This is a genomic window from Bacillus sp. SCT118, from assembly GCF_058566435.1.
Genome location: NZ_CP191225.1, coordinates 3,926,886 through 3,984,556 on the forward strand (window position 1 = coordinate 3,926,886; position 57,671 = coordinate 3,984,556).

General features: G+C 45.0%; 49 protein-coding genes, 11 tRNA genes and 6 rRNA genes (2 of these 66 cut by a window edge). All 66 read right to left on the reverse strand.

Going from position 1 to position 57,671, the window contains the following annotated elements; genetic code table 11:
* Positions 1-21, reverse strand: partial view of a DNA integrity scanning diadenylate cyclase DisA gene (disA, locus tag ACQVGT_RS20150; RefSeq protein ID WP_003225736.1) — the beginning only. It extends 1,062 nt beyond the left edge of the window; only the first 21 of its 1,083 coding nucleotides appear in the window; its start codon is at positions 19-21; its stop codon lies beyond the left edge, outside the window.
* 3 nt (positions 22-24) lie between these two features.
* Positions 25-1,401: a DNA repair protein RadA gene (radA, locus tag ACQVGT_RS20155; protein ID WP_014475593.1), complete on the reverse strand. Its 1,377-nt coding sequence runs from the start codon at positions 1,399-1,401 to the stop codon at positions 25-27.
* A gap of 91 nt (positions 1,402-1,492) precedes the next feature.
* On the reverse strand, positions 1,493-3,925 hold the full coding sequence (clpC, locus tag ACQVGT_RS20160) for an ATP-dependent protease ATP-binding subunit ClpC (protein WP_014475592.1): 2,433 nt from the start codon (positions 3,923-3,925) through the stop codon (positions 1,493-1,495).
* Positions 3,922-5,013: a protein-arginine kinase McsB gene (mcsB, locus tag ACQVGT_RS20165; protein WP_003235007.1), complete on the reverse strand. Its 1,092-nt coding sequence runs from the start codon at positions 5,011-5,013 to the stop codon at positions 3,922-3,924. Before mcsB ends, clpC begins: the two co-directional genes overlap by 4 nt.
* Positions 5,013-5,570: a protein-arginine kinase activator protein McsA gene (gene mcsA / locus ACQVGT_RS20170; RefSeq protein ID WP_015252993.1), complete on the reverse strand. Its 558-nt coding sequence runs from the start codon at positions 5,568-5,570 to the stop codon at positions 5,013-5,015. Before mcsA ends, mcsB begins: the two co-directional genes overlap by 1 nt.
* 13 nt (positions 5,571-5,583) lie before the next feature.
* Complete coding sequence (gene ctsR / locus ACQVGT_RS20175) at positions 5,584-6,048, reverse strand: transcriptional regulator CtsR (protein ID WP_003225724.1); 465 nt, start codon at positions 6,046-6,048, stop codon at positions 5,584-5,586.
* Positions 6,049-6,288: 240 nt separating this feature from the next.
* Positions 6,289-6,404 (reverse strand): 5S ribosomal RNA (gene rrf / locus ACQVGT_RS20180).
* 55 nt (positions 6,405-6,459) lie between these two features.
* A 23S ribosomal RNA gene (locus tag ACQVGT_RS20185) occupies positions 6,460-9,387 on the reverse strand.
* A gap of 170 nt (positions 9,388-9,557) precedes the next feature.
* Positions 9,558-11,107: ribosomal RNA gene (locus ACQVGT_RS20190) — 16S ribosomal RNA — on the reverse strand.
* Positions 11,108-11,277: 170 nt separating this feature from the next.
* Positions 11,278-11,353, reverse strand: a tRNA-Ala gene (locus ACQVGT_RS20195).
* 7 nt (positions 11,354-11,360) lie between these two features.
* Positions 11,361-11,437: transfer RNA gene (locus ACQVGT_RS20200), tRNA-Pro, on the reverse strand.
* Positions 11,438-11,464: 27 nt separating this feature from the next.
* A tRNA-Arg gene (locus tag ACQVGT_RS20205) sits at positions 11,465-11,541 on the reverse strand.
* Positions 11,542-11,550: 9 nt separating this feature from the next.
* Positions 11,551-11,636 (reverse strand) — tRNA-Leu (locus ACQVGT_RS20210).
* A 14-nt stretch (positions 11,637-11,650) separates the two neighbouring features.
* A tRNA-Gly gene (locus tag ACQVGT_RS20215) sits at positions 11,651-11,725 on the reverse strand.
* A gap of 40 nt (positions 11,726-11,765) precedes the next feature.
* A tRNA-Leu gene (locus ACQVGT_RS20220) sits at positions 11,766-11,848 on the reverse strand.
* Between the two features lie 6 nt (positions 11,849-11,854).
* Positions 11,855-11,930 (reverse strand) — tRNA-Lys (locus ACQVGT_RS20225).
* A 36-nt stretch (positions 11,931-11,966) separates the two neighbouring features.
* A tRNA-Thr gene (locus tag ACQVGT_RS20230) sits at positions 11,967-12,042 on the reverse strand.
* A 4-nt stretch (positions 12,043-12,046) separates the two neighbouring features.
* A tRNA-Val gene (locus tag ACQVGT_RS20235) sits at positions 12,047-12,122 on the reverse strand.
* Positions 12,123-12,144: 22 nt separating this feature from the next.
* Positions 12,145-12,260: ribosomal RNA gene (gene rrf / locus ACQVGT_RS20240) — 5S ribosomal RNA — on the reverse strand.
* Between the two features lie 54 nt (positions 12,261-12,314).
* Positions 12,315-15,242 (reverse strand): 23S ribosomal RNA (locus ACQVGT_RS20245).
* Between the two features lie 170 nt (positions 15,243-15,412).
* Positions 15,413-16,962, reverse strand: a 16S ribosomal RNA gene (locus ACQVGT_RS20250).
* The 16S, 23S and 5S rRNA genes sit together here with 9 tRNA genes alongside, the layout of an rRNA operon.
* A 298-nt stretch (positions 16,963-17,260) precedes the next feature.
* Positions 17,261-18,760 carry a lysine--tRNA ligase gene (gene lysS / locus ACQVGT_RS20255; RefSeq protein ID WP_003226674.1) on the reverse strand — a complete coding sequence of 500 codons (1,500 nt, stop codon included), beginning with the start codon at positions 18,758-18,760 and terminating at the stop codon, positions 17,261-17,263.
* Positions 18,761-18,851: 91 nt separating this feature from the next.
* Complete coding sequence (gene dusB / locus ACQVGT_RS20260) at positions 18,852-19,853, reverse strand: tRNA dihydrouridine synthase DusB (RefSeq protein ID WP_014475588.1); 1,002 nt, start codon at positions 19,851-19,853, stop codon at positions 18,852-18,854.
* Positions 19,854-19,876: 23 nt separating this feature from the next.
* Positions 19,877-20,086, reverse strand: coding sequence for a helix-turn-helix domain-containing protein (locus ACQVGT_RS20265; RefSeq protein WP_003226678.1), 210 nt, complete (start codon positions 20,084-20,086; stop codon positions 19,877-19,879).
* The gene (gene folK / locus ACQVGT_RS20270) at positions 20,038-20,541 is read right to left on the reverse strand and encodes a 2-amino-4-hydroxy-6-hydroxymethyldihydropteridine diphosphokinase (RefSeq protein ID WP_015482701.1); all 504 of its coding nucleotides are present in this window, start codon (positions 20,539-20,541) and stop codon (positions 20,038-20,040) included. Before folK ends, ACQVGT_RS20265 begins: the two co-directional genes overlap by 49 nt.
* On the reverse strand, positions 20,538-20,900 hold the full coding sequence (folB, locus tag ACQVGT_RS20275) for a dihydroneopterin aldolase (RefSeq protein ID WP_014478613.1): 363 nt from the start codon (positions 20,898-20,900) through the stop codon (positions 20,538-20,540). The genes folK and folB overlap by 4 nt, the downstream gene beginning before the upstream one ends.
* On the reverse strand, positions 20,893-21,750 hold the full coding sequence (gene folP / locus ACQVGT_RS20280) for a dihydropteroate synthase (RefSeq protein WP_015482700.1): 858 nt from the start codon (positions 21,748-21,750) through the stop codon (positions 20,893-20,895). The genes folB and folP overlap by 8 nt, the downstream gene beginning before the upstream one ends.
* Entirely contained in the window at positions 21,732-22,613 is an 882-nt protein-coding gene (pabC, locus tag ACQVGT_RS20285) for an aminodeoxychorismate lyase (protein ID WP_015482699.1), read from the reverse strand. The genes folP and pabC overlap by 19 nt, the downstream gene beginning before the upstream one ends.
* Positions 22,613-23,197, reverse strand: a complete 585-nt coding sequence (gene pabA / locus ACQVGT_RS20290; protein ID WP_014475585.1) for an aminodeoxychorismate/anthranilate synthase component II — start codon at positions 23,195-23,197, stop codon at positions 22,613-22,615. The genes pabC and pabA overlap by 1 nt, the downstream gene beginning before the upstream one ends.
* 13 nt (positions 23,198-23,210) lie before the next feature.
* Positions 23,211-24,623: an anthranilate synthase component I family protein gene (locus tag ACQVGT_RS20295; RefSeq protein ID WP_015482698.1), complete on the reverse strand. Its 1,413-nt coding sequence runs from the start codon at positions 24,621-24,623 to the stop codon at positions 23,211-23,213.
* A gap of 165 nt (positions 24,624-24,788) precedes the next feature.
* Positions 24,789-25,715, reverse strand: coding sequence for a cysteine synthase A (cysK, locus tag ACQVGT_RS20300; protein WP_003218399.1), 927 nt, complete (start codon positions 25,713-25,715; stop codon positions 24,789-24,791).
* A 75-nt stretch (positions 25,716-25,790) separates the two neighbouring features.
* A complete protein-coding gene (locus tag ACQVGT_RS20305) occupies positions 25,791-26,684 on the reverse strand; it encodes a peptidyl-prolyl cis-trans isomerase (protein WP_015382576.1) in 894 nt (297 codons plus the stop codon).
* Positions 26,685-26,730: 46 nt separating this feature from the next.
* The gene (gene hslO / locus ACQVGT_RS20310; protein ID WP_015382575.1) at positions 26,731-27,606 is read right to left on the reverse strand and encodes a redox-regulated molecular chaperone HslO; all 876 of its coding nucleotides are present in this window, start codon (positions 27,604-27,606) and stop codon (positions 26,731-26,733) included.
* A gap of 11 nt (positions 27,607-27,617) precedes the next feature.
* On the reverse strand, positions 27,618-28,394 hold the full coding sequence (locus ACQVGT_RS20315) for a type III pantothenate kinase (RefSeq protein WP_010886388.1): 777 nt from the start codon (positions 28,392-28,394) through the stop codon (positions 27,618-27,620).
* A gap of 194 nt (positions 28,395-28,588) precedes the next feature.
* Positions 28,589-30,502, reverse strand: a complete 1,914-nt coding sequence (ftsH, locus tag ACQVGT_RS20320) for an ATP-dependent zinc metalloprotease FtsH (RefSeq protein ID WP_003243881.1) — start codon at positions 30,500-30,502, stop codon at positions 28,589-28,591.
* 97 nt (positions 30,503-30,599) lie between these two features.
* Entirely contained in the window at positions 30,600-31,142 is a 543-nt protein-coding gene (gene hpt / locus ACQVGT_RS20325) for a hypoxanthine phosphoribosyltransferase (RefSeq protein ID WP_003226700.1), read from the reverse strand.
* Complete coding sequence (gene tilS / locus ACQVGT_RS20330; RefSeq protein ID WP_015482696.1) at positions 31,139-32,557, reverse strand: tRNA lysidine(34) synthetase TilS; 1,419 nt, start codon at positions 32,555-32,557, stop codon at positions 31,139-31,141. Before tilS ends, hpt begins: the two co-directional genes overlap by 4 nt.
* Positions 32,558-32,660: 103 nt before the next feature.
* Positions 32,661-33,677, reverse strand: coding sequence for a serine/threonine protein kinase PrkT (gene prkT, locus ACQVGT_RS20335; RefSeq protein ID WP_015482695.1), 1,017 nt, complete (start codon positions 33,675-33,677; stop codon positions 32,661-32,663).
* Complete coding sequence (locus tag ACQVGT_RS20340; RefSeq protein WP_003243782.1) at positions 33,643-34,380, reverse strand: vWA domain-containing protein; 738 nt, start codon at positions 34,378-34,380, stop codon at positions 33,643-33,645. The genes prkT and ACQVGT_RS20340 overlap by 35 nt, the downstream gene beginning before the upstream one ends.
* Before the next feature lie 84 nt (positions 34,381-34,464).
* Positions 34,465-36,948 (reverse strand): stage II sporulation protein E, encoded by a 2,484-nt coding sequence (gene spoIIE, locus ACQVGT_RS20345; RefSeq protein WP_015482694.1) that lies wholly within the window; start codon positions 36,946-36,948, stop codon positions 34,465-34,467.
* Between the two features lie 190 nt (positions 36,949-37,138).
* A tRNA-Glu gene (locus ACQVGT_RS20350) sits at positions 37,139-37,210 on the reverse strand.
* 9 nt (positions 37,211-37,219) lie between these two features.
* Positions 37,220-37,296: transfer RNA gene (locus ACQVGT_RS20355), tRNA-Met, on the reverse strand.
* 168 nt (positions 37,297-37,464) lie between these two features.
* Entirely contained in the window at positions 37,465-37,851 is a 387-nt protein-coding gene (locus ACQVGT_RS20360; RefSeq protein ID WP_003218379.1) for a S1 domain-containing RNA-binding protein, read from the reverse strand.
* 80 nt (positions 37,852-37,931) lie between these two features.
* A complete protein-coding gene (gene divIC, locus ACQVGT_RS20365) occupies positions 37,932-38,309 on the reverse strand; it encodes a cell division protein DivIC (RefSeq protein ID WP_003243211.1) in 378 nt (125 codons plus the stop codon).
* A gap of 17 nt (positions 38,310-38,326) precedes the next feature.
* Positions 38,327-38,962 (reverse strand): spore cortex biosynthesis protein YabQ, encoded by a 636-nt coding sequence (gene yabQ / locus ACQVGT_RS20370; RefSeq protein WP_015382570.1) that lies wholly within the window; start codon positions 38,960-38,962, stop codon positions 38,327-38,329.
* On the reverse strand, positions 38,959-39,261 hold the full coding sequence (yabP, locus tag ACQVGT_RS20375) for a sporulation protein YabP (protein WP_003226714.1): 303 nt from the start codon (positions 39,259-39,261) through the stop codon (positions 38,959-38,961). The genes yabQ and yabP overlap by 4 nt, the downstream gene beginning before the upstream one ends.
* A gap of 78 nt (positions 39,262-39,339) precedes the next feature.
* Positions 39,340-39,600, reverse strand: coding sequence for an RNA-binding S4 domain-containing protein (locus ACQVGT_RS20380; RefSeq protein WP_015382569.1), 261 nt, complete (start codon positions 39,598-39,600; stop codon positions 39,340-39,342).
* Positions 39,601-39,602: 2 nt separating this feature from the next.
* Complete coding sequence (gene yabN, locus ACQVGT_RS20385) at positions 39,603-41,072, reverse strand: bifunctional methyltransferase/pyrophosphohydrolase YabN (protein ID WP_015382568.1); 1,470 nt, start codon at positions 41,070-41,072, stop codon at positions 39,603-39,605.
* Positions 41,062-42,660 carry a putative polysaccharide biosynthesis protein gene (locus ACQVGT_RS20390; protein ID WP_015382567.1) on the reverse strand — a complete coding sequence of 533 codons (1,599 nt, stop codon included), beginning with the start codon at positions 42,658-42,660 and terminating at the stop codon, positions 41,062-41,064. Before ACQVGT_RS20390 ends, yabN begins: the two co-directional genes overlap by 11 nt.
* A 181-nt stretch (positions 42,661-42,841) precedes the next feature.
* Complete coding sequence (gene spoVT / locus ACQVGT_RS20395; RefSeq protein WP_003218365.1) at positions 42,842-43,378, reverse strand: stage V sporulation protein T; 537 nt, start codon at positions 43,376-43,378, stop codon at positions 42,842-42,844.
* A gap of 135 nt (positions 43,379-43,513) precedes the next feature.
* A complete protein-coding gene (gene mfd, locus ACQVGT_RS20400; RefSeq protein WP_014478601.1) occupies positions 43,514-47,047 on the reverse strand; it encodes a transcription-repair coupling factor in 3,534 nt (1,177 codons plus the stop codon).
* Between the two features lie 69 nt (positions 47,048-47,116).
* Positions 47,117-47,347: an anti-sigma-F factor Fin gene (gene fin, locus ACQVGT_RS20405; RefSeq protein WP_015482693.1), complete on the reverse strand. Its 231-nt coding sequence runs from the start codon at positions 47,345-47,347 to the stop codon at positions 47,117-47,119.
* A 59-nt stretch (positions 47,348-47,406) separates the two neighbouring features.
* Positions 47,407-47,973 carry an aminoacyl-tRNA hydrolase gene (pth, locus tag ACQVGT_RS20410; RefSeq protein ID WP_015382565.1) on the reverse strand — a complete coding sequence of 189 codons (567 nt, stop codon included), beginning with the start codon at positions 47,971-47,973 and terminating at the stop codon, positions 47,407-47,409.
* A gap of 106 nt (positions 47,974-48,079) precedes the next feature.
* Positions 48,080-48,694, reverse strand: coding sequence for a 50S ribosomal protein L25/general stress protein Ctc (locus ACQVGT_RS20415; RefSeq protein ID WP_003243443.1), 615 nt, complete (start codon positions 48,692-48,694; stop codon positions 48,080-48,082).
* Positions 48,695-48,779: 85 nt separating this feature from the next.
* On the reverse strand, positions 48,780-49,733 hold the full coding sequence (locus ACQVGT_RS20420; protein WP_003218353.1) for a ribose-phosphate diphosphokinase: 954 nt from the start codon (positions 49,731-49,733) through the stop codon (positions 48,780-48,782).
* A gap of 22 nt (positions 49,734-49,755) precedes the next feature.
* Entirely contained in the window at positions 49,756-51,126 is a 1,371-nt protein-coding gene (gene glmU, locus ACQVGT_RS20425; protein ID WP_015382564.1) for a bifunctional UDP-N-acetylglucosamine diphosphorylase/glucosamine-1-phosphate N-acetyltransferase GlmU, read from the reverse strand.
* A 192-nt stretch (positions 51,127-51,318) separates the two neighbouring features.
* The gene (gene spoVG / locus ACQVGT_RS20430; RefSeq protein ID WP_003218346.1) at positions 51,319-51,612 is read right to left on the reverse strand and encodes a septation regulator SpoVG; all 294 of its coding nucleotides are present in this window, start codon (positions 51,610-51,612) and stop codon (positions 51,319-51,321) included.
* 194 nt (positions 51,613-51,806) lie between these two features.
* Entirely contained in the window at positions 51,807-52,184 is a 378-nt protein-coding gene (ridA, locus tag ACQVGT_RS20435; protein WP_003226738.1) for a 2-iminobutanoate/2-iminopropanoate deaminase, read from the reverse strand.
* Positions 52,181-53,038, reverse strand: coding sequence for a pur operon repressor (gene purR, locus ACQVGT_RS20440; protein ID WP_003218342.1), 858 nt, complete (start codon positions 53,036-53,038; stop codon positions 52,181-52,183). The genes ridA and purR overlap by 4 nt, the downstream gene beginning before the upstream one ends.
* A gap of 55 nt (positions 53,039-53,093) precedes the next feature.
* On the reverse strand, positions 53,094-53,963 hold the full coding sequence (ispE, locus tag ACQVGT_RS20445) for a 4-(cytidine 5'-diphospho)-2-C-methyl-D-erythritol kinase (RefSeq protein WP_003226742.1): 870 nt from the start codon (positions 53,961-53,963) through the stop codon (positions 53,094-53,096).
* A gap of 147 nt (positions 53,964-54,110) precedes the next feature.
* On the reverse strand, positions 54,111-54,296 hold the full coding sequence (locus ACQVGT_RS20450; RefSeq protein ID WP_003218333.1) for a small, acid-soluble spore protein, alpha/beta type: 186 nt from the start codon (positions 54,294-54,296) through the stop codon (positions 54,111-54,113).
* 158 nt (positions 54,297-54,454) lie between these two features.
* Positions 54,455-54,715, reverse strand: coding sequence for a biofilm formation stimulator Veg (veg, locus tag ACQVGT_RS20455; protein ID WP_003218330.1), 261 nt, complete (start codon positions 54,713-54,715; stop codon positions 54,455-54,457).
* A 210-nt stretch (positions 54,716-54,925) separates the two neighbouring features.
* On the reverse strand, positions 54,926-55,798 hold the full coding sequence (gene prtG, locus ACQVGT_RS20460; protein ID WP_015382563.1) for a sporulation-specific protease PrtG: 873 nt from the start codon (positions 55,796-55,798) through the stop codon (positions 54,926-54,928).
* 160 nt (positions 55,799-55,958) lie between these two features.
* Positions 55,959-56,837: a 16S rRNA (adenine(1518)-N(6)/adenine(1519)-N(6))-dimethyltransferase RsmA gene (rsmA, locus tag ACQVGT_RS20465; RefSeq protein WP_014662482.1), complete on the reverse strand. Its 879-nt coding sequence runs from the start codon at positions 56,835-56,837 to the stop codon at positions 55,959-55,961.
* Complete coding sequence (gene rnmV / locus ACQVGT_RS20470; protein ID WP_015253010.1) at positions 56,830-57,390, reverse strand: ribonuclease M5; 561 nt, start codon at positions 57,388-57,390, stop codon at positions 56,830-56,832. The genes rsmA and rnmV overlap by 8 nt, the downstream gene beginning before the upstream one ends.
* 144 nt (positions 57,391-57,534) lie before the next feature.
* A protein-coding gene (locus ACQVGT_RS20475; RefSeq protein ID WP_015382562.1) for a ubiquitin-like domain-containing protein crosses the window boundary here: on the reverse strand, positions 57,535-57,671 show its 3' portion. The gene runs 1,177 nt beyond the window's last position; the window shows 137 of its 1,314 coding nt (coding positions 1,178-1,314); its start codon lies beyond the right edge, outside the window; it ends in the stop codon at positions 57,535-57,537.

Consider the following 57,671-nt stretch of genomic DNA (forward strand, 5'->3'; position numbering starts at 1 on the left):
CCCTTTTTTCTCTTTTTCCATCTATTATCCTCCTAATGAAGTACGAAGCGCTTCTGCAACATTTGCTACTCCGATAACCTCAATCCCTTTTGGTTTTGTCCATCCATCCAGATTTGCCGCGGGTATGATCATGCGTTTAAAACCAAGCTTTGCCGCTTCTTTCACACGCTGTTCAATTCTTGAAACCCGCCGGACTTCTCCGGTTAATCCCACTTCTCCAATAAAACAATCTGCAGGATTTGGAGGTGTGTCTCTAAAGCTTGATGCGATACTAATCACAATGGCAAGATCAATTGCCGGTTCATCAAGCTTAACGCCGCCAGCCACTTTCAAATAAGCATCCTGATTTTGCAGCAGCAGCCCTACTCTTTTTTCTAACACAGCCATTAACAGAGAAACCCTGTTATGGTCTATTCCCGTTGCCATACGCCTTGGGTTGCCAAAGCTTGTTGGCGAGATAAGCGCCTGAATTTCAACAAGAATCGGTCTAGTGCCCTCCATAGAGGCAGTGATACTCGAGCCTGCGGAACCAGCAGAGCGTTCTTCTAAGAAAATTTCTGAAGGATTCAAAACCTCAGTGAGCCCCTCTTCCCGCATTTCAAAAATGCCCATTTCGTTTGTAGATCCGAAACGGTTTTTTACAGCCCGCAAAATACGGAAAGTATGGTGGCGTTCTCCCTCAAAATATAAAACAGTGTCAACCATATGCTCCAACAGTCTCGGACCTGCAATAGACCCTTCTTTCGTCACGTGCCCTACGATAAAAATCGGAATACCTTTTGTTTTTGCAATTTTCATCAGCTCAGCGGTACATTCTCTGACTTGTGACACACTGCCTGGAGCCGATGTAATATCGCTTTGGTAAACCGTCTGAATAGAGTCAACAACGACAAACGCTGGATTCATCTCTTGTATAGCAGACGAAATATACTCCATATCGGTTTCAGATAAAACATGCAGTGACGGATTATTAATGCCGAGCCGGTCTGCTCGCAGCTTCGTTTGCTTTACAGATTCTTCTCCCGAAATATACAGCACACTGTTTGATGAGCCTGATAATTGAGCGGAAACCTGCAGTAATAGCGTTGACTTTCCGATACCAGGATCACCGCCGATTAAAACGAGGGAGCCTTTAACGACACCTCCGCCGAGTACTCTGTTAAACTCGCCAAGCTGTGTTTTGACGCGGGGTTCTTCTGATGTTTCGATTGATGTAATAGGTGAAGGTTTCTGTACAGTTTGAACAGAATGAGAAAAAGCCGCTCTCCGATTGGCCGGTGCTTTTTTAATCATTTCTTCCACCATTGTATTCCAAGCACCGCAGCCCGGACATTTCCCCATCCATTTTGGAGACTCGTAGCCGCAGGATTGGCAGATGAATTTCGATTTTGTTTTAGCCATATATAGTGTAAGACCTCTCCCTTGTTCTATTTCTTGATATGAAAGTGAGGCATACACTTACATGCTGTATGCCTCATTTCCGTCTTCTATATTAATTCGTTTTAGCAGTCGTTTTTACGACAAATTCGCCATCTTCTACATCAAGAACAATATGCTGTCCTTTATGAATATTTCCTCTGAGGAGTTCTTCAGATAAACGATCCTCGACATGTTTTTGGATCGCTCTTCTTAACGGACGGGCACCGTATTCCAGGTCAACGCCCTCTTCCGCGACTTTCGCTTTTGCAGCATCTGTCAATTCGATAGAAAGATCTTGTTCTTTCAGGCGTTTCGTTAATTGATCAGACATTAATGACACAATTTCAGTAAGATGTTTTTTCTCAAGTGAATGGAAGACAATGATTTCATCAATACGGTTGATGAACTCAGGTCTGAACGCTCGTTTCAATTCACCCATCACTTTATCTTTCATGTCTTTATGATTTTGAGTTTCATCCTGAACGTTAAAGCCGACATATTTATTGCGTTTCAGCTCACTTGCTCCGACGTTTGATGTCATGATCAGAATGGTATTGCGGAAATCGACTGTGCGTCCTTTAGAATCAGTCAATCGTCCGTCTTCAAGAACTTGCAGAAGGATATTGAAGACATCAGGGTGCGCTTTCTCGATCTCATCAAGAAGCACGACAGAGTAAGGTTTTCTTCTGACTTTCTCTGTCAATTGACCGCCTTCATCATATCCCACATATCCCGGAGGTGAACCAACAAGTCTTGAAGTTGAGTGTTTTTCCATGTATTCAGACATATCAATTCTGATCATGGATTCTTCATCGCCAAAAATGGATTCAGCGAGTGCTCGTGCAAGCTCTGTTTTACCTACACCTGTAGGGCCTAAGAAAATGAATGAGCCGATTGGGCGTTTAGGATCTTTCAACCCTGCTCTCGCACGTCTGACGGCTTTTGCAACAGCTACAACTGCCTCATCCTGGCCGATGACGCGGGAATGAAGAATGTTTTCCATATTGAGAAGCTTATCAGTTTCAGTTTGGGCGATTTTAGATACAGGCACACCGGTCCAGCTGGATACAACCATCGCAATATCATCCACAGTAACCTCTGAGTTTTCCTGCCCTTGCTTCTCTTTCCATGATTTCTTCGTATCCTCTACTTGCTCGCGCAGGCGTTGTTCAGTATCACGCAAGGAAGCAGCTTTTTCAAACTCTTGGCTTTGCACTGCCGCATCCTTCTCTTTACGAACCTCATCAAGCTTCTGCTCAAGCTCTTTTAAGTTAGGAGGCGTTGTAAATGAGCGCAGTCTCACCTTTGAACCTGCTTCATCGATCAAGTCAATTGCTTTATCCGGAAGGAAGCGGTCAGAAATATATCTGTCAGAAAGCTTAACCGCAGCTTCAATGGCATCATCAGTGATAGAAACGCGGTGGTGGGCTTCGTATCTGTCACGCAGACCTTGTAAAATTTGAATACTTTCATCTACAGATGGCTGATCAACCTGAATCGGCTGAAAACGGCGTTCCAGTGCTGCATCTTTTTCAATATATTTACGGTACTCATCAAGAGTCGTTGCACCAATACATTGGAGTTCGCCGCGAGCAAGTGATGGTTTTAAAATATTAGATGCATCAATAGCACCTTCTGCTCCGCCTGCCCCGATTAGTGTATGGAGCTCATCGATGAATAGAATGATATTTCCTGCCTGGCGAATTTCATCCATGACCTTCTTCAGGCGATCCTCAAATTCTCCACGGTATTTTGTGCCGGCAACAACTGTTCCCATGTCTAATGTCATCACACGTTTATCACGCAAAATTTCGGGTACTTCATTATTGATAATTTGCTGTGCCAAACCTTCTGCGATAGCCGTTTTACCTACACCTGGTTCCCCTATGAGAACAGGGTTGTTTTTCGTTCTGCGGCTTAACACTTCAATGACACGCTGGATCTCCTTGCTTCTGCCGATTACAGGGTCAAGACTGTCTTCCTTCGCAATAGCAGTTAAGTCTCTTGCCAAGCTGTCAAGCGTAGGCGTATTCGCATTGCTGTTTGTTCCTGCCGCTGATGATCCTGTTTCATTACTTCCTAGAAGCTGGAGCACCTGCTGTCTTGCTTTATTTAAGCTGACACCGAGATTATTCAGAACTCTCGCAGCAACACCTTCTCCTTCACGAATCAGACCAAGAAGAATATGTTCTGTTCCAACATAAGAATGACCGAGTTTTCTTGCTTCATCCATTGAAAGCTCAATGACTTTTTTAGCTCTAGGAGTATAATGAATCGTTTGAGACATTTCCTGCCCGCGCCCGATCAAACTTTCTACTTCTTTCTGAATTTTATCTGAACCGAGTCCAAGCGCTTGAAGAGCTTTAGCAGCAATGCCCTCTCCTTCTCTTACCAGTCCTAATAAAATATGCTCAGTGCCAATGTTATTATGACCTAACCGAAGTGCTTCTTCCTGTGCTAGCGCCAGTACTTTTTGAGCTCGTTCTGTAAATCTTCCAAACATCATATCGATTCATCCTCCTGTCTTTTCCCATTCATTTCTAAGTGAAGCCGTTCTCTGATGAGAGCCGCTCTTCGAATGTCCCTTTCGTTCGGACGCAAAGCGCCTCCCGAGTATTGCTGTAAAAACCCTGGCTGCGTCAAAATCATAAGTTCGTTAAGTATGTTGCTTGAAAGTCCTTTTATAATGCCTAGGTCTATGCCTAACCGAACATCTGAAAGGCACTTTGCAGTTTCTTTCGATTCTATCATCCGGCAATTAGACAAGACCCCATAAGACCGATATACCCGATCCTCAAGTTCGATTTTAGAAGTTTGATAAATCGCTTCTCGGGCAGATCGTTCTTGTTCAATCAACTGAGCAGCAACACTGTTAAGATCCTCTACAATATCCTGCTCTGACTTACCAAGCGTGATCTGATTTGAAATTTGAAAGATATTCCCTACTGCTTCGCTGCCTTCCCCATAAATTCCTCTAACAACTAAGCCTAATTGATTAATTGCCGGTATAATTCGATTTATTTGCCTAGTTAAAACCAGTGCCGGCAGATGCATCATGACCGAAGCCCTTAAACCTGTACCTACGTTTGTAGGACAGCTGGTTAAGTATCCTCTTTGCTCATTGAATGCATAATCAACTTTTTCTTCAATCCAGTCGTCGACCTGGTTTGCGGCTTTCATTGCTTCTAAAAGCTGAAATCCAGGGAAAAGACACTGAATTCTAATATGGTCCTCTTCATTTAGCATGACGCTTACTTCCTCATTTTCAGAAAGCAAACAGCCGCCAAAAGGAGACTCTGTCAGATTCGGGCTGATTAGATGTTTTTCAACAAGTACACGCTTCTCTAAAGGCTGTGCATCATTCATTCTAATCAAAACAAATTTGCCGATTCCGGGAATTTCTTGCTCTGAAAACTGATCTTCAAATTGCTGTATGATGGATGAGGCTTCTTCATTGGAATACCGCGTAGGGAACCGAATATGCTCAAAGTTCCTTGCTAAACGTATGCGGCTGCTGAGTACAATGTCACTTTCAGGTCCTTTCTGCTTCATCCAACTGCTTAGTGCGTCCTGAATAAAATGCTTTAGCGACATTACTCCTGTTCCTCCTCACTATCTGTACTTTTGAGTGATTGTTCTAATGAACGAATTTGATCTCTTACATGAGCTGCATTTTCAAATTCTTCTTGATGGATTAAGGATTCTAATTCCTTTTTTAGCATATCAATCTGCCGTCTGACATGAAGATTGCCGCCTATTCGTTTCGGTATCTTACCTGCATGCACAGTGTTTCCGCTGTGCACTTTACGTAGGATTGGTGTAATGTTGCTATGAAATGTTTTGTAACATTCAGAACATCCAAAACGGCCAATTTTTCTGAATTGCTGAAAAGTCATTCCGCATTTCGGACAAGCAGATATTTGCTCCGAGTGACTGAACATTTGAGTTCCTGCATTTTGAAATGAAGAATCCATGTTCAGTAAACCCGAAAGTAAATTATGAATAGAGAAACCCTGATTTGCACTTATACCATATGAATCACTATTTTCTTTGGCACATTGTTCACAAATATGAACTTCTATTTTTTCTCCGTTAACAACCTTTGTAAAGTGAAAAGTGGCTGGTCTCTCGTGGCACTCTTGACAAATCAATCTTTTCACCCGCTTATTTTAATTTTAAAGAAGTCAGCATTGCCTTCATCATTCTCGCTCTTAATTCATCACGTTCAGGCAAGTCAATGTGTAAAACTGAGCGGTCCATTACGCTGACCATCATTTTTGCTTCTCTTTCTGAAATTACCTTGTCTTCTAATAGCCTTAAAATAATGTCATCAGAGGCTGCTTGAGACAAATGGGTATTAATTTGAGAAATAATATTATTGATCAGGACAACTTCATTGTTCATTTTAATTTTAATGATTCTGATGTAACCGCCGCCCCCGCGTTTGCTCTCAACAATATATCCTCTTTCGCTTGTAAATCTGGTGTTGATGACATAATTTATTTGGGAAGGAACGCATTGAAATTTATCTGCAATTTCACTTCGTTTAATCTCTAAAATTTCCTTGCCATTTTGATCTAACACTCGTTTTAAATATTGTTCAATGATGTCAGAAATATTATGTCCCACTCAACCCCCTCCTTTACTGACTTTGACTATATTTGACTTTAATCTTACTATAAGCCGTTTCTCGAGAATTTTCAACTTTCTCGCTCTATCCTTTATTATTTCCATTTTCCCGGTCCACAAAACCTGATTGCTGATTTAAAATTCGGTATAAAGTTATTATATTATACAGTTAAGTGGAATTTTATGATACCAATAAACCAAAATACAAAAAACCCAGCTCAATGAGCTGGGTTTAAGCTTGCTTGGCGGCGTCCTACTCTCACAGGGGGAAACCCCCGACTACCATCGGCGCTGAAGAGCTTAACTTCCGTGTTCGGTATGGGAACGGGTGTGACCTCTTCGCTATCGCCACCAAACAAATTGAGAGTGTTCTCTCAAAACTAGATAACAGGTGTGACATCATTCAAAAATATGGTTAAGTCCTCGATCGATTAGTATCTGTCAGCTCCATGTGTCGCCACACTTCCACCTCAGACCTATCAACCTGATCATCTTTCAGGGATCTTACTTCCTTGCGGAATGGGAAATCTCATCTTGAGGGGGGCTTCATGCTTAGATGCTTTCAGCACTTATCCCGTCCGCACATAGCTACCCAGCGATGCCCTTGGCAGAACAACTGGTACACCAGCGGTGCGTCCATCCCGGTCCTCTCGTACTAAGGACAGCTCCTCTCAAATTTCCTGCGCCCGCGACGGATAGGGACCGAACTGTCTCACGACGTTCTGAACCCAGCTCGCGTACCGCTTTAATGGGCGAACAGCCCAACCCTTGGGACCGACTACAGCCCCAGGATGCGATGAGCCGACATCGAGGTGCCAAACCTCCCCGTCGATGTGGACTCTTGGGGGAGATAAGCCTGTTATCCCCGGGGTAGCTTTTATCCGTTGAGCGATGGCCCTTCCATGCGGAACCACCGGATCACTAAGCCCGACTTTCGTCCCTGCTCGACTTGTAGGTCTCGCAGTCAAGCTCCCTTGTGCCTTTACACTCTGCGAATGATTTCCAACCATTCTGAGGGAACCTTTGGGCGCCTCCGTTACCTTTTAGGAGGCGACCGCCCCAGTCAAACTGCCCACCTGACACTGTCTCCCCGCCCGATAAGGGCGGCGGGTTAGAAGGTCAATACAGCCAGGGTAGTATCCCACCGATGCCTCCACCGAAGCTGGCGCTCCGGTTTCCAAGGCTCCTACCTATCCTGTACAAGCTGTACCAACATTCAATATCAGGCTGCAGTAAAGCTCCACGGGGTCTTTCCGTCCTGTCGCGGGTAACCTGCATCTTCACAGGTACTATAATTTCACCGAGTCTCTCGTTGAGACAGTGCCCAGATCGTTGCGCCTTTCGTGCGGGTCGGAACTTACCCGACAAGGAATTTCGCTACCTTAGGACCGTTATAGTTACGGCCGCCGTTTACTGGGGCTTCAATTCGCACCTTCGCTTACGCTAAGCGCTCCTCTTAACCTTCCAGCACCGGGCAGGCGTCAGCCCCTATACTTCGCCTTACGGCTTCGCAGAGACCTGTGTTTTTGCTAAACAGTCGCCTGGGCCTATTCACTGCGGCTCTCTCGGGCTTGCACCCTAACAGAGCACCCCTTCTCCCGAAGTTACGGGGTCATTTTGCCGAGTTCCTTAACGAGAGTTCTCTCGATCACCTTAGGATTCTCTCCTCGCCTACCTGTGTCGGTTTGCGGTACGGGCACCTCTCACCTCGCTAGAGGCTTTTCTTGGCAGTGTGGAATCAGGAACTTCGCTACTATATTTCGCTCGCCATCACAGCTCAGCCTTATGGGAAACGGATTTGCCTATTTCCCAGCCTAACTGCTTGGACGCGGATATCCAATACCGCGCTTACCCTATCCTCCTGCGTCCCCCCATTGCTCAAATGGTGAGGAGGTGGTACAGGAATATCAACCTGTTGTCCATCGCCTACGCCTTTCGGCCTCGGCTTAGGTCCCGACTAACCCTGAGCGGACGAGCCTTCCTCAGGAAACCTTAGGCATTCGGTGGAGGGGATTCTCACCCCTCTTTCGCTACTCATACCGGCATTCTCACTTCTAAGCGCTCCACCAGTCCTTCCGGTCTGGCTTCACAGCCCTTAGAACGCTCTCCTACCACTGTTCGAAGAACAGTCCGCAGCTTCGGTGATACGTTTAGCCCCGGTACATTTTCGGCGCAGAGTCACTCGACCAGTGAGCTATTACGCACTCTTTAAATGGTGGCTGCTTCTAAGCCAACATCCTGGTTGTCTAAGCAACTCCACATCCTTTTCCACTTAACGTATACTTTGGGACCTTAGCTGGCGGTCTGGGCTGTTTCCCTTTCGACTACGGATCTTATCACTCGCAGTCTGACTCCCAAGGATAAGTCATTGGCATTCGGAGTTTGACTGAATTCGGTAACCCGGTAGGGGCCCCTAGTCCAATCAGTGCTCTACCTCCAAGACTCTTACCTTGAGGCTAGCCCTAAAGCTATTTCGGAGAGAACCAGCTATCTCCAGGTTCGATTGGCATTTCACCCCTACCCACACCTCATCCCCGCACTTTTCAACGTGCGTGGGTTCGGGCCTCCATTCAGTGTTACCTGAACTTCACCCTGGACATGGGTAGATCACCTGGTTTCGGGTCTACGACCACGTACTCATGCGCCCTATTCAGACTCGCTTTCGCTGCGGCTCCGCATCTTCTGCTTAACCTTGCACGGGATCGTAACTCGCCGGTTCATTCTACAAAAGGCACGCCATCACCCGTTAACGGGCTCTGACTACTTGTAGGCACACGGTTTCAGGATCTCTTTCACTCCCCTTCCGGGGTGCTTTTCACCTTTCCCTCACGGTACTGGTTCACTATCGGTCACTAGGGAGTATTTAGCCTTGGGAGATGGTCCTCCCGGATTCCGACGGAATTTCACGTGTTCCGCCGTACTCAGGATCCACTCAGGAGAGAACGAAGTTTTGACTACAGGGCTGTTACCTCCTATGGCGGGCCTTTCCAGACCTCTTCATCTACCTCGTTCTTTTGTAACTCCGTACAGAGTGTCCTACAACCCCAAGAGGCAAGCCTCTTGGTTTGGGCTGATCCCGTTTCGCTCGCCGCTACTCAGGGAATCGCATTTGCTTTCTCTTCCTCCGGGTACTTAGATGTTTCAGTTCCCCGGGTCTGCCTTCTCATATCCTATGAATTCAGATATGGATACCACTCCATTACGAGTGGTGGGTTTCCCCATTCGGAAATCTCCGGATCAAAGCTTGCTTACAGCTCCCCGAAGCATATCGGTGTTCGTCCCGTCCTTCATCGGCTCCTAGTGCCAAGGCATCCACCGTGCGCCCTTTCTAACTTAACCGTTAAAAAGAATCACTATGTGATATCTTGTGTTACTAATTGAATGTGATGTCTACTGTTATCTAGTTTTCAAAGAACACGTTTCGAAGGAATGATCCTTCAAAACTAAACAAGACAGGGAACGTTCTGTTTATAAGACCCAAGGTCTTATATTCCGTATAATATCCTTAGAAAGGAGGTGATCCAGCCGCACCTTCCGATACGGCTACCTTGTTACGACTTCACCCCAATCATCTGTCCCACCTTCGGCGGCTGGCTCCTAAAAGGTTACCTCACCGACTTCGGGTGTTACAAACTCTCGTGGTGTGACGGGCGGTGTGTACAAGGCCCGGGAACGTATTCACCGCGGCATGCTGATCCGCGATTACTAGCGATTCCAGCTTCACGCAGTCGAGTTGCAGACTGCGATCCGAACTGAGAACAGATTTGTGGGATTGGCTTAACCTCGCGGTTTCGCTGCCCTTTGTTCTGTCCATTGTAGCACGTGTGTAGCCCAGGTCATAAGGGGCATGATGATTTGACGTCATCCCCACCTTCCTCCGGTTTGTCACCGGCAGTCACCTTAGAGTGCCCAACTGAATGCTGGCAACTAAGATCAAGGGTTGCGCTCGTTGCGGGACTTAACCCAACATCTCACGACACGAGCTGACGACAACCATGCACCACCTGTCACTCTGCCCCCGAAGGGGACGTCCTATCTCTAGGATTGTCAGAGGATGTCAAGACCTGGTAAGGTTCTTCGCGTTGCTTCGAATTAAACCACATGCTCCACCGCTTGTGCGGGCCCCCGTCAATTCCTTTGAGTTTCAGTCTTGCGACCGTACTCCCCAGGCGGAGTGCTTAATGCGTTAGCTGCAGCACTAAGGGGCGGAAACCCCCTAACACTTAGCACTCATCGTTTACGGCGTGGACTACCAGGGTATCTAATCCTGTTCGCTCCCCACGCTTTCGCTCCTCAGCGTCAGTTACAGACCAGAGAGTCGCCTTCGCCACTGGTGTTCCTCCACATCTCTACGCATTTCACCGCTACACGTGGAATTCCACTCTCCTCTTCTGCACTCAAGTTCCCCAGTTTCCAATGACCCTCCCCGGTTGAGCCGGGGGCTTTCACATCAGACTTAAGAAACCGCCTGCGAGCCCTTTACGCCCAATAATTCCGGACAACGCTTGCCACCTACGTATTACCGCGGCTGCTGGCACGTAGTTAGCCGTGGCTTTCTGGTTAGGTACCGTCAAGGTACCGCCCTATTCGAACGGTACTTGTTCTTCCCTAACAACAGAGCTTTACGATCCGAAAACCTTCATCACTCACGCGGCGTTGCTCCGTCAGACTTTCGTCCATTGCGGAAGATTCCCTACTGCTGCCTCCCGTAGGAGTCTGGGCCGTGTCTCAGTCCCAGTGTGGCCGATCACCCTCTCAGGTCGGCTACGCATCGTTGCCTTGGTGAGCCATTACCTCACCAACTAGCTAATGCGCCGCGGGTCCATCTGTAAGTGGTAGCCGAAGCCACCTTTTATGTTTGAACCATGCGGTTCAAACAACCATCCGGTATTAGCCCCGGTTTCCCGGAGTTATCCCAGTCTTACAGGCAGGTTACCCACGTGTTACTCACCCGTCCGCCGCTAACATCAGGGAGCAAGCTCCCATCTGTCCGCTCGACTTGCATGTATTAGGCACGCCGCCAGCGTTCGTCCTGAGCCAGGATCAAACTCTCCGATAAAGTAGTTTGACTGACTACGCACATCGCTGTGCGATTTTTAAAAACTGAATTAACAGGTACGTTTTGTCTTGTTTAGTTTTCAAAGATCATTTTTTGTCCGCTTTGTTAAAGCAACTTTGTTAGTATACAATATCACTTCTTCAAAGTCAACAACTTTTTTAAAAAACTTTTGGTGGAGCCTAGCGGGATCGAACCGCTGACCTCCTGCGTGCAAAGCAGGCGCTCTCCCAGCTGAGCTAAGGCCCCATAAAAATGGTCGGGAAGACAGGATTCGAACCTGCGACCCCATGGTCCCAAACCATGTGCTCTACCAAGCTGAGCTACTTCCCGATTTCCCATCTATTCTATTAAAAGATATGGCGCGCCCGAGAGGAGTCGAACCCCTAACCTTTTGATCCGTAGTCAAACGCTCTATCCAATTGAGCTACGGGCGCAAAACATAATGCCGAGGGCCGGACTTGAACCGGCACGGTAGTCACCTACCGCAGGATTTTAAGTCCTGTGTGTCTGCCAATTCCACCACCCCGGCGTGGATGGTATAGTTGGAGCGGAAGACGGGATTCGAACCCGCGACCCCCACCTTGGCAAGGTGGTGTTCTACCACTGAACTACTTCCGCAGACAGGATGTCCAGTTTTTCTAACTGTTATCCTATATAATGCGGGTGAAGGGACTTGAACCCCCACGTCATAAAGACACTAGATCCTAAGTCTAGCGCGTCTGCCAATTCCGCCACACCCGCGTAAAATGGTGAGCCATGAAGGACTCGAACCTTCGACCCTCTGATTAAAAGTCAGATGCTCTACCAACTGAGCTAATGGCTCTTCTACAAGAGACTTGAGTATTATATCATATAAAAGTGGTGCCGGCAAGAGGACTTGAACCCCCAACCTACTGATTACAAGTCAGTTGCTCTACCAATTGAGCTACACCGGCATAATGGTGGAGGATGACGGGCTCGAACCGCCGACCCTCTGCTTGTAAGGCAGATGCTCTCCCAGCTGAGCTAATCCTCCATAATTGCACTAACGTGCAATTGCTTGGCGGCGTCCTACTCTCACAGGGGGAAACCCCCGACTACCATCGGCGCTGAAGAGCTTAACTTCCGTGTTCGGTATGGGAACGGGTGTGACCTCTTCGCTATCGCCACCAAACAAATTGAGAGTGTTCTCTCAAAACTAGATAACAGGTGTGACATCATTCAAAATATGGTTAAGTCCTCGATCGATTAGTATCTGTCAGCTCCATGTGTCGCCACACTTCCACCTCAGACCTATCAACCTGATCATCTTTCAGGGATCTTACTTCCTTGCGGAATGGGAAATCTCATCTTGAGGGGGGCTTCATGCTTAGATGCTTTCAGCACTTATCCCGTCCGCACATAGCTACCCAGCGATGCCCTTGGCAGAACAACTGGTACACCAGCGGTGCGTCCATCCCGGTCCTCTCGTACTAAGGACAGCTCCTCTCAAATTTCCTGCGCCCGCGACGGATAGGGACCGAACTGTCTCACGACGTTCTGAACCCAGCTCGCGTACCGCTTTAATGGGCGAACAGCCCAACCCTTGGGACCGACTACAGCCCCAGGATGCGATGAGCCGACATCGAGGTGCCAAACCTCCCCGTCGATGTGGACTCTTGGGGGAGATAAGCCTGTTATCCCCGGGGTAGCTTTTATCCGTTGAGCGATGGCCCTTCCATGCGGAACCACCGGATCACTAAGCCCGACTTTCGTCCCTGCTCGACTTGTAGGTCTCGCAGTCAAGCTCCCTTGTGCCTTTACACTCTGCGAATGATTTCCAACCATTCTGAGGGAACCTTTGGGCGCCTCCGTTACCTTTTAGGAGGCGACCGCCCCAGTCAAACTGCCCACCTGACACTGTCTCCCCGCCCGATAAGGGCGGCGGGTTAGAAGGTCAATACAGCCAGGGTAGTATCCCACCGATGCCTCCACCGAAGCTGGCGCTCCGGTTTCCAAGGCTCCTACCTATCCTGTACAAGCTGTACCAACATTCAATATCAGGCTGCAGTAAAGCTCCACGGGGTCTTTCCGTCCTGTCGCGGGTAACCTGCATCTTCACAGGTACTATAATTTCACCGAGTCTCTCGTTGAGACAGTGCCCAGATCGTTGCGCCTTTCGTGCGGGTCGGAACTTACCCGACAAGGAATTTCGCTACCTTAGGACCGTTATAGTTACGGCCGCCGTTTACTGGGGCTTCAATTCGCACCTTCGCTTACGCTAAGCGCTCCTCTTAACCTTCCAGCACCGGGCAGGCGTCAGCCCCTATACTTCGCCTTACGGCTTCGCAGAGACCTGTGTTTTTGCTAAACAGTCGCCTGGGCCTATTCACTGCGGCTCTCTCGGGCTTGCACCCTAACAGAGCACCCCTTCTCCCGAAGTTACGGGGTCATTTTGCCGAGTTCCTTAACGAGAGTTCTCTCGATCACCTTAGGATTCTCTCCTCGCCTACCTGTGTCGGTTTGCGGTACGGGCACCTCTCACCTCGCTAGAGGCTTTTCTTGGCAGTGTGGAATCAGGAACTTCGCTACTATATTTCGCTCGCCATCACAGCTCAGCCTTATGGGAAACGGATTTGCCTATTTCCCAGCCTAACTGCTTGGACGCGGATATCCAATACCGCGCTTACCCTATCCTCCTGCGTCCCCCCATTGCTCAAATGGTGAGGAGGTGGTACAGGAATATCAACCTGTTGTCCATCGCCTACGCCTTTCGGCCTCGGCTTAGGTCCCGACTAACCCTGAGCGGACGAGCCTTCCTCAGGAAACCTTAGGCATTCGGTGGAGGGGATTCTCACCCCTCTTTCGCTACTCATACCGGCATTCTCACTTCTAAGCGCTCCACCAGTCCTTCCGGTCTGGCTTCACAGCCCTTAGAACGCTCTCCTACCACTGTTCGAAGAACAGTCCGCAGCTTCGGTGATACGTTTAGCCCCGGTACATTTTCGGCGCAGAGTCACTCGACCAGTGAGCTATTACGCACTCTTTAAATGGTGGCTGCTTCTAAGCCAACATCCTGGTTGTCTAAGCAACTCCACATCCTTTTCCACTTAACGTATACTTTGGGACCTTAGCTGGCGGTCTGGGCTGTTTCCCTTTCGACTACGGATCTTATCACTCGCAGTCTGACTCCCAAGGATAAGTCATTGGCATTCGGAGTTTGACTGAATTCGGTAACCCGGTAGGGGCCCCTAGTCCAATCAGTGCTCTACCTCCAAGACTCTTACCTTGAGGCTAGCCCTAAAGCTATTTCGGAGAGAACCAGCTATCTCCAGGTTCGATTGGCATTTCACCCCTACCCACACCTCATCCCCGCACTTTTCAACGTGCGTGGGTTCGGGCCTCCATTCAGTGTTACCTGAACTTCACCCTGGACATGGGTAGATCACCTGGTTTCGGGTCTACGACCACGTACTCATGCGCCCTATTCAGACTCGCTTTCGCTGCGGCTCCGCATCTTCTGCTTAACCTTGCACGGGATCGTAACTCGCCGGTTCATTCTACAAAAGGCACGCCATCACCCGTTAACGGGCTCTGACTACTTGTAGGCACACGGTTTCAGGATCTCTTTCACTCCCCTTCCGGGGTGCTTTTCACCTTTCCCTCACGGTACTGGTTCACTATCGGTCACTAGGGAGTATTTAGCCTTGGGAGATGGTCCTCCCGGATTCCGACGGAATTTCACGTGTTCCGCCGTACTCAGGATCCACTCAGGAGAGAACGAAGTTTTGACTACAGGGCTGTTACCTCCTATGGCGGGCCTTTCCAGACCTCTTCATCTACCTCGTTCTTTTGTAACTCCGTACAGAGTGTCCTACAACCCCAAGAGGCAAGCCTCTTGGTTTGGGCTGATCCCGTTTCGCTCGCCGCTACTCAGGGAATCGCATTTGCTTTCTCTTCCTCCGGGTACTTAGATGTTTCAGTTCCCCGGGTCTGCCTTCTCATATCCTATGAATTCAGATATGGATACCACTCCATTACGAGTGGTGGGTTTCCCCATTCGGAAATCTCCGGATCAAAGCTTGCTTACAGCTCCCCGAAGCATATCGGTGTTCGTCCCGTCCTTCATCGGCTCCTAGTGCCAAGGCATCCACCGTGCGCCCTTTCTAACTTAACCGTTAAAAAGAATCACTATGTGATATCTTGTGTTACTAATTGAATGTGATGTCTACTGTTATCTAGTTTTCAAAGAACACGTTTCGAAGGAATGATCCTTCAAAACTAAACAAGACAGGGAACGTTCTGTTTATAAGACCCAAGGTCTTATATTCCGTATAATATCCTTAGAAAGGAGGTGATCCAGCCGCACCTTCCGATACGGCTACCTTGTTACGACTTCACCCCAATCATCTGTCCCACCTTCGGCGGCTGGCTCCTAAAAGGTTACCTCACCGACTTCGGGTGTTACAAACTCTCGTGGTGTGACGGGCGGTGTGTACAAGGCCCGGGAACGTATTCACCGCGGCATGCTGATCCGCGATTACTAGCGATTCCAGCTTCACGCAGTCGAGTTGCAGACTGCGATCCGAACTGAGAACAGATTTGTGGGATTGGCTTAACCTCGCGGTTTCGCTGCCCTTTGTTCTGTCCATTGTAGCACGTGTGTAGCCCAGGTCATAAGGGGCATGATGATTTGACGTCATCCCCACCTTCCTCCGGTTTGTCACCGGCAGTCACCTTAGAGTGCCCAACTGAATGCTGGCAACTAAGATCAAGGGTTGCGCTCGTTGCGGGACTTAACCCAACATCTCACGACACGAGCTGACGACAACCATGCACCACCTGTCACTCTGCCCCCGAAGGGGACGTCCTATCTCTAGGATTGTCAGAGGATGTCAAGACCTGGTAAGGTTCTTCGCGTTGCTTCGAATTAAACCACATGCTCCACCGCTTGTGCGGGCCCCCGTCAATTCCTTTGAGTTTCAGTCTTGCGACCGTACTCCCCAGGCGGAGTGCTTAATGCGTTAGCTGCAGCACTAAGGGGCGGAAACCCCCTAACACTTAGCACTCATCGTTTACGGCGTGGACTACCAGGGTATCTAATCCTGTTCGCTCCCCACGCTTTCGCTCCTCAGCGTCAGTTACAGACCAGAGAGTCGCCTTCGCCACTGGTGTTCCTCCACATCTCTACGCATTTCACCGCTACACGTGGAATTCCACTCTCCTCTTCTGCACTCAAGTTCCCCAGTTTCCAATGACCCTCCCCGGTTGAGCCGGGGGCTTTCACATCAGACTTAAGAAACCGCCTGCGAGCCCTTTACGCCCAATAATTCCGGACAACGCTTGCCACCTACGTATTACCGCGGCTGCTGGCACGTAGTTAGCCGTGGCTTTCTGGTTAGGTACCGTCAAGGTACCGCCCTATTCGAACGGTACTTGTTCTTCCCTAACAACAGAGCTTTACGATCCGAAAACCTTCATCACTCACGCGGCGTTGCTCCGTCAGACTTTCGTCCATTGCGGAAGATTCCCTACTGCTGCCTCCCGTAGGAGTCTGGGCCGTGTCTCAGTCCCAGTGTGGCCGATCACCCTCTCAGGTCGGCTACGCATCGTTGCCTTGGTGAGCCATTACCTCACCAACTAGCTAATGCGCCGCGGGTCCATCTGTAAGTGGTAGCCGAAGCCACCTTTTATGTTTGAACCATGCGGTTCAAACAACCATCCGGTATTAGCCCCGGTTTCCCGGAGTTATCCCAGTCTTACAGGCAGGTTACCCACGTGTTACTCACCCGTCCGCCGCTAACATCAGGGAGCAAGCTCCCATCTGTCCGCTCGACTTGCATGTATTAGGCACGCCGCCAGCGTTCGTCCTGAGCCAGGATCAAACTCTCCGATAAAGTAGTTTGACTGACTACGCACATCGCTGTGCGATTTTTAAAAACTGAATTAACAGGTACGTTTTGTCTTGTTTAGTTTTCAAAGATCATTCTGTCCACTTCGTTCAAGCGACTTTATTATTATAACTCGTTGACTCAGTGAAGTCAATAACTTTTTTTAAGTTATTTTTTCGTTATCGCCTTGTTTAGCGGCAACGAATAATAATATACCACCTAGTAAATAATAGTGCAATAGTTTTTTTGAAGGAATTTAAAAAGAGCGGCATCCTTTCTCTATGGAGGATACCGCTCTTCTTTATTAGCGTTGTCTCATTTGCGGGAATAACAGCACATCGCGAATAGAAGGGGCATTCGTCAGCAGCATAACCAGACGGTCGATACCGATGCCTAAACCTCCTGTTGGCGGCATACCGTATTCCAGAGCTTCAACAAAGTCTTCATCCATTAGATGAGCTTCATCATTACCGGCTTCACGCTCTTTTAATTGCGCTTCAAAGCGTTCTCTTTGATCAATAGGATCATTCAGCTCTGTAAACGCGTTGGCATGTTCACGGCCAACGATAAACAGCTCAAAACGGTCTGTAAAACGCGGGTCCTCAGGGTTTTTCTTAGCAAGAGGAGAAATTTCTACAGGATGCCCGTAAATAAACGTTGGCTGAATAAGCGTTTCTTCAATTTTTTGTTCGAAGAATTCGTTGATGATATGCCCTACTGTCATAGAATCTTTAATTTCTACACCATGTTCTTTTGCATATTCACGCGCCTGCTCAACAGTAACCTCTTCCCAGAAATCAACGCCGGTCGCTTCTTTGACTGCGTCAACCATATGGATTCTTTTCCACTCCGGTTTAAGGTCGATTTGCTCTTCCCCGTATTGAATCGTAGTTGTGCCAAGCACTTCTTGGGCGATATGAGCGACAAGGTTTTCAGTTAAGCTCATGATATCTTTATAGTCCGCATATGCTTCATATAACTCAATCATTGTAAATTCAGGGTTATGACGTGTTGAGACACCTTCGTTACGGAAAACACGGCCGATTTCATATACTTTTTCTAAACCGCCGACAATTAGGCGTTTTAGGTGCAGTTCGATAGCAATACGCATATAGAGTGGAATGTCTAACGCGTTGTGGTGAGTGATAAACGGACGTGCAGAAGCTCCCCCAGGAATGCTGTGCATTGTAGGTGTTTCTACTTCTAAGTATCCATGATCATCAAGGTATCTTCTCATAGCTTGAATGATCTTGCTTCGTGTAATGAATGTATGTTTGCTGTCTGGGTTTACGATAAGATCCAGGTAACGCTGACGGTAGCGCTGCTCAACGTCTTTTAAACCATGGTATTTGTCAGGAAGCGGACGAAGCGCTTTTGTCAGCAATTCAAAGGAAGTTGCTTTAACAGACAATTCGCCTACATTTGTTTTGAAGACTTTTCCGGTTACACCGATAAGATCACCGAGGTCAGAAGACTTGAAGATTTCATATTGGTCGTCACCGACACTGTCTTTTCTTACGTAGATTTGGATTTGGCCTTCTAAATCCTGAAGATGGGCAAAGCCGGCTTTTCCTTTTCCGCGTTTTGTCATCATGCGGCCTGCGATTGTAACTTCAATCGCTTTTTCTTCTAACTCTTCTTTGGTTAGATCTTGATATGCCGAAATAACTTCTTGAGACTGATGAGTTCTTTCAAAACGTGCGCCGAATGGATCGATGCCGTTATCTCTCAGCTGATTCATTTTATCGCGTCTGACTTGCAGCTGATCATTCAATTCTTCATGGTTATGCTCTTCTTGACTCATTGTTATCACTCCATTACAGATATTGTTTCATGAAAAAAGCAGAAAAACTGCCAGCGTAAAACTAGCAGTGAGCAGCAAATAGAGGTAAGTATTATCCTACTTTTGCATTTTGAAGCTCTTTTGCCTCAACTTCAACCGTAAATGCATCTAAAAGCTGTACAAACTCTTCTCTCGTCTCGCAATGATTGATTTCATTACGAACGTTCGCATTGCCTTTTACGCCTTTCAGATACCATGCAGCGTGCTTTCTCATTTCTCTTACCGCTACGTTTTCACCTTTTAAGTCAATCAGACGGTCAAGATGCAGTTTGCATACGGCCATTTTTTCGCGTACTTGCGGCTCTTCTTTTAATTCACCTGTTTCAAGATACTGAACCGTACGGTAAATCATCCACGGGTTGCCCAATGCAGCGCGTCCGATCATCACCCCGTCTACTCCTGTCTCATCGAGCATACGCTTAGCATCCTGCGGTGTCTTAACATCGCCGTTTCCGATAACCGGAATCGATACTGATTGTTTTACTTCTTTGATGATATCCCAGTTTGCCGTTCCTTCGTACATCTGCACTCTCGTACGGCCGTGAAGTGCCACTGCTTTACCGCCCGCACGTTCTACAGCCTGTGCATTTTTCACTGCGAAAATGTGGTCTTCATCCCAGCCCATTCTCATTTTCACTGTAACTGGTTTATTAACAGCATCCACTACTGCAGAAACCATTTCGTAAATCTTATCAGGGTCGAGAAGCCATTTGGCTCCCGCATCGCATTTTGTAATCTTCGGCACGGGACATCCCATGTTAATATCAATGATATCAGCAGTTGTGTTTTGGTCTACAAACTTCGCCGCTTCCACAAGGGTTTCCTTTTTTCCTCCGAAAATTTGAAGGCTGAGTGGTTTCTCACGTTCATCGATATAAAGCATACCCATTGTTCTTGCATTGTTGTAAAGGATCGCTTTGTCACTGACCATTTCAGCGCATACCAATCCGGCTCCGAATTCCTTTACAGTCAATCTGAACGCAGAGTTGCAGACACCAGCCATAGGTGCGAGCACAACCCGGTTTTTCAATTGAATATCTCCGATTTTGAACAATTTTTCTCCTCCTTTCATTTGTTCTATTTTTCTGGCGGCGCCAATTCGTCCGCACTTATATTTAAAACATCTGCTGCATCTTGAATGATGGCAGCTGACGGCAATCGGTTTCCGCGTTCAATTTCGCCGAGAATAGAAACTGATATACCTAATGCTTTTGCAAATCCTTCTTGAGTATAACCTTTCAGCTTTCTGAATGCACGAATTCGTCTACCCCAGATTTCTGCTTCCATACTCTTACACCTTCTTGGTCTGTTTCGGCGTTTGTAGCCTCTTTTTCAACCTGCTGGCAAATTTCCGCAAGAGGCGCAAGGACAAACAAACGCTCATACATTCTCGGATGCGGAACAATTAGTTGCTCTGTTTCAATATTTTCACGATTAAATAACAAAATGTCAAGGTCTGCCGTCCGCGGCCCCCATCTTACTTCCCTTGTTCTGCCTAATTCATTTTCTATCTGCTGCGTCAGTTCAAGGAGTTCAAAAGGGTTCAGTGATGTCTTGATTTCAACAGCCATATTCAAAAATTCAGCTTGGTCTTCGTATCCGACCGGGTCAGTTTCGTAAATAGACGACACTTTAGTGACTGTCACCGCAGCATGCTGATGCAGTAAAGCCACTGCTTGCCTTAAATACGTTTCTCTATCTCCAATATTAGATCCAAGTGCAATATAAGCTATGTTGTTCATGACTTTTTTCTCGTAATTTCAATTGCTACTGATTTATAGTGTCCGGGAATTGGCGGGTCTGGCTTAATCACTTTCACCGTACATTGCTGAACAGGCTGAAATTTTTCGAGAACAGTGCCAGCAATACGTTCCGCCAGCGTTTCTACCAATTTTACAGGCTCCCCTTCCACGATATCTTTACATACGTGATAGAGCTCAGCATAGTTGATCGTTTGCTCAAGGTCGTCTGTTTGTCCAGCTTTGCTCAAATCCAGCTCAGCAGTTAAATCGACTTTAAACCGCTGGCCAAGCTTGTTTTCTTCTTTGAACACACCGTGATATCCGTAAAACTCCATACCTTCTACATAAACTTTATCCATGGTACACCCCTCCCTTATTCAGCATCGCGTCCATCATTTTCGCCATTCTGGCAATTTGCTTTACATCATGGACCCTGACAATGTCACAGCCTTTTTGAATGCCGAGACACACAGTCGCGCCTGTGCCCTCAGCCCGCTCCTCAGGCGGAAGATCCAGAACACGTCCGATGAATCTTTTTCGGGAGGTTGCCAGAAGAACCGGATATCCCAACCCGCTGAAAATCTCTAGTTTGTTCATCACTGCCAGGTTATCGTGATAGGTTTTCGCGAAACCGATACCGGGATCAAGAATAATGTTCTTCTCGTCTACTCCGGCCTCAACAGCAATTTTTACACTCTCCATTAAGTCCGACAGCATATCCGGCAATAAGTCATTGTAGTTTCTTTCAGGGCGGTTATGCATGAGAACAATTGGAACATTATGTTCAGCTGCAACGGAAGCCATCTCCGGATCATGTTTGGCTCCCCAAATATCATTGATAATGGATGCGCCGGCTTTCACTGCTTCATCTGCGACAGAAGCCTTGTACGTGTCTACAGAAATAGGAACACCAAGCTCTTTCGTAATCCGCTCAATCACCGGAATGACTCTGGACATCTCCTCATCCTCAGATACGCACTCAGCGCCAGGCCTTGTCGATTCCCCTCCGATATCAATGATATGGGCACCATCATCGATCATCTCTTTCGCGTGCAGCAGCGCCTTGTCCAAGCTGTCATATTTTCCGCCGTCCGAGAAAGAGTCAGGCGTTACGTTTAAAATTCCCATCACCAGCGTCTTCTCTTTATATGATAAAGCACTGGGCTTAGTGTGGATTACTTGTGTTTGATCTATTGTGTGCTGCGCCATGCTCTTCCTCCCTTTTCATGAATCATGTTCTTTATTTCTTTTTTGTATAACAATTGAAGAGCGGAGGTTGCTTCTCCGCTTTGGCTTCCATAGTTTACTTCTTCTATTTTAGTAAACGGGATGATTTCAAGAACCGAGTTCGTCATCCACGCTTCGTCAGCTGTCAAGAGAGCTTCTAGCTCATATCGGCCCGTTTTGAGCTCCAGGCCGATATTCTTTGCATTTTCTATGATAAAACGTCTCGTGACGCCGTCCAGAATACCGGTATCAAGCGATGGCGTATAGATACAGCGACCTTTTCTCCAGAAGACATTAGATATGATACCCTCTGCAACAGCTCCATCCTCCGTTAGGAAAATTCCCTCGACACGCGGATCATTTCCAATTTCCCGTTTCGCATACATATTATTTAAATAATGATGAGATTTTAACCGGAACGACCCCTCAGGAGTGTTTCTCCGTATCGATAAAATCTTCCCTTCTTTTTGCAAAGGAAGACTTTCTGGTTTCAGCTGATTCACAAAGCATAAAACGGTCGGCTTATCGTACGTCTGGGCGACAAAACCTTTATCGCTGATCCCCGCTGATATGTTCAGTCTGACGCGGGCATTGCCATCCTTGATATCATTTAGCTTAAGCAGCTTGTCCAGCATCTCAAGGATCTCATGCTTTGAAACAGTATATTCGATTTGCAGATCCTTAAGTGCGCGTTCAAGCCGTTCTATATGCCAATCAAGCAGAAACGGGCAGCCTTCGTAGAGCCTGAAGGTTTCGAAAACACCGATCCCATATAAAAACCCATGGTCAAAAGGAGAAAGAACTGCATCTTTCTCCTCCATATACCGGCCGTTTACATATATCATCACGCAATAACTTCCTTGCGGTATGTCTCAATAAAATTTCTGAGCATTTCTTTCCCAAAGGAGGTCATAATAGACTCTGGGTGAAATTGCACGCCCTCTATCGGGAGGTCATTGTGGCGAATAGCCATGATTTCTCCTTCTTTCGTTTGTGCTGTTACTGTAAAACAGCTTGGCAGCGTCTCAGGTTTTACGATCAGCGAGTGGTATCGCGTCGCAACAAGGGGATTTTTCAACCCTTCAAAAATGGTCTTGCCGTCATGCTCGATATCCGAGGTTTTCCCGTGCATAAGCCGTTCTGCCCTAACAACATCACCACCGAACACTTGTGCGATGGACTGATGTCCGAGACATACACCGAAAATAGGAATTTTCCCTGCGAAATGTTTAATTGCTTCGAGGCTGATTCCCGCCTCATCAGGGCTGCACGGTCCGGGAGATATCATCAGAAAGTCCGGAGACAGTTCTTCAATTTCTTCGATTGTGATGCTGTCATTGCGTTTCACAACCAGCTCTTCCCCAAGCTCGCCCAAATACTGTACCAAGTTGTACGTGAATGAATCGTAGTTATCAATCATTAAAATCATTTCTCCGCTCACCTCATCTAATTTTTGTCTCTTCTTTGCTCAGCTCTAATGCTCTTTGCATCGCAAAAGCTTTTTTGAATGATTCCTTGTATTCGTGCTTCGGAACAGAATCAATCACAACTCCTGCGCCGGACTGCATAAATGCCTGCCCTCCGGTTGCATAAATGGTTCGAATGACGATATTAAACTGCAGATCGTGATTATATCCAAACCATCCTATAGATCCAGTATAAAGCCCTCGGCGTGTCGGCTCAAGTTCTTCTATAATTTCCATCGTTCTTACTTTCGGTGCACCAGTAATGGTTCCTCCGGGAAACACAGCATGAATAATATCTACAGCATCATACCCATCCTGCAGTTCACCTTGGACATTAGACACAATGTGCATCACATGCGAGTATTTTTCAATTGCCATGAATTCATTTACGCGCACAGACCCGTAACGTGATACTCTTCCCAGGTCATTTCGCTCAAGATCAACCAGCATGACATGTTCCGCGCGTTCTTTTTCATTGTGGATCAATTCGTTTGCAAGCGCCTCGTCTTCTTCATTTGTTTTCCCTCTGGAACGGGTGCCCGCAATCGGTCTCGTCTCTAATAGCTTGCCCTTTTTGCTGACAAGCAGTTCAGGCGATCCGCAAATGATTTGGAAATCAGGTGTTTCTAAATACGCCATATAAGGAGAAGGATTTACTTCTCTCAAGGTTTTGTATATTTGATATGGGTGGGCAGACAGTGACTGTGACTGCCTTATTGATAGATTGACTTGAAACACATCTCCGCTGGCAATGTATTGTTTGATTTTCTCTACAGCTTGTGAGAACCCATCCTCGGTAAATGGCGCCGCGAAGGAACCATCTGTTTCAGGCTTCATCTCTCGCGAAGAGACAGCGGGAAGCTCAGTCAGCCACATCTGCTCTAACTCAGATAGTTTCACATCCGCTGTTTCCTGATCAGAACCATTAACATGAGTAATCAGCCATAGAGACTCTTCTTGATGGTCATAAACTGCTATATCATCAAAAACAAGAAAATAAATATCTGGTGTTTCTAGATCATCTAATGAGAGCATTTTAAAATTTTCAATGTACCGTGCGTAATCATAGCTGAGAAACCCGATTGCCCCGCCCTGAAAGTCAGGGAACTCATGATTCGTTTCTGTTTCCAGCGTTTTAAACCAGCTGTGGAAGGCCCGTAATGGATCACCTTCTTTAAACAGCATCTCATCACCATGCTTAATTGTAGTTATTCCGTCTTTTCCTTTCACAGTCGCAATTGGATCAAGACCGGCTATACTATATCTGCCGCCTCTTGCACTTTCGAGAAGTACATGATGTTTTCGGGATTGCGCAAGTTTCTCAAATTGTTGTAAGAATGAGTCTTTTTGAAAAGGTACTTTTTTGCCTGCCGGTCTGCGTTGTGCCATTTGTATCATTCCTCTATTTTCTTTTTTACTTGTTTTAATTGTAAAGCAATGTTGTTAGTGAAAAAAGTGAATTTCTCTTCCAAGAATAACATTCGTCGCAGACATGGCATATTTGATGCACGAAATATAAAAAAACTCCCGGCGGACCGGGAGTTTTGGCTTTTTTTAATCGAATTGATACAGCGGCGTGCTTAGATAACGTTCGCCGTTACTTGGAATGATGGCCAATACTTTTTTGCCTTTTCCGAGTTTTTTTGCTACTTGAAGAGCAGCATAAATTGCCGCACCTGATGAGATGCCTCCGAGAATTCCTTCTTCACGTGCAGCTCTGCGGGCATATTCGAATGCTTCTTCATTCTTCACAGGGAAGATTTCATCATATACTTCAGTGTTTAAGATGTCCGGCACGAATCCAGCTCCGATTCCCTGAATTTTGTGGGGGCCTGGTTTTCCTCCTGAAAGCACTGGGGAATCTGACGGTTCAACAGCATAAATCTTGATGGAAGGGTACGCTTCCTTCAGCACTTCACCCGCTCCCGTAATCGTTCCGCCCGTTCCGATTCCGGCTACAAATGCGTCAAGCTGATCATCACCGAATTGCTCAACGATTTCTTTACCCGTTGTTTGGCGGTGAATTTCTGGGTTAGAAGGGTTGTTAAACTGCTGCGGCACAAAGTATCCGTGCTTTTCAGCAAGCTCTTCAGCTTTCTTAATGGCGCCTTTCATGCCTTCCGCACCAGGAGTCAGCACAAGCTCAGCACCGTATGCGCGCAGAAGGTTGCGGCGCTCCATGCTCATTGTATCAGGCATAACCAAAATGGCTTTTAATCCTTTAGCAGCAGCAACCATTGCAAGCCCGATTCCTGTATTTCCGCTTGTCGGTTCAATGATTGTATCACCGGCTTTTAATTTTCCTTCTTTTTCAGCCGCTTCAATCATGGCTAAACCGATACGGTCTTTTACACTGCTTCCAGGGTTCATGTATTCAAGTTTTAGATATACATCCGCACTGTTTTCATCTGCAAGGCGATTTAATTTAACGATTGGCGTATTCCCAATTAATTCAGTAATGGAGTTTGCTACACGTACCATTCTCGACACCTCAATTTCCGACTATTTGTATTGGTATTATGTATATAATCTATCAATTTCAAAATTTTTTGTCAATCACTTAGTACTTTTTTCCCCATAAAACCAAGATACATCGGCTTCTTTCCAAAGTGTCTTAACTGTCGCTTTATCGCCTAGCTGATCCATTGCGATTTGCCGTCTGATCTGGTCCTTTACTTCATCAAATGAGAACGTTCTTGCCTTTAGTTTTTCTTTCAGCTGGATAATGGCATATCCGTTGCTGACCTTTATTGGTTCCTGAGACCATTCATCCTCTTTGAGTGTTTTCGCCTCTTCAATGTATGCTGACGGAATGTTGTCTGATGCCTCTGTGACAAAACCTAAATCTCCACCGTATGGTGATGTATATCTGTCTGTAGATCTTTCGGCAGCAACAGCTTCAAAGCTTGATCCGCCTTTCAGTTCTTTCAGGACTTCTCTCGCTTCTTCTTCATCTTTTACAACAATGTGCCGAATTCGATACGAATCATCAAACTGATATAGTTCCTTATTTTTATTATAGAATGATTCCAGTTCTTTGTTTGAGATATCGATATCCCTTGTTAACAAATCCTCAAGGAGGATATTATAACGAATTTGGTCTTTCCACTCTTTCTCCGTCGTATGTTCATCTTCGTAAAAGGAATTATTGACCGCTTTAATCAGCAAAAACTCACGATCAACTTCGCTTTTGGATATTTTAAGGTTGTTCTTTTTAGCCAGCTGCTCAACAACTCGGACATTGATCATGTCTTCAAGCGTTGACTTACCATACTGGTCTTCCATTTCTTTCAGCCATTCTTCTCTTGTCACACTCTTGCCTCCGATAGTCGCAATAGACTCACCGGATGACGATGCGCCGGCTTGGGATTTCGTCAGCGTATATGCAACAGCAATACAGCAAACCAACAGCGCCCCTAAAATAATGGTCCAGATTGTTCTTGATTTCAAACCTGCTTTCAGCCCCTTTTCTCAAATTAAAAACCCGCTAAAGAGCTTAGCGGGTAGTTTGGTCACGAAGCCCTTCCAGCTCTTCTTTTGTAAATAAGTACTTTTCATTACAAAAATGGCATACTGCTTCGGCTTGTCCATCTTCTTCTATCATATCTTGAATTTCTTTTTTGCCTAGTCCTAAAATGGCTGTTTCGAACCGTTCTTTTGAACAAGGGCAATGGAATCTGACAGGCATCGTTTCCAAAATCTCAGGTTTCTCACCTAGGACTTCTTCTAAAATTTCTTCTGGTGTCAGCCCTTTTTGGATGAGCTTAGAAATCGGCTCTACTTGAGATAGACGCTGTTCAATTTTTGTGATTGTTTCATCATCTGTTCCCGGCATCAGCTGAATAATAAAGCCCCCTGCCGCAAGAATGGTATTGTCAGGATTCACGAGCACACCTACACCCACTGATGAAGGAACCTGCTCAGATGAGACAAGATAGTAAGTGAAATCATCTCCTAATTCTCCTGAAACGATTTCTACTTGTCCTGTGAAGAACTCGCGCAAACCTAAATCTTTTACGACACTTAACGTTCCGTTTGTTCCAACCGCACGTCTGACATCAAGCTTGCCTTGTTCATTTAAATCAAAATGAACTTGCGGGTTAGAGACATAGGCTCTGACTTCTCCTTTGGCATTGGCATCAGCTACAATAGCTCCGATCGGACCTCCGCCCTCGATTTTCACGGTCAGCTTATCATCGCCCTTCAGCATAGCGCCGAGCATAAGTGCAGCTGTCATTGTGCGGCCCAATGCAGCGGATGCTGTCGGCCACGTACCATGGCGTCTCTGTCCCTCATTTACCATATCAGTCGTTCTCGCAGCATAAGCCCGAACTTTTCCGTCATACGCAAGTGCTTTTACTAAATAATCCATTACTAAACCTCCTATACACTTCCTACGCGGTTTCTTTCATAAATCAATTCCAGCCCTTTAAGGGTTAAGAATGGATCAACGATGTCTATACAATCTGATTCGTTCGCAATGAGCGGCGCCAGGCCTCCTGTCGCAATGACCTTTGGTTCCTGTTTTGCCTGCCATTTCATTCGCTTAACGATTCCTTCCACTTGGCCGACATAGCCAAATAAAATCCCAGATTGCATCGCGCTAACAGTGTTTTTTCCGATAATATTGTCGGGCCGGGTGATTTCGATACGCGGAAGCTTTGCTGCACGCGAGTAAAGCGCCTCTGTCGAAATTGTAATCCCAGGGGCAATCGCCCCGCCCATGTATTGTTTGTTTTCATCAATATAGCAGTACGTTGTGGCGGTTCCGAAATCTACAACAATTAATGGATTGCCGTATAAGTGTATCGCAGCGACAGCATTTACGATTCTGTCTGCCCCCACTTCTTTCGGATTATCATATTTTATATTTAAACCGGTTTTCATACCAGGACCAACAATTTGCGGCTCGATATGAAAGTATTTTGTGCACATTCTTTCTAACGCAAACATGATTGGCGGCACTACTGACGAAATAATAATGCCATCTATCTGTTCAAACATAAGCCCGGAGTGATCAAATAAGGAGCGCAAAATCATCCCAAACTCATCTTCTGTTTTATGCCTGCTTGTTTCTATACGCCAGTGATATTCTAATTTTCCATCATGATATACACCAAGTACAGTATTGGTGTTCCCCACATCGATAACCAGTAACAACCTCTATCACCACTTTTGAATAGTTTCTCTACTTTACTTTTCACAAACATTCTACAATACCATACACGATCAGCGGCTCATTTGTAAACAAATCGATACCAGAATTGGATGATTGTAAAAGCCGCATCTGAGCCCATCATTTACATAAAAAAACTGCCAGCGTCAGCCGGCAGTTTTTTTAGAAAGAAAGCGAATTACTCTTTCGTATCGTCTTTCTTTTCTTCTGTTTTTGTCAGAATGTTTACTTTCACATCATCGTTCTTTTCATCATCTGAGAAATTACGCTCAGGTAATGTTCCATGATCGATAAGGTGTTTGATCTGTTCAGCGTCAAGCGTTTCAACTTTCAGAAGCGTTTGGGCAATCAATTCAAGCTTGTCACGATTTTCAGTCAGGATTTGTTTCGCACGCTCATAACATTCTTTGATGATACGCTGAATTTCCTGATCAATTTCGTAAGCGATTTGATCACTGTAATTCTGTTCGTTGTTGAAATCACGGCCTAAGAATACCTGGCCGCCCTGAGACTGTCCAAATTGCAACGGTCCCAGTTTTTCTGACATACCGAATTCCGTAACCATTCGTCTTGCAATGTTCGTCGCACGCTGGAAGTCATTGTGCGCCCCTGTGCTGACTTCACCGAAGATAATCTCTTCAGCAACACGTCCGCCCAAGAGACCGACAATTTTATCAAGCAACTCCGGCTTTGTTTGGAAATAACGGTCTTCTCTTGGCAGCATAACAGCATAACCGCCAGCCTGGCCCCGAGGAACAATCGTTACTTTATGAACCATATCTGCCTCATCTAAAACGAGACCGATAACGGTGTGTCCGCCTTCGTGATAAGCCACGATATTGCGTTCTTTCTTGGAGATAACGCGGCTCTTCTTAGCAGGTCCGGCAATTACACGGTCCGTCGCTTCGTCAATATCACGCGCATCGATTTTTTTCTTGTTTTGACGAGCCGCTACAAGCGCAGCTTCATTCAAGAGGTTTTCTAAGTCAGCGCCCGAGAAGCCTGGTGTTCTCATGGCAATTGATTTTAGGTTAACCGTTTCATCCAGCGGTTTGTTTCTCGCATGGACTTTCAATACAGCTTCACGGCCAATGACATCTGGGCGGTCCACTGTGATTTGACGGTCAAAACGTCCCGGACGAAGTAAGGCTGGGTCCAAGATGTCCGCACGGTTCGTCGCAGCAATGATGATAATTCCTTCATTAGCGCTGAATCCGTCCATTTCAACAAGCAATTGGTTTAGCGTCTGTTCACGTTCATCGTGTCCACCGCCGAGACCAGCGCCACGCTGGCGTCCAACTGCGTCAATTTCATCAATGAAGATCAAACAAGGCGCATTCTTTTTCGCATTTTCAAACAAGTCACGCACACGGGAAGCACCGACCCCTACAAACATTTCAACGAAATCAGATCCGCTGATGCTGAAGAAAGGTACGCCGGCTTCTCCTGCACAAGCCTTGGCAAGCAATGTTTTACCGGTACCCGGAGGTCCGACTAAAAGCACGCCTTTCGGTATTCTGGCGCCGAGCTCGGCAAACTTGCGGGGATCTTTCAGAAACTCAACAACTTCAACAAGTTCTTGCTTTTCTTCGTCAGCCCCTGCAACGTCTTTAAATTTGACGCGTTTCTTTTCCTCTGTATACAGCTTCGCTTTACTCTTGCCAAAGTTCATGACACGGCTGCCGCCGCCTTGAGCCTGATTGAGCAGGAAGAAAAACAGAATAAAGATAATGACAAATGGGATGATGGTCGTCAGGAACGTCACCCATCCGCTTGTTTCTTGAGCGGGCTCAACCTTTACGTCTGTCTTTTTCAAAGCGTTAAATATCTGGTCTGCTCCCTTTCCTTCAGGAACATGAGTCAAAAAGTATTGATCTTTGTCGTAGTTTTTCAGCTGCCCTTTTACCTCATAAACACCTCTGACAGGCTGAACCGATACGCTATCAACTTTCCCGTCATCCAGGTTTTTGATGAACGTACTGTACGACATATTTTCTGTTTTCGGATTTGAGGTCTGGAAGTAGCTCACAACCCCGATTACTACTAATAAAATAAGTAAATAAAAAATGGTATTACGGAAGACCCGATTCATTCCTTACCTCCTCCCACAGTAAGCACAACTATGTTCAATAGTACCATAGAAAATCATTCCAATACAAACAATAACCATCTCGGAAGCAGGCTGCCGATCAGCTTTCATAAACTGCCGGTTTTAACACTCCGATATAAGGCAGATTGCGATAGCGCTCAGCATAATCAAGTCCGTAACCCACTACAAACGCGTCAGGAACTTCAAAACCGACAAAGTCTGCTTTGATGTCCGCTTTTCTTCCGCTCGGTTTATCCAAAAGGGTAACAATCTTAATTGATTTTGCTTTACGGTATCGGAAGAGCTCTACGAGATAACTTAAGGTTAACCCACTGTCGATGATATCTTCAATAATTAAGATGTCCCGGCCCTCTACAGATGTATCCAAATCTTTAATGATTTTGACTTCTCCAGAAGAAACCGTAGAATTTCCGTAGCTTGATACATCCATGAAATCCATTTCCAAATATGTATCAATATGCTTGATAAGATCCGCCATAAAAGGAAGTGCTCCTTTTAACACACCTATTGCCAACGGAAATGTATCTTGATACTCGCTCGTTAATTCTGCACCTAACTCTTTTACTTTCTTTTGTATCTCTTCCTCTGAGATCAGTACTTTCTCGATATCATGTTTCATCATGATTTTGCTTGCCCCCTACACTTTTCATGCTGTCTATATTGTAATACAATGCGGTCGCTGTTTGGAATCACAAGATCTTCAAAAATTGATTTTTTCAAGCCAGGTATCCAGATAATTTCACCGCTTGCGTCCGTCACAATCGGCCAGTTGTCTCTTTCTTGGAGAGGCAGTTTCTTATCAATAAATATATCCTTTACCTTTTTTGAGCCGTTCATCCCTTTTAGTTTGATCCGGTCTCCAGCTTTTCTCGTCCGGATTGTTAAGGGAAACCGCACCTTTTTTTCACTTGTGATAAAAACAGCATTCCCATGTTCTTCAGGCGAGTCCGCATAATGCTTTGCCTCTATCAGATATCCATTGGGGAGCACTGCCGTTTCATCAGCAGCTCCGCTAATTTGGTATTCAAAGGGAACATTTTTGCACTGCCATTGTTCAAATGTAAACAAACATGTCTGATATGATTTGACCACCTTCAGCCCTTTCGGAAAGTCCAATACTCCTGAAGGACTGCCATTTTCCGCCCAATCGAGAAACTGCTGAATGTGATGGGCTGAAAAGGATGATGGAACGTTTTCATAAAGATAGTTTAATATTAGTTGAACTCCTCTTCTTTGTAAAGGCATCGGGAGGGCAAGCAATTGAGAGGAATTGATTTCAACTGATGTATTAGACTGGCTTGTGATTACTTTATTCATTTCATCTTTCGTTAATGACTGTAAGAATTGCTCATCTTCCGTCAGTGCTTCACTCACTTTCTGAAACCTTTTATGCACATCAGGAGATTCCTGCTTCAAAAACGGGAGCACTGTTTTTCTGAATCTGTTTCTTGTGTAGTCATCTTTGGCGTTGCTTTCATCCGTCCGGTAGCTCAAGCCATTTTCACGGCAATAGTGAAGGATCTCTTCCTTTGTAATGGTTAAGAACGGCCTGATGATCCGCCCCGTCCCAAATCGTCTAACCGGCTGCATTCCCGCAAGTCCCGTTCCAAGCGTACCCTTAGCCAGTTTCATAAGCATTGTTTCAACCTGGTCATCACCATGATGTGCAAGCGCCAGATAGTCCGCTTGGTGCTTCGACATAATTTCCTCAAAAAACCGGTAGCGGCAATCGCGTGCTGCAGCCTGCTTATTGAGTCCTTTTTCCTGTGCATATGCGGTTACATTGATTTGAGCCGTTTCGCACACGAGCTGTTCAGCTTTACAATAAGCTTGGACGAAACGCATGTCCTCCTCGGATTCCGCACCTCTGAACCGATGATCAACGTGAGCTGCAATAACATTCGCTGAACGGCCGCATAATGTATGCAACGCGTGAAGAAGAGCCATTGAGTCCGGACCGCCGGAAACGCCTACAATGATTGTCGCCCCTTTTAACGTAAGATTGTGTTTGTTTAAAAAATCTTTGACACTTTTCACAATGTCCTCCTCACAATGAGCAGGTATTTTAAAGATATTCATATCCTAACACTTTCAACCCCTCCAAGCAAAGAAGAAGCATAGGCTCTGCAGTTTGCACCATTCAGATTAAGAAAAAGACAATATAGGCGAAATAAAGCGCTAAAACACTGATCACGATAAGCGTTGTTTCAAATAACCCCCCCGACTTAGCCGGTTTCTGTTTTGGGGTATATCGCGTCTTCGTTATTTTTCCTTGGCGCGGTTTTTGCTGTCTTTGTCGTGTGGCAGGCTGCGGTGATGCTTTTATAGGCTGTTTTCTTTGTGCTGCTTTTTGCCCCGCGTCTAGCATATCCTTCTTCATTTCATCTGCGGATTGATAATCTCCGTTCAAGGCTGAAAAAAGCACTTTTTTATACTTTTGAAGCAGCGGGTTTCCTTCGATGAGAGACCTAAGCTGTTCTTTGGGCTGGTTCGTTTTCTTAAATTCTTTTTTATGCACACTGTTGATCATAATCATGGCAACTGCGAACAGATCATAGGATGGCTCTGCCTTTCTTGTTCCATACCCCCAATAGCCTCTGTCATAAAACTCCGTATACTCTTTTATCGCCCGGCCTTCCTTTGTCGTGCCGCCCACATCAATGCAGCGGATCCTTGCGGGCGGACCAGTTACGATCAGATTATCAGGTTTAAGATCGCCGAATATCCATCCTTGCTGGTGAAGCACCGATAAGCTGGATAACAGCTGAATCATTAATACCGGTATCCACTCTGCTCCTTTATCACTGACATACTTCAAAAGCAGCGGCCCTTTTATGTATTCCATTGCATAAAATGAAACTTTCGTATTGGCACTGGGAATATAGGCATCATCCGTATCAAAAAAAGAAGGCCCCATCGTAACGGACTGGGCCTTTGAGAAAGATTTCAAGACATTCACTTCAGAAGTAATAGACAGGCTGTCATCACTCACCTTTAAGGCAACATGTCCATCTGATGCTTCTGCCAAATACACAATTCCATTGGCCCCTTTACCAAGCTGTTTACGCAATGTATAAGTGTTTCCATTCCACTTGCCTTTGATTGTCGTACCCGGCTTGAGGCTACATGCCAAACTCGTCAAAGCGTCGTTCATCATCTGCCAGCATGCCCCTTCTTGAGCGTATTTTTTCAAACTGCAGTGTCGCTTCACGAATTGCCGGACCTGTCGGCGTGATGCCGCCTGTCGAAAGCTTTGCAAAGAGTGTGGAAAGAGATTGCAGCTTCGGTGTCCAGTTCAGCACAAGCTCGACCTCTTGTTTTTTCCCGGGAAATATACACATCGCAAATTCGTTATTCCCGATTCGGGAATTGAGGCTTACAGACAAATCAATCAGCGCCTCTTTTACTGTTGGAAGCTTTGGCGCCATACTTGCACTTGTATCAACAAGAACCAAAACTTGAAGATGCACCGTTTCTCCAAGCTCATCTACCACTTCCATGACTTCGCCGCGTTTTTCCGGAGAAAGCTCTTCCATTTCCACATTCTTTCCGAGAATCTGTTTCAGTTCTTGATTGACTACACCTTGTAAGGTTTGCGTCATCGCTTTTTTTGTTACCATTTGAACAGTTTGTGAAAGCTGAGATGCATAAACGACTTGGTGCACGCCTCCTCCGGCAAGTGCAATCCCTTCGACTTCCTTCATTGCCTCAGGGTCAATTTGATTTTCTTCCATTATACCAATGACATTTACCGTAATCCCCTGCTCTTTAGCAAAAGCAGCCATTGCAAGCGGGTCTTCCCCATGGTTTGAGCAGCCATCCGTTATCAGCAAAATTTGATTTAAATGTCCGTTGTTCACATTCATTCCTCCTGGAGAATACGAGGATTCTCAGATTCATATATTCCCATCTTCGCCAGAAGAAATTTGATTTATACGGAAGCGTTATGAAATTTCTTGTTTGTTTTGAAAGATTGCCGGAACAGGAATGGATGCCCACTTCGGTGTATTGTGATCAATCCGGACGACAACAACAGTCATATCGTCCTCAATTTGACCGGATCTTGTGCGGATGACTTCTTCCATAAGCAAATCGGCAATCTCCTGCGGGTCATTTGTTTTCAACCCTTTCATTTTACGCTTCATCCATAAGTCGTGATTTTCCACATGCTTAGGCCCCTCAAAAATGCCATCACTCATCATAATTAAGAGGTCACCCGCTTTCAGCTGTTCACTCACAACCTCCACATCGAATTCATTAATAATACCGATTGGCAGATTGCTCGCTTGAACTTTCATGACCTGGTCACCCCGTTTGATAAAGCTGGGCGTCGATCCAACCTTCAAAAATTTACAGCTGGCATCTTGAAGATCGATAATAGACAGGTCAAGCGTGGAATATATTTCGTCAGTTGTCCTTAGAGACAGTATGCTATTGATCGTTTTAATTGCTATTTTTTCATCAATTCCCGATTCAAGGATTTTTTCAAGAAGCTTGATCGTTTCATTGCTTTCAAAATGCGCTCTTGCGCCATTGCCCATTCCGTCACTGATTGCTGCAGCATATTTTCTGGCTCCAAGCTCCATCATGCTGTAGCTGTCGCCGGAGACAAGGCCGCCGCCCTTCGCAGCGTGAGCAGCTCCCGTGGACACCCTGTATGATTTTGTTGAACCAAAGGCGACATGGCTGTATCCATTCGGATGCGGAGAGTGCTGTTCGGCTTTCACAAGAATTTGTTCTTCCAGAATGTCAGACAGCATAGGGGCAATGATTTTTTCACTTTCTCCATGTCCGCTGAACGGAATGGTCATTTCAATATCGATATTTCCTTGTTCAAGGCTATAGATCTCGACATGCTGAATCTCAATTCCGAAATGCTGAAGCGCCTCTATGATTTGCTCTTCCTGCAGAAAGTGCTGTTCTCGCTCTCTTTTTATTTCCCGAGAAAAGTCGGCCATGACTTCAGAAACGCCTAAAAGCTGTTCAGCAACAAGACGCCTGCTGTCTTGGACTTTTTTCTTGAGTGTCAAATGGGCATGATGATGTGCGAGCTCATCCTCAATCAGCTCTTCAACCTGCTTTGATTTAGAACAATGCTGTTGAAACTCTTTTTTCAGCCTTCGGTTTGATGCATATTCTTTTTCCTCTGTTTCAAGCATAACTTGTTTCATTAAGTCATATGTTTTATCAAAGTTCTGTACCCAGCACCTGTTTTTCTTGTAGCACGTCTGACAGGAATGCTCCGTGATTTTGCTTAAGAACAGATCAACTTCGCTGTCATCTGTCTGTTCGTCTGATGCTTGGTAAAAGGTTGCAAAGCTTTCAGACAGCGCGTGAAATACATTGGAGAACTGGTCTACCTTCTGAGCAGTGACATCACGGATTTTTCTAGCGTATTGCTGTTGCTCTTGAAGATGCTCGACAGTTCCCGGAATATATCTCGCCACTTTCCTTGTAATAGATTGAGGTGTGAGCAAAAACAGGCCGACTGCGATTAATGACTCATAGAGCGTTGTCATCAGACCGGCAGAGCCTTCACCATATAAAGATATAAGAAGTGATCCAACGATCAGACCGATTGCTGCACCCGCTTTTTTTCCTTCCTTCAGCAAACCGCCTAATAAACCGGAAAAAGCAAGCAGACTCATCTGATAGAGGTTTCCGATATTCGCCAAGCCAAGAATCAGGCCGGTCACAACACCAACCGTACAGCCAATGCTTGCTCCGCCAATAAAGGAAAAACTCAATACAACATAACGAGCCAATATATGTTCTGCCTGCATTCCTTGGTAGGACAAGCCGGCCAGCCCCGTTAAAACAGAAGCAATAAGAATCATAAAGCAGATAATTTCCTCTATTTTTAATGATTGTTTCACTTTTTTCACAGTGAAAATCGGAAGGCTCTGGAGAAAAATCAGTGTTAAGATAAACGAAAGTCCAGCCTCAACGATAGCCATTACATAATCATAGGTTGTAAATACGCCATTTTGGGCATAAACAAACCCGGCTCTTGCTGCAGTCATGGAGAAGAACACGACAATCGGGAGTGCTTTTACACGATCGTCGGTAATGAAGGCAGCAACTTTAGAAAATACAAAGAATGCCAGCAATGCCGCCAGTATGAGCAATGAGTGCTTTGGAGAAATGGTCAGCGCACCTGCAAGCACAGCCAAAACCGCATAAAACGCTTTGTCTCTTCTGATGAGAAGCATCGCTCCAAAGAAAGGAAGTGCGAAAGGAAGCACTTCGGATAATATGAAAGCACGTCCAAGCAAAAATCCGATGACAACATAAATGAATCCTTTATAGAAAAACAGTGAATGCAAATGATGAGTCACCAGCTTCGTGCCCCTGTTAAAAAACGATTGGAGTTTTTCCAAAGCTTGTCCCGCCATTGGCCCGTTCACTCTTCTTTCTGCTTTTTCCATTCCTCTCATCTCCCACCTGTTATATTCGTTGCCTGTCATTATAGCGAAAGCACAGATAGGATTTTGTCAAAAGAAGGTAACAATACCAAAGAAATCTTCGACGGTTTCTGCCTTGATATTCGTTTATGTCCGAAATGTTGTCTAAAAATGAAAAAAATCGGCTTCTGCAAGAGAAACCGATTTTTTAGGATGACCCGTACGGGATTCGAACCCGTGTTACCGCCGTGAAAGGGCGGTGTCTTAACCGCTTGACCAACGGGCCAAACAAATATGGTAGCGGCGGAGGGGATCGAACCCCCGACCTCACGGGTATGAACCGTACGCTCTAGCCAGCTGAGCTACACCGCCATATTGTTTTGTGCTTCTAAGCACAAGTTATATAATACAAAGGTTTGTCTCTTTCGTCAACAGAAACTTTAATGTTGTAATTTTCTGACTCTTAAAGAGGGTGAGGATAATAAAAAAGCATCCGTCGGGATGAACGGATGCTTCATTTATTTTATAGAAAGCAGCAAGTTATCCTCTTCTTGCTCCGCGCCCTCCACGTTTTGATTCCGTATTGCGTTTTAAAGATGACAAGCGATCTTCGCTGTCTTTTAAAAACTTATTCATTTTCTGTTCAAAAGATTCTTTCGGACGGAAATCATTTCTAGGTCTGGCTTGCGGACGGTCTTTAGCTTTTTTAATAGATAAACCAATTTTCCCGTCTTTTTCAACGTTGATGACTTTCACTTCAACTTGGTCGCCGACTTTTAAGTGGTCGTTAATGTCTTTGACATAATTATCAGCTACCTCACTAATGTGAACGAGACCGGTTGAGCCTCCAGGCAATTCAACAAATGCTCCAAAATTTGTAATACCTGTAATTTTCCCTTGCAACTTGCTGCCAACTTCAATCGACATAAAAAAAGTGCTCCTCCTTAGGCTTATAAAAAGATCGTTTGCTTAATTATACCTAAATAAAAATTTAAGTGTCAACAAGGCTACTTGCTCTTCTTCTCCACATTGAAGATAATTTCTCCGTCTCCAGACATGAATAAGTCCCTTCTGGCAAGCTCTGTGACGTAATCCTCATCCTTCAATTTGGATATTTCTTCTTTTAAATCCGTTTGTTTTGTCTTTAAACTTTTCAGTTCTTTTTCAAGCTGTTCTTTCTTTTCTTCTTTTGCACTAAGGGAAGATGTTTGGGACCATACAGAGCTTGCCAGCACAATTGCCGTCAGGAATACTAGGGCGCCGAATACAGTTAACCGTCTGTACAGCCCTTTGCGTCTTCGTTTCTTCAGCTGATTTTGCCGTTCTACTTGTTCTTTATAGTCATTTTGTATTTCAGTTATCGTTCGTTCCCTGGAAAAATTCAAACCAGACGGTCCTCCTTTCATTTCTTCAAAAACCGTGTAATGGTCGTTCTTATGGTTATCAATAGTTTCTTCTTCTTTTTGAGAATTCCTGCACCTTTTTCAAAATAACGTCTAAAAGTTAGACGCATTTTCACAGGAAGAAGTTTCAAACATTGTTTCGCGATAAAACGGATCGGAAAACACAGAACCATGACTATTTTATATAGACACAGCAGGAGAAAACCAATCAGGCTGTATGTTTTATTGAATAAAAATGCCACCATCCAGATGATCGCTCCGCATGTCCACACAATAGGACGAAATAACACGTGCTGAATGAGTTTTTTGAAGAATTGATAAACAGAAACAACAAGGTAAATGATGAATTTCAGTATTTTTATATAGATTCGTTTGCAAAGGCTCTGATACGTCGCAACGCCCAGCAGAACCGCTAAAAAGATGTAAATCCTGAATTCTCCCTCATTTACATGAAGCAAGACATAAAAGAAAAGCAGCCCTTGCACAATCCAGAAAAGAATATCATGAATAAATAATAGCCATCTGGCTGTTTTGGCACGAATGACAAAGAGCCGGTATGTATCAAGCGAAGCACCAAGCCAGAGACCCATACCGGACATCGCCAGCATTGTATAGAATTGTGTCGTCAGCGTCATTTAAACAACTTGCTAAAAAACCCTTTAGCTTTATCCCCTTGTTGTTCGTCTAAGTACACTAAATCAAATACCCTGCCTTTAATCGAAACAATCCCTTTTTCCACATCAAGATTTTTCATCTGCAGGTTTTGGCCTCTGACGGAGAGCATTCCCATCACCGTTTCCAGCAGGAATTCTTCGTTATCAAAACTCTCCACATGCTTAACCCCAGAAATATCTAAATGCTTCCGGCCTTTCATTGTCACATCATGCTGTTCCGGAACAGACGAAGAACCTTTTTGATCATAATATGAATTCATCTATTCAGCCCCCATATCCTCGATACTTTTAGCATTATTACTGCATTGTATGAGGTGGGGGATTTTTTTAGAACAAGCCTATTCGCCGAGTTTTTCTTCTTTTAGAATCGTGTACATGTTTGCAGCTTCTTCTTTTTTCGTCGTGTCTTTCAATTCATTAACTTGAACCGTTACAAGCTTTTGGCCGAAGCGGACCGATAGTTCATCTCCCGGTTTTACGTCAGAGCTTGCTTTAGCTTGGTTTCCGTTAATAGAGATTCGTCCTTGGTCAGCTACTTCCTTCGCTAGTGTACGCCGTTTGATCAGCCGTGATACTTTCAAAAATTTATCTAATCTCATATCTATGATCTCCTCTCAGTTTCTTTTGCTTCATTCCACAGTTTGTCCATGTCCTCAAGGGACATATCAGCCAGCTCGACTCCCTTTTCCTTCGCTGTTTCCTCAATGTACGAGAACCGTCTCCGGAATTTGTCATTAGTCATGGCCAGCGCTTCCTCCGGCTCTATTTTGTAAAAGCGGGCTACATTCACCAGCGCGAACAAAATGTCGCCAAACTCGGCTTTAAGATTGTGTTCGTGAGGAGCTTCAGAAACCTCAGAAGAAAATTCTTTCATTTCCTCACTTACCTTTTCCCAAATATCGCTGACGTCTTCCCAGTCAAAACCGACCTTCGCTGCTTTTTTCTGCAATTTAGCAGCTTTCGAAAGAGCTGGAAGGGTTTTCGGTACGCTGTCTAGTAACGATGATTCAGATGTATTTTTTTCGGCCTTTTTTATATCTTCCCAATTGGCCAAAACATCGTTTTCATCCTGAACCTTAACATCTTTAAACACATGGGGATGTCTTCGGACCATTTTTTCACTGATTCCTTTTATGACATCATCAATTGTGAAATAACCTTCATCTTCACCAATTTGCGCGTGAAGCAAGACCTGAAGCAAAACGTCGCCAAGCTCTTCGATCATATGGTCTGTGTCTTCTTCGTCAATAGCTTCGAGAAGCTCATAACATTCTTCAATCATGTACTGCTTTAATGACTGATGCGTCTGCTTTTTATCCCACGGACATCCATTAGGTCCGCGAAGCTCTCTGATGATGCTTCGGAACGTGGAGAATTCGTGATAAAGCAGCTTCTCTTTTTTAATCGGCGGAATATACACACTTGTTAAGTTGTTCAAGGCGACATTGCGGTCCAGCTCAAATAATGGCACTGTCCTGATCTCCTCACCACGGCTGCCTGCTGCAGTCACAATGACGACCTCATAATCATCAGGCAGCTTCTCCATCAATGTCAGCTTGACTTCAGAAGCCGTCATTTGGTCGTAAACCTGACATATGATCAGATGATGTCTGAGCTCAAGCTCATCCGCGGACAATGTGCCGGCATCCACAAATTGAAAACCTTCAATCGGGTCAATTTGCAAAGAATTAAATGTGGCATCAAGAAAGCTTTGTCCTCCCGCTACTTTCACTTGAACATTTTCCTTTTCCTGCCGCTCCGTCAGCAGCTGAACTGTTTTTTCTGCGACAAAAGGGTGTCCCGGCACAGCATAAACCACGTCCTCACGCCGCGCCGCTTCAAAGAGGATATCAGCAATTTCTTCATATACCGCCTCGAACTGATCATGTTTCTCATATATATCATCAAAGAAACGGATGTTCTTCGTTTCTTTTTCAAGCTCCTCAATTAAAGGATGATCCTTGGTTCTGACATACAGCGTATCTGCCTTCGTCAGCAGCTTGTGTATACCAATTGTCAATTGGTCCATGTCTCCGGCACCAAGTCCGACGACAGTAATTTTACCAGCCATTTTGTTCTCTCCTTCTCATGAATTTGCTTAACTTGCTGCCGAATGGCACACTGTTCAGCTCTTCATCTGTAAATATTCCCAATCTCATCATACAATAAATAAACACCGCGCCACCAATGACAACAGCAGAAAGACTCTCAATCACAGCCGCTCCTCTTCCTGTTGCAGGAAACAAGAAAGTCCATAGACGCGTATACGCAAGCAAAACAGCTGACATCAAAAGAGCAGATCCAATAATCGGAATCAAAACGCCTCTAAGCTTATCGAGCCATTCCTTTTGCCGAAGCTGATACAAGTTAAGGCCGGCGACAGCCGCAAAGGAAGCCGCCGTCGCAAGCGATGCGCCTTCAATCCCATAGCGCGGAACCAAAAGTGTGTTTAACACCCATTTCACTGCAACACCCGCTCCCACCGCTATCGCAGGAAAAACTGTGTACCCCGCTCCCTGTAAGACTGCCGCTGCCGTTACCGCCAAGGATGCAAATAAAATGGAGCAGCTAAATACTTGTAACGCACCTGTCCCTTCTCCATTTTGAAACAGCATGATATTCACCGGCTTTAGAATGCAAATCAACCCAGCCGATGCGCCCGTACCGAGCACAAGGCATAGTTTCAAAGATGACGTGATTTTTTCTTTCATGATCTTCAGCTCATTGTTTTTTACGGCCATAGAAATATACGGAACGAGTGACGTCGCAATGCTCACCGCGAAAATTGAACCGAGCTGCAGCAAGGGTTGTCCCCTATCATAGATCCCCTTTAGGCGTTTTGCTTCTTCGCTTGCCTCACCGCCCGAAAGCAATGCATATAAATTCAAAGCATCAACAAGCTGGATAAACAAAAGCAGCAAACTGCTTACACAGATTGTAACCGAATATAAAAGCAGTTTTTTCGTCAATTCTTTTGTTGTGATGACATTTTCGTTTTGCCTATCCGTTTGGTTGTCTCTTTTCGTTTTGAACCAAAAAAACCCCAGTATCACCAATGCAACCAAACTTCCGGCAAGAGAGCCTGAAGCGGCTGCCGCTCCCGCAGTATAAAGCGAGGCTCCCTTTTTCACGAGCCAAAATGATAAACCCAAGAGCACCGCAACACGCAGAAACTGCTCTGTCATCTGTGATAAGGCTGAAGGGAGCATTTCGTGCCGCCCCTGAAAACCGCCTCTAAGCAATGCGACAAATGGGAACAGCAGAAACGCGTACGCGGCCACTTGAATTAACACGGCTAGATGCGAATCCCCCATAAAGAGTGCAATAGGAACAGCACCCAGATATAAACAAAGAAATAATAAAATACCGATTAAAGACAAAAATAACGCTGATATTTTTAATATGGTGTGATGATTTTTTTCACTATAATCATTCATCAGCTTTGAAATAATGACTGGAAATCCTGATGTGGACAGCATGACCGCAATACCAAGAAAGGGATATACCTGCTGATATATATAAAATCCAACATCGCCGACAATGTTTTGAAACGGGACTCTGTAAACGGCACTTAAAATTTTTGTGATGACGCCTGCCAGAATTAAAACAAAAGCCCCCTGCCAAATCCAATGCCGTTTAACGCCTATTGAATCGTCCATCCAAAAGCTCCTTCCCAACGTCAGGGGCAATACGGTTCACGTATTACCGCGGCACAAATAAAAACGAGGTTATTATACCACATCCCAACCCTTGGATTCCTTTTTCGGCACGCATGAAAAAGAACAGCGTCCCAAGGAGAGCTGTTCTTTACATACCTATTTTCGAAGAAAGGAATAAGACCTACTGTTCCATTTGACGAGCCAAAAATCCAGCTGCTGTTTCAACGGCTTTATGCTCTACTTCGCCCATTGTCTGATCTTTTGAAAAGATTACCACAGCACCTATCGGATCACCGTTCGCCACAATTGGGCCGACAGTATAAGAATTCATGTCCTCATCAATTCCATTCACAAGCTGTACTGATTTCGCATCACTCTCAAGCACGGAGCTGCGCTGATCCATTGTTCTTTCCAGCATTTCGCTGATTGACTTGTTTAAGTAATCTTTTTTGGAGCTGCCGGACACGGCAATATATACATCACGATCACAAATCAGCACTGAATGGCCGAGGCTGTCGTAAAGCGCGTCTGCATACTCCTTTGCAAAGTCTCCAAGCTCACTGATCGGAGAGTACTTTTTCAAAATCACTTCTCCGTCACGATCTACAAAAATCTCAAGCGGATCGCCTTCCCTGATTCTCAGAGTTCTTCGAATTTCTTTAGGAATCACGACCCGACCTAAGTCATCAATACGACGTACGATACCGGTTGCTTTCATCTCTGGTGCCTCTCTTTCATTTGATGGTATATACATGTGGGAAAGACCTAAAGCAGTTACTTTATGTACCTTCCGCCTCGCTTGAAATTAGTATCCGTCACATCAAATGTAATATACACCAGAGAGTAACAAAATTTACGTTGATGAAATGGTTTGCTTTTTCACATCTTTTAAGCCCTTCAGCATGCCCAGCACGGTGTCGAGCCATTCATCAGCACTACGGCCTTTCGTCTGTATGGAGATTTTGAGTTTTTTCCCTTCCATTCCCAGTCCGATTTGTCTGCCATATTGATTGCCAAGCTCAAACAGCTTCTGTCCGTCAATTTCAGCACTTGCTTCTTCAGAAATCGTCAATCTGACAGCATCTTTATCCTGCTTAATCAGTTCGACACGTTCCTGTCTCGCATAGACCTTCATTTCTGCAACAGTAAACAAGTATTCGACTTCTTTTGGATAGTTTCCAAAGCGGTCGATCATTTCATCTTGAAGCTCATTCTTCTCTTCGATTGTCGCCACAGACCTGAAGCGTTTATACATATCAATTTTCTGTTTGCCGTCTTGAATATAAGTTTCCGGAATATACGCATCAAGCTCGACATCAATTTCTGTTTCAAACTGCTCTGTCTTCGCTGTGTCTCCTTTACGCTCCTCAATGGCCTCCTTCAGCATTTGTGAATAGAGGTCAAATCCGACCGAATCAATGAAGCCATGCTGCTGGGCACCAAGAAGATTCCCGGCTCCGCGAATCGTTAAGTCACGCATTGCGATTTTAAAACCGGAACCTAGCTCTGTGAATTCTTTAATAGCCTGCAGCCTTTTTTCAGCCACTTCTGTCAGCACTTTATCCCGGCGATACGTGAAGTACGCATACGCCACACGGTTAGAACGACCGACACGCCCCCGCAGCTGGTAAAGCTGAGAAAGTCCCATCTTGTCGGCGTCAAATACGATCAACGTATTGACGTTCGGGATGTCCACGCCAGTTTCGATAATGGTTGTGCTGACGAGAACGTCTGATTCTCCTTCAAGGAAACTTAGCATAACGGTTTCTAATTCATTTTCTGTCATTTTCCCATGCGCATATGCTACCTTCGCGTCAGGGACTAGCATTGAAATTTCATCCGCTTTCCGCTCAATGTCCTCTACCCGGTTGTACAAGAAATAGACTTGGCCCCCGCGTGCAAGCTCACGTTCAATTGCCTCTCTGACAAGAGCTCCGTTGTATTCCACAACATACGTCTGTACAGGGAACCGATTTTCCGGCGGAGTCTCGATGACTGAAAGGTCCCTTACGCCAAGCATAGACATATGCAGCGTACGCGGAATCGGCGTTGCTGTTAACGTTAATACATCAACATTGGCTTTTATTTGCTTGATCTTTTCTTTATGGGTTACACCGAAACGCTGCTCTTCATCAATGATGAGGAGCCCTAAATCTTTATACACGACATCCTTTGATAGCAGCCGATGCGTCCCGATGACGATATCAACCGTTCCGTTTTTCAGCCCTTTGATTGTTTCGTTTGCTTCTTTTCTCGTTCTGAACCTGCTGAGAAGGCCGATATTAATCGGATAGTCCTGGAAGCGCTCTTTTATGGTTTCATAGTGCTGCTGTGCCAAAATTGTTGTCGGAACGAGCAGAGCTACCTGCTTTCCGTCACCGATCGCCTTAAACGCGGCACGTATGGCAACCTCTGTTTTACCGTAGCCCACATCTCCGCACAGCAAGCGGTCCATCGGACGTTCTCTTTCCATGTCTTTTTTGATTTCGTGAATAGAACGGAGCTGATCCTCAGTCTCTTGATAAGGGAAAGCCGATTCGAATTCACGCTGCATCTCATGGTCAGGAGAAAACGCATAGCCCTTGCTCGCTTCTCTTTCGGCATACAGCTTAATTAAGTCATCAGCAATATCCTGAACGGATGTCTCTACTTTTTTCTTGACCCGCTTCCATTCACTTCCGCCTAATTTATACAGCTTTGGCTCTTTTCCTTCGGAGCCGACATATTTTTGGACCTGATCAATTTGTTCTACAGGGACGTAAAGCTTGTCACTTCCCTGATAATGTATATTTAAATAGTCTTTATGAATGCCGTTGATTTCAAGAGTCTCAATCCCCAGGTATTTTCCGATCCCGTGATTAATATGAACGACATAATCTCCAATTTGAAGCTCAGAATAGCTTTTGATGCGCTCTGCATTGGTAAGCTTCTGTTTTCGCGGCTTCTTCTTTACACGGTTTTTGAACAGTTCTTCTTCCGTGATAACGGCAAGCTTCATTAACGGCAGCTCAAATCCCGATTGGAGCTCGCCTTCCATGATATAGACCTGTCCCTGAACAAGCGCTTTTTTGCTGTCTGTCACGGCGGCCTCGATATCATAATCAGCCAAAACAGATGACAATTTCTGTGTACGTTCCTTGTTTGCTCCTAAGAACACAACAGTGAAATTTGATTTTTTAAAACGCTCCATTTCGCCCGCAAGCACGTTCATTTGGCCATGGAAACTCTGCATTTGCCGGCCTGACACATTGACGATATTTTGCGGGCTCGTATGGTGTACATGCCGCAAAAATAAAGAGTAGTACAGCAGAGGCCGTTTTTGCTCAGCCACTATTTTTTGGAAGCTGAATGACAAACGAATGTCATGCAAAATCTTCCCTTCCTCAAGAAGATTTGTGATAAACTCCGCTTCTTCTTTTTGAAGCTGTTCTTCCATCTCATGAATCCGACTGACTTCATCCAAAATCAGAAGTGTATTATCAGGTGTATAATCTAGTAAACTAGCAGGCTTTTCATAGAAATATGAGAGATACTTCACGAGCTCCTGATCTGTCTGGCCTTCAGACAAGCGTTCTTTATCGTGAGAAATATTCGCATGAAGTATTTCTTTTTGTTTGTCAGCCTTTAATTTTTTCAGGCTCGCGGCAAGACCACTATCGATTTTCTCCATCGCCCGCGCTTTTTCTTCCGGTCTGATAATTAATTCCTTCGCGGGACCGATATTGATCGAGGTAAGGGTCTCAATTGACCGCTGATCATCTGAATTAAAGCTGCGGATTGAATCCACCTCGGTGTCAAAAAGTTCAATTCTCACCGGATTCTCTGAAGTCAACGGATAAATGTCAATGATTCCACCGCGAATACTGAATTCCCCGGGCGCAGAAACCATATCAGACCGCTCATACCCTACCTCTACCAGCCGTGAGGCAAGCTGGTCAGGTTCGATATCATGGCCTACTTGAATGAGCATCTGGCTGCTTTTCCACACCTCTACAGGCGGCAGCATTCTTCTGATTGCAGCTACCGGAGCAACGACAATTGGCGCTTCTCCATTCGTTAGTCTATTAATGACATCTAATCGCTGTGCCCGCAATTCAGGGCTTGCAACTGCGATTTCTGATGAAATGAGTTCATTGACGGGATACAAAAGGACAGACCGATCCTCTAGAAGTGAAGTCAGATCATCTGTTACTTTCTGGGCTTGATATAAGTTATGGGTGATTAGAAAGATAGGCTTATTCGTTTCATTAGCCAGAGCAGAAGTAAAAACAGAACGCGCGGAACCCGACAGACCCGCGAGCAGCTGTTCCTTCAGGCCCTCGTGTAAACCGTTGATGATGGATTTAAAGTCATCGCTTTCTTTTATAAAGGTTTGAATGTTGTCCATATGGCCCCTCCTCTCTGTTTCCTGTGAGAACAGAAAAACGCTTTGGTCTAGTGTCTACACCAAAGCTTTTTATTGAATAAATGTGTGATTTTCGTGGTAATGCGGATTTCGGTCAAGCGCCTCTTGGCAGTCTTCACATATCGTCAAAACATGGACATCTCCATTTTCTTTATAAGAAATCATATCGTTTCTTTCCTCATTTGTTAAGTGCTGAAATCCAAGTGAGTCTGTCGATACCATTGAAGATTCGAGACTGCCTACTTTCACTCCGCAATGACGACAATAATAATGCAAAGCCATACAAGGGACCTCCTGATGAAAAAGTCATTTTGGTGTAGTATGGACTTTGTTGTTACATTTTATACCTTTGCGTTAAATTCGTTCATGACTTCTAAAAACGGTTTACTCAAAGAAGCCTCACAAGCCTTCACTGATTTATCAACCGCTCCTTCGATCTCAGGTGCCTCCTCCTTGGTAAAGGAGCCTAACACATAATCAACGACCTTCATGCCGTTTACAGGCCGGCCGATTCCGATGCGGATACGGTCAAACTCGGATGTACCAAGATGCTGGATCAGTGATTTGATGCCATTGTGCCCTCCGGCGCTTCCTTTCGTTCTTAAACGGATCTTGCCAGTAGGAAGGTCAAGGTCGTCGTAAATGACTGTCAAATCTTCGTTATCGACATCATAGTAGTCCATTAAAGGCCGCAAACATTCTCCTGATAAATTCATATATGTAAGCGGTTTTACAAGTAGAACCTTTTTGCCGGAAACAAATCCGGTTCCGTATAATCCGTTAAATTTATTTTGATTCAGCTCTATATTCCATTCCTTTGCAAGCTGATCTATCACCATAAATCCGACATTATGCCGTGTATTTTCATAGTTCTTCCCCGGGTTTCCGAGACCGGCAATCACAAGCATGGCGAATCCTCCCTTAGTCACATAACTCCCGTCTTCATAAACGGGCTATAATTCTTCTCATTCTAGCACAAAAGACGTAACCGCGGGAGGGTTACGCCTTAAGCTATTATTGTTCGTTTTCACCTTCTGGCTGAGCATCGGCAGATTCCTCTTCATCGACCTCAGCTGCTTCCTGCTGCTGCGGAGGAAGGATTGAAGCCACAACCTCATCTGATTCATGATTAAAGGAGTAGTCACCGCCAGCAGGCAAATCCGCAATCGTCAGTACTTCATTTACATCGAGGCTTGAAATATCAGCCTCAATCGTTTGCGGAATGGCTTTTGGCTTGGCCTTTACAGTAAGTGCATATAACGGCTGCTGCAGTACGCCTCCGTTTTTCACTCCAATGGCTTCTCCGGTCAGATGAATCGGAACTTCCACTTCAATGTCCTCACTCATATTAACTACTTGAAAATCAGCATGAGTGATTTCATTTTTCAGCGGATCCGTCTGCAGGTCTGTTACCATGACTGAGTGTTTTTCTCCGCTGACCTCAAGCGTAATGACTGCATTTTTGCCTTCGTCCCTCAGCGTTTTGATGAGCTCCACACTGTCTAATGACACAGGTTTGTTGCCCGTATCCTTCCCATATATGATACCTGGAACATGTCCTGAAGTACGGATATTCCGAAGAGACGAACGAGTAAAGTCCGTTCTTTCTTTTGCCGTTAAAGTTGCCATATTCAGCACCATCCTATTGTCGTTTTAGTTGTCCTATTACAAACAATACCCAAAACGATAAAGGTTTAAACCTTTCAAAATCGGTTTAGCTGAAAAGGTAGCTGACTGATTGCTGCTCATGAACGCGAATAATCGCTTCGGCCAGAAGCGGTCCGACTGAAAGCTGCTTAAAGCGTTCAATTTTCTTTTCTTCAGGAAGCTTGATGCTGTTTGTCACAACAAGCTCTTTAATTGTTGAATTATTAATCCGTTCAACCGCAGGGCCTGATAGTACAGGGTGTGTACAGCATGCATATACTTCTTTCGCTCCGTTTTCAACGAGCGCATTAGCAGCAAGTGTAATCGTACCTGCAGTATCAATAATGTCATCGATGAGGATAGCAGTCTTCCCTTCGATGTTACCTACAATATTCATGACTTCCGCCACGTTTGGACGCGGACGGCGTTTATCGATAATCGCAATCGGCGCTTTTAGTCGGTCAGCCAGTTTGCGGGCACGTGTCACACCGCCATGGTCTGGTGAAACAATGACGATATCTTCAAGATTTTTGCCTTCAAAATATTCTCCTAAAATCGGAACACCCATTAAGTGGTCAATCGGTATATCAAAGAATCCTTGAATTTGCGGCGCATGCAGGTCAAGTGCAATCACACGAGTCGCACCGGCTGTTTCAAGCAGGTTAGCGAAAAGTTTAGCTGTGATTGGCTCACGGGATCTTGCTTTTCTGTCTTGACGCGCATAACCGTAATAAGGAATAACAATGTTAATCGTTTTTGCAGAAGCGCGTTTTAACGCATCTACCATAATCAGCAGTTCCATAATATGCTCGTTAACGGGGTCACTTGTAGACTGGATGATGTAACAATCACATCCGCGAATACTTTCTTCGATATTAATTTGGACTTCCCCGTCACTAAATCTTGTGACAGAACATTTCCCTAATTGAACTCCAACTATATCTGCGATTTCTTTTGCAAGCTCTGGATTCGAATTCAAAGAAAAAATCTTTAAATTCTTATCTCCGTATTGATTAGACATGGATAAACCTCCGAATTTAGGATTATTTTTTATGAATATTTTTCACATAATCGTCTTTATTTACTTGTCTCGCTCTGGCAATAGCAAGTGCTTTTCCAGGGACATCTTCCGTAACAGTTGAACCTGCCGCCACATAAGCGCCTTCTCCGACTGTGACAGGGGCAACCAAGTTGGAATTGCAGCCGATAAACGCGCCATCTTCAATTTTTGTCAAATACTTATTCTTTCCATCATAATTGACAGTAATTGAACCGCAGCCCAGGTTTACATCAGTGCCTACCTCAGCATCGCCGACATAGCTTAGATGAGATGCCTTGCTTCGGTCTCCGAATTGAGTCTTTTTAATTTCTACAAAATTCCCGATCTTCACTTCATTCCCGATGACAGAATCAGGTCTGATGTGAGCAAAAGGTCCTATGTTTACATCATTCCCCACTTTACTGTGATTGACTACCGATTGTTTAATCACAGTACGGCTGCCAATGGCACTATTCATAATCTCCGTATGAGGTCCAATAATCGTATCTTCTCCGATTTGCACCTCACCTTTAATCACAGTTCCAGGGTAAATCACAGTATCGCTTCCGATAACAGCGTCAGGAGAAATATACGTATTCATCGGGTCAATCAACGTCACGCCATTTTGCATATGCCGTTTATTAATACGCTCTTTCATAAATTGTTCTGCCTGAGAAAGAGCAACTCTATCATTAACTCCGAGCGTTTCTTGGAAATTACCAGTCTGGTAAGCGGCAACAGTTTCGCCTTCATTTTTAAGAATCTCTATGACATCCGGCAAATAATACTCGCCTTGGGCATTATCATTAGACACCTGATCAATAGCCCGAAATAGCGCTTCATTGTCAAAACAATACGTACCGGTATTGATCTCAGTTACAAGACGTTCCTCTTCAGAGGCGTCCTTATGCTCAACGATTTTTTGAACCGCTCCGTTTTCGCTGCGAATAATGCGGCCGTATCCGGTTGGATCTTCTGCAACCGCAGTTAAAATCGTAGCTTTCGCTTCTCTTTGTGTATGTTCTTTCAGCATCTGTTCCATCGTCTCTGCTGTCAAAAGCGGCGTATCTCCGCAAATGACAATCGTGACGCCTTTTTCGTCAGCAAGAAATGGCTGTGCCTGTTTTACAGCATGAGCAGTGCCAAGCTGTTCTGCTTGAAGCGCGTACTCGCTTTTATCACCAAGCTGCTTTTTCACTTCTTCCGCACCATGTCCGACAATCGTGACAAGCTTCGATAAAGATAATTTTAAGGCTTCGTCCACGACGTGCTCTACCATAGGCTTACCGCAAACTGGATGAAGGACTTTATAAAGCTTCGATTTCATTCTCGTTCCTTGTCCAGCCGCTAAAACAACTGCAAACCGCTTATCCATTTATTGGCCTCCAATATCCCTTTTATCCATAGAAAAATATATCCTAAATATCTTCTGATTTCAAGGAGACTTCATGAAGTGCAAGAATTTTCTATTGAGTGCAACTAAGTTTGAAAAATCAGAATTAAAAAAGGACCGCCGGCAAAAGGCTTATGTCAGCCCTTTCAGCAGTCCTTGCTTTTTGGTTATTTTTTAAGAAGCTCCAGCTTCTTCGAATTCTAATGCTTCAGTGTCACCCAGACGATGATACTCATTTAACACGGCATCTTGAATCTTTCCTCGCGTGCTTGAATTAATAGGATGAGCAATATCGCGGAACTCTCCATCAGGGGTGCGTTTACTCGGCATCGCAACGAAAAGACCATTGTTTCCATCAATCACACGAATATCATGTACAACAAATTCGTGATCCAGCGTGATGGATGCAATCGCTCTCATGCGACCATCGGTATTCACGCGGCGTAATCTTACGTCAGTAACTTCCACAGTAGTTCACCACCTTTTCCCTATATAAAAGCATTAGTGTATCAATTCCACGATTTTTTCTGAAATCCTGCTCGTTTTTAAAATATTTTTTGAAAAAATAGGATATAGTTACACAATTAGGTCATAAAGCTTTCATTTCGGGCATAAGGTAAATAAAAAAGTGATCCCGGGCTCTCCCAGAATCACTTTTCTTATTATTTCACCAGTGCAATAACTTCAATCTCGACTAACGCATCCTTCGGGAGTCTCGCGACTTCAACACAAGATCTCGCCGGTTTGTGAGTGTCAAAGTATTGTCCGTACACTTCGTTTACTTCCGCAAACTGTTCCATATCCGCGATAAATACAGTTGCTTTTACAACTGTTTCAAAAGAAGCACCCGCTTCTTCCAGAACCGCCTTTAAATTGCTGAATACTTGATGAGTCTGCTCCTTAATATCGCCGTTCACCATTTCGCCTGAAGGAGTCAAAGGGATTTGACCTGAGCTGTAAAACATATTGTTGACGATAATCCCTTGTGAGTAAGGCCCGATTGCCGCTGGGGCATGTTTTGTGTGGACTGCTTTTGTCATGATTCTGTCTCTCCATTCTTTAAAAGATTGTCTTTAAAAAAACGCAGAAAATTGCCATTCTGAATTTCAATGGACTTCTCTTTCATGTTGATGGTTGAAAGAGTAAGAAGTGACATATATTCATCAACAAGACGTTCATCTACTCCTTCGGCTTCAACTAAGACGCCGATTCCCGCCACATTTGCGTTAAACTCATCCAACAGGTTAATCATACCATTAATTGTGCCGCCTGCTTTCATAAAGTCATCAATAATGAGTACGTTTGAACCCGTTTTCATGCTTCTTTTCGCAAGTGACATTGTTTGAATGCGGTTTGAGGAGCCTGAAACGTAATTAATGCTGACTGTGGAGCCCTCTGTTACCTTATTGTCTTTACGAACGATCACAACAGGCACATTCAAATAGCTTGCAGCTGCGTACGCAAGAGGGATGCCTTTCGTGGCAACGGTCATGACAACATCAATTTCGCGCTCTGCAAACACGGAAGCAAACAGCTTCCCTACCTTGGAGAGTACAGATGGCTTTCCTAAGATATCCGTTAAATATACATAACCGCCCGGAAGGATACGCTCAGGATTTGCCAGCGACTGTCCAAGTGTCTGCACAAACTCTTCAGCTTCGGCCTGCTTCATTTTCGGAATATATTTAACGCCTCCGGCAGCTCCGGGAACAGTAAGCAAAGTACCGATCCCCTGCTGTTCAAAGGTTTGTTTAATAATTGTTAAATCTTCACTGATCGATGATTTTGCAGATTCATACCGCTCAGAGAAAAAGGTTAGCGGTATTAACTCGTGCGGATGGGTTAACAAATAATTTGTTAAGTCCACCAATCTGCCGCTGCGACGAAACTTCATGAACTTACCCCCAAAATCCGAATATTTTAAGATCAATATAACTTAACATACGGATTTAATCAAGAGCGTTCTGTTCGCCGATCATTCTCACCGCATAAACTTGATCGCAGAAGCCTCTTAACCCGTTATAAATTCTCTGCACCTTTGACTCATACTGAACCAGTCCAAACACTGTCGGGCCGCTCCCGCTCATTAACACGGCATCTGCACCAAAGCGTTTCATCTGGTTTTTGATCATCGCAACTTCAGGATGCATATCGAGCGTAACAGATTCAAGCACATTGCCTAAACGGCTGCACATTTTCTGAAAACTCTTTTCTTCTATCGCCTCGATCATGCCTTGTACATCAGGATGCTCTATACCATCCAGTTTCAGCGCTCTGTACACTTCAGCAGTTGAAACACCGATTGTCGGCTTCGCTAAAATGACCCAGCAGTGCGGAGGCGTGCTGATATGTTTAATTTTCTCGCCGCGCCCTGTTGCTAATGCAGTTCCGCCATAGACACAAAATGAAACGTCAGAGCCAATTTCCGCTCCAAGCTCAGCAAGCGTTTCCGCGGACAGATTTAAATTCCACAGTCTGTTCAGCCCTCTGAGCGTCGCCGCCGCATCACTGCTTCCGCCGGCAAGACCGGCAGCCACCGGAATTACCTTCGTAATCATGATGGAAACTCCCTTTTTCACGTTGTATCTGTCCTTGATCAGCTTGGCAGCCTGATAAGCTAAGTTTCTTTGGTCATCAGGCACAAATCGGTTGTGGGAGGAAACCCTCACTTCATCCTCTGCAAGCTCCGTCAATTCAATTCGATCAGCTAAATCAATTGTCGTCATGATCATTTCGACTTCATGATAGCCATCCGGGCGTTTTCGGGTGACGTCAAGTGACAGATTGATCTTAGCTGGCGCTTTTTCTAAAATACGCATAGCTTTCACCTACTTCTCCATCTAAACATAAGTATGAACATTGTATCACATTTGAAGTACAGGATGAACATATCCATATTCAGCCCATTATGTATTTATATCCAAAATAAAAAAACCAGGGAACAGCACGTCCCCCGGGTCACATCCTTATCGGTTATTCTGATTCTGAGCCATTTGCTGTTCGGCGATTTCAATAGCACGCTTCACCATGTTACCGGCATCGCGAGCCCGAATTTCGCCCCAGCCGCCATTTTTTACTGTGTCATAAAAACCAAGGTCTTTAGCCAGCTCATATTTAAACTCATCTGACATAACTCCACGACGTCTGCCCAAACGAAACAACCCCTTTTTTAGAAGTGATAGCCATTCGTGCACGTCACGATAATATGTGACTGTTTTATCTTTTGTTAAATTAGATGGAACTTTCGTTAAAATTAATGGAAACAAAAAAGGGCAAAACAAAAAGCAGTAAACAAAAGGTTCACTGCCCGTTAAAATGCCACTGAGCTTGCGGCGTCATCATTAAATGTCAGCTCAACAGTCTCAGTCAAAATATCAGCATAACTGTATGAAACTCTTTCAAACGAGTTCTCGTCTTGATCTAGTTGTATCACAAAAACAGAAGGGTACGTCTCAGCTAAAATGCCCGAACGCTCAATCGTTTTTCGGCGGCCACCGTTTGCTTTTAACGTCAGCCTTTTACCTAAATTCCCATCAAGCGATCTTTTAATATCGGACAACGTCTTCGCCATTGCATCCACCTCACTACATTTATTGTACAACACGAGCCCATTTTTGTCAAATAAAATTTAAATTATATCAACGTTAACAAGACGTTGTCAATAAAATTATTTTGACAAAATTCTATGATTCCTCAATTATGTTCCGCAAGTTTCGGTAAATTATGTATCATTATGTAAAATAAAAAACCCGCATAGCTCTCCTATGCAGGTTTTCAACTGTTAATTGGACTTATAAGGCATACCAATTCTCAGAACTCCTCTTGTTTCAATACCTCCAAGCCCTTTCTCTCTTGTCAGCGTATTACGGAGCACTTCCCATACATTAATCCGTTCCATAAACGGCGTAAAGCTGATCTTCGCGACGATATATACCGGATCAAGCGCATGAATATTGACTCTTGACGGTGAACTCGCAAAATTCGCACCCGCTCTGATGAGTGATTCAAAATGGGATTGGCAGGCCCCCGCAAAAATAACAAGCTGATCTAAGTGAGGGATCTTTTTTCGGGCTGTTTGAACTGTTTCAACAAAGTGCTTAGAATGTCTGTACGCATTCAAATCATCAATACCGCCCTTTTGCTTCGAATACGCATCATGCCCTGTGATCACCAGGATATCAGGTCGATATTTGTCGAGCAATTCTTCAATAGAAGCAGACATTTTCTTTTCATGGCAATGGATGCCATAGACCGGCACTCCAATTTTTTTATAGACATTCAGGCATTTTTTCAGATATGCTTCGTCACCATCCAGATGAAGCACTTTGCCCGGCATATGGAAATAATGCTCCTGATGCTGATATTGGCTTGTCGCATAGTACTCCTGCTTTTCTCTGAGCAGTTTATAATCCTGGCGGAGTAATTCGAGCGACTCATTCATTCTGCTCTCATCTTTCTTTTTCCGCATCATCTGCTCATCTTTTTTCACTGCTACCAGATCAGAAAAATCCGAATCAGCAATCAGCCTGACTTCATCTCCATGCAAAATGGCAATTGAATTTCCTTTGCTTGTTTGCTCTATTCTTATAATTCGAAACAAAACATCCATCTGATAGGATTTTCTGGCTACCATATCCCCTATTTGAAATTGCACGTTCCTCACTCCACACATAGACTAAGCCTCATCATGAAAGAAAGAGCCTTGAGAAAGCGCCTTTTTTCGCTGAGTCCAAGTTTTTCTTATCATTGAATGAAAGGTCCTTCTCTAGCCTATGTAGCGGCAGTCCATGTGGTGCGCAAAACAAAAAGCCCTTTTAGAAAAGGGCTTTATACAATCCGTTAGACAGCGCTGCGAATTCCTCAATAGACAGGGATTCACCTCGGCGCTTGCCGTCAATATTTGTTTCTTCGAGCACTTGTTCAATCGTTGATTTTTGCGCTTTTCCTTCAGGCAGATTGTTAACTAAGTTATTGAGCAGCGTTTTACGGCGCTGTGCAAAGCTTGCCTTGATGAGCTGAAAGAAAAAGGATTCGTTTTCCACGTCCACTGCCGGGCCGTCTCGGAGAATCAGCCGGATGACTGCGGAATCGACATTAGGCTGAGGAACAAATACGGTTTTCGGTACGATCATCACCGTTTTGGCTTCTGTATAAAACTGCACCGCGATTGAAAGCGAGCCGTACTCCTTAGATGAAGGATCAGCCGCCATGCGCTCAGCCACTTCTTTTTGCAGCATGACCACAATCCCTTTCAGCGGAAGATGTTCTTCAAGCAGTTTCATGATAATCGGTGTTGTTACGTAATAAGGAAGGTTGGCAACTACCATGATCTCATCACAATCTTGAAATTGTTCTTCAATGACTGATTTGACATCAGCCTTTAACACGTCCTGATGAATGACAGTGACATTGTCGTAAGGTGACAGTGTATCCTTCAGAATCGGCAATAATCGCTGATCAATCTCAAATGCCACGACCTTTTTCGCCCGCTTGGCAAGCTGTTCGGTTAAAGCCCCGATTCCCGGGCCGATTTCAATGACACCTGTTTTCTCCGTCACTTCTGCGTGATCGACAATTCTGTTTAAAATGTTCGTATCAATTAAGAAATTCTGTCCTAAGCTCTTTTTAAAAGAAAAACCATATTTCTTCAGTATCTCTTTCGTTCTAATCGGTGTCGCAATATCTTTATTCATTCTGTTCCTCCCGCATAACGGTATCGAGCGCACTCATAAAATCACTTTTTTTAATTTGAAACATTTGCAGCCGTTTTTGAAGTTGTTTGCCATTTGTATAGCCGATTTTCAACAGATCACCCAGTCGTTCCCGGCGGCGTTTGGCCGCAGGTCCGCCTATTAGTCCGGCATGAATCAAATCCTCAGCTGAAATGTCACTCGGCTGCGCTTCCATCTCCTCATGCACATTTTCTAAACATGCCCTAATGCTTTCAACCGATGCATGCTCCACACCAATTCCCCGCTTGTTTTTAGGTTTGGCAAGATGCTTTGGCAAAAATGCATGCTTACAGCCGGGTACAGCCTCTGAGATGGTTTTGCGAATCTTCTCTCCCGGAAAGTCCGGATCCGTTAAAATAATGACGCCTCTGGTCTTCTGGGCCAAACGGATTTGGTCAATCACATGATCATCGATGGCTGAACCATTTGTTTCAATTGTGTCTGCATCAACAGCCAATTTGATGCGGGCCGTATCGTCACGCCCCTCGACCACAATGATCTCTTTTATTTTCATTATTTCCTCCAAGACAAAATAAAAACTTTTGTATATTCATGAAACTTTTTCTTATGTCGAGCGTCTAATAAGCAGAAAATGCACTTTGTCTATTATAACGAAAAAAACAGAGGGCGCAAAACCCTCTGAATACATAAGTATATACTAATTTAAGATTTTAATTTTGACTGTTTTATTTCCCCATCGGTACGCCGATGATTTCTCTGGGAAAAAGACGTCTATCTTGTTCCCTTTAATCGCTGAACCGGTATCTGCAGCAATGGCATATCCATAGCCTTCCA

What these genes read in the sequence shown, in the direction of transcription:
- radA (WP_014475593.1), bottom strand. Translation starts at nt 1,401, where the DNA reads ATGGCTAAAACAAAATCGAAATTCATCTGCCAATCCTGCGGCTACGAG.
- clpC (WP_014475592.1), bottom strand. Translation starts at nt 3,925, where the DNA reads ATGATGTTTGGAAGATTTACAGAACGAGCTCAAAAAGTACTGGCGCTA.
- mcsB (WP_003235007.1), bottom strand. Translation starts at nt 5,013, where the DNA reads ATGTCGCTAAAGCATTTTATTCAGGACGCACTAAGCAGTTGGATGAAG.
- lysS (WP_003226674.1), bottom strand. Translation starts at nt 18,760, where the DNA reads ATGAGTCAAGAAGAGCATAACCATGAAGAATTGAATGATCAGCTGCAA.
- ACQVGT_RS20265 (WP_003226678.1), bottom strand. Translation starts at nt 20,086, where the DNA reads ATGGAAGCAGAAATCTGGGGTAGACGAATTCGTGCATTCAGAAAGCTG.
- folK (WP_015482701.1), bottom strand. Translation starts at nt 20,541, where the DNA reads ATGAACAACATAGCTTATATTGCACTTGGATCTAATATTGGAGATAGA.
- folB (WP_014478613.1), bottom strand. Translation starts at nt 20,900, where the DNA reads ATGGATAAAGTTTATGTAGAAGGTATGGAGTTTTACGGATATCACGGT.
- folP (WP_015482700.1), bottom strand. Translation starts at nt 21,750, where the DNA reads ATGGCGCAGCACACAATAGATCAAACACAAGTAATCCACACTAAGCCC.
- pabC (WP_015482699.1), bottom strand. Translation starts at nt 22,613, where the DNA reads ATGATATATGTAAACGGCCGGTATATGGAGGAGAAAGATGCAGTTCTT.
- pabA (WP_014475585.1), bottom strand. Translation starts at nt 23,197, where the DNA reads ATGATTTTAATGATTGATAACTACGATTCATTCACGTACAACTTGGTA.
- ACQVGT_RS20295 (WP_015482698.1), bottom strand. Translation starts at nt 24,623, where the DNA reads ATGGCACAACGCAGACCGGCAGGCAAAAAAGTACCTTTTCAAAAAGAC.
- cysK (WP_003218399.1), bottom strand. Translation starts at nt 25,715, where the DNA reads ATGGTACGTGTAGCAAACTCCATTACTGAATTAATTGGGAATACGCCA.
- hslO (WP_015382575.1), bottom strand. Translation starts at nt 27,606, where the DNA reads ATGGATTATTTAGTAAAAGCACTTGCGTATGACGGAAAAGTTCGGGCT.
- ftsH (WP_003243881.1), bottom strand. Translation starts at nt 30,502, where the DNA reads ATGAATCGGGTCTTCCGTAATACCATTTTTTATTTACTTATTTTATTA.
- hpt (WP_003226700.1), bottom strand. Translation starts at nt 31,142, where the DNA reads ATGATGAAACATGATATCGAGAAAGTACTGATCTCAGAGGAAGAGATA.
- prkT (WP_015482695.1), bottom strand. Translation starts at nt 33,677, where the DNA reads ATGATGAACGACGCTTTGACGAGTTTGGCATGTAGCCTCAAGCCGGGT.
- spoIIE (WP_015482694.1), bottom strand. Translation starts at nt 36,948, where the DNA reads ATGGAAAAAGCAGAAAGAAGAGTGAACGGGCCAATGGCGGGACAAGCT.
- ACQVGT_RS20360 (WP_003218379.1), bottom strand. Translation starts at nt 37,851, where the DNA reads ATGTCGATTGAAGTTGGCAGCAAGTTGCAAGGGAAAATTACAGGTATT.
- yabQ (WP_015382570.1), bottom strand. Translation starts at nt 38,962, where the DNA reads ATGACGCTGACGACACAATTCTATACAATGCTGGCGATGTCCGGTATG.
- yabP (WP_003226714.1), bottom strand. Translation starts at nt 39,261, where the DNA reads ATGAATTCATATTATGATCAAAAAGGTTCTTCGTCTGTTCCGGAACAG.
- ACQVGT_RS20380 (WP_015382569.1), bottom strand. Translation starts at nt 39,600, where the DNA reads ATGAGATTAGATAAATTTTTGAAAGTATCACGGCTGATCAAACGGCGT.
- yabN (WP_015382568.1), bottom strand. Translation starts at nt 41,072, where the DNA reads ATGGCTGGTAAAATTACTGTCGTCGGACTTGGTGCCGGAGACATGGAC.
- ACQVGT_RS20390 (WP_015382567.1), bottom strand. Translation starts at nt 42,660, where the DNA reads ATGGACGATTCAATAGGCGTTAAACGGCATTGGATTTGGCAGGGGGCT.
- spoVT (WP_003218365.1), bottom strand. Translation starts at nt 43,378, where the DNA reads ATGAAAGCAACCGGTATCGTACGTCGTATTGATGACTTAGGTCGGGTC.
- mfd (WP_014478601.1), bottom strand. Translation starts at nt 47,047, where the DNA reads ATGGACAACATTCAAACCTTTATAAAAGAAAGCGATGACTTTAAATCC.
- fin (WP_015482693.1), bottom strand. Translation starts at nt 47,347, where the DNA reads ATGGCTTTGCATTATTATTGTCGTCATTGCGGAGTGAAAGTAGGCAGT.
- pth (WP_015382565.1), bottom strand. Translation starts at nt 47,973, where the DNA reads ATGCTTGTGATTGCCGGTCTCGGAAACCCGGGGAAGAACTATGAAAAT.
- ACQVGT_RS20415 (WP_003243443.1), bottom strand. Translation starts at nt 48,694, where the DNA reads ATGGCAACTTTAACGGCAAAAGAAAGAACGGACTTTACTCGTTCGTCT.
- ACQVGT_RS20420 (WP_003218353.1), bottom strand. Translation starts at nt 49,733, where the DNA reads ATGTCTAATCAATACGGAGATAAGAATTTAAAGATTTTTTCTTTGAAT.
- glmU (WP_015382564.1), bottom strand. Translation starts at nt 51,126, where the DNA reads ATGGATAAGCGGTTTGCAGTTGTTTTAGCGGCTGGACAAGGAACGAGA.
- ridA (WP_003226738.1), bottom strand. Translation starts at nt 52,184, where the DNA reads ATGACAAAAGCAGTCCACACAAAACATGCCCCAGCGGCAATCGGGCCT.
- purR (WP_003218342.1), bottom strand. Translation starts at nt 53,038, where the DNA reads ATGAAGTTTCGTCGCAGCGGCAGATTGGTGGACTTAACAAATTATTTG.
- ispE (WP_003226742.1), bottom strand. Translation starts at nt 53,963, where the DNA reads ATGCGTATTTTAGAAAAAGCGCCAGCTAAGATCAATCTGTCACTTGAC.
- veg (WP_003218330.1), bottom strand. Translation starts at nt 54,715, where the DNA reads ATGGCGAAGACGTTGTCCGATATTAAAAGATCGCTTGATGGGAATTTA.
- rsmA (WP_014662482.1), bottom strand. Translation starts at nt 56,837, where the DNA reads ATGAATAAAGATATTGCGACACCGATTAGAACGAAAGAGATACTGAAG.
- rnmV (WP_015253010.1), bottom strand. Translation starts at nt 57,390, where the DNA reads ATGAAAATAAAAGAGATCATTGTGGTCGAGGGGCGTGACGATACGGCC.